General features: G+C 39.3%; 50 protein-coding genes, 1 tRNA gene and 1 pseudogene. 31 read left to right on the forward strand and 21 right to left on the reverse strand.

Annotated elements, in window-relative coordinates:
• From KK060_RS16620 to hemL, 3 genes are all read left to right on the forward strand, one after another.
• Positions 1 to 204, forward strand: a 204-nt coding sequence (locus KK060_RS16620) for a GMP synthase (glutamine-hydrolyzing) (protein WP_496196144.1), incomplete at its 5' end; no start/stop codon positions are given.
• Positions 205 to 253: 49 nt separating this feature from the next.
• Positions 254 to 1,966: an ABC transporter substrate-binding protein gene (locus tag KK060_RS16625; RefSeq protein WP_254154897.1), complete on the forward strand. Its 1,713-nt coding sequence runs from the start codon at positions 254 to 256 to the stop codon at positions 1,964 to 1,966.
• A 3-nt stretch (positions 1,967 to 1,969) separates the two neighbouring features.
• Entirely contained in the window at positions 1,970 to 3,265 is a 1,296-nt protein-coding gene (gene hemL, locus KK060_RS16630) for a glutamate-1-semialdehyde 2,1-aminomutase (protein ID WP_254154898.1), read from the forward strand.
• Between the two features lie 25 nt (positions 3,266 to 3,290).
• Here the strand turns inward: hemL and KK060_RS16635 are convergent, their stop codons facing one another.
• The 8 genes from KK060_RS16635 to KK060_RS16670 all read right to left on the reverse strand — a co-directional run bounded on the left by KK060_RS16635 (position 3,291) and on the right by KK060_RS16670 (position 9,869).
• Positions 3,291 to 4,952 (reverse strand): tetratricopeptide repeat protein, encoded by a 1,662-nt coding sequence (locus KK060_RS16635; RefSeq protein WP_254154899.1) that lies wholly within the window; start codon positions 4,950 to 4,952, stop codon positions 3,291 to 3,293.
• Positions 4,953 to 5,047: 95 nt separating this feature from the next.
• Entirely contained in the window at positions 5,048 to 5,986 is a 939-nt protein-coding gene (locus KK060_RS16640; RefSeq protein WP_254154900.1) for a PstS family phosphate ABC transporter substrate-binding protein, read from the reverse strand.
• A gap of 33 nt (positions 5,987 to 6,019) precedes the next feature.
• A complete protein-coding gene (locus KK060_RS16645) occupies positions 6,020 to 6,253 on the reverse strand; it encodes a hypothetical protein (protein ID WP_254154901.1) in 234 nt (77 codons plus the stop codon).
• A gap of 3 nt (positions 6,254 to 6,256) precedes the next feature.
• Positions 6,257 to 7,054, reverse strand: coding sequence for an energy transducer TonB (locus KK060_RS16650; RefSeq protein ID WP_254154902.1), 798 nt, complete (start codon positions 7,052 to 7,054; stop codon positions 6,257 to 6,259).
• A gap of 2 nt (positions 7,055 to 7,056) precedes the next feature.
• Positions 7,057 to 7,605, reverse strand: coding sequence for an ExbD/TolR family protein (locus KK060_RS16655; protein ID WP_254154903.1), 549 nt, complete (start codon positions 7,603 to 7,605; stop codon positions 7,057 to 7,059).
• 12 nt (positions 7,606 to 7,617) lie between these two features.
• The gene (locus KK060_RS16660) at positions 7,618 to 8,223 is read right to left on the reverse strand and encodes an ExbD/TolR family protein (RefSeq protein WP_254154904.1); all 606 of its coding nucleotides are present in this window, start codon (positions 8,221 to 8,223) and stop codon (positions 7,618 to 7,620) included.
• 26 nt (positions 8,224 to 8,249) lie between these two features.
• Positions 8,250 to 9,089, reverse strand: a complete 840-nt coding sequence (locus KK060_RS16665) for a MotA/TolQ/ExbB proton channel family protein (RefSeq protein ID WP_254154905.1) — start codon at positions 9,087 to 9,089, stop codon at positions 8,250 to 8,252.
• 150 nt (positions 9,090 to 9,239) lie between these two features.
• Positions 9,240 to 9,869: a DedA family protein gene (locus tag KK060_RS16670; protein WP_254154906.1), complete on the reverse strand. Its 630-nt coding sequence runs from the start codon at positions 9,867 to 9,869 to the stop codon at positions 9,240 to 9,242.
• 440 nt (positions 9,870 to 10,309) lie between these two features.
• On the opposite strand from KK060_RS16670, the gene KK060_RS16675 reads away from it, so the two are divergent.
• The 3 genes from KK060_RS16675 (at position 10,310) to hutI (ending at position 14,981) form a co-directional block, all read left to right on the forward strand.
• Positions 10,310 to 12,295, forward strand: a complete 1,986-nt coding sequence (locus tag KK060_RS16675) for a PAS domain-containing protein (protein WP_254154907.1) — start codon at positions 10,310 to 10,312, stop codon at positions 12,293 to 12,295.
• Between the two features lie 350 nt (positions 12,296 to 12,645).
• Positions 12,646 to 13,716 (forward strand): hypothetical protein, encoded by a 1,071-nt coding sequence (locus KK060_RS16680; protein ID WP_254154908.1) that lies wholly within the window; start codon positions 12,646 to 12,648, stop codon positions 13,714 to 13,716.
• Positions 13,717 to 13,826: 110 nt separating this feature from the next.
• Positions 13,827 to 14,981 (forward strand): imidazolonepropionase, encoded by a 1,155-nt coding sequence (gene hutI / locus KK060_RS16685; protein ID WP_254154909.1) that lies wholly within the window; start codon positions 13,827 to 13,829, stop codon positions 14,979 to 14,981.
• A 4-nt stretch (positions 14,982 to 14,985) separates the two neighbouring features.
• On the opposite strand, the gene KK060_RS16690 is transcribed toward hutI, so the two are convergent.
• Both KK060_RS16690 and KK060_RS16695 read right to left on the reverse strand, forming a co-directional pair.
• A complete protein-coding gene (locus KK060_RS16690) occupies positions 14,986 to 16,077 on the reverse strand; it encodes a hypothetical protein (protein WP_254154910.1) in 1,092 nt (363 codons plus the stop codon).
• A complete protein-coding gene (locus KK060_RS16695; protein WP_254154911.1) occupies positions 16,049 to 16,696 on the reverse strand; it encodes an ABC transporter ATP-binding protein in 648 nt (215 codons plus the stop codon). Before KK060_RS16695 ends, KK060_RS16690 begins: the two co-directional genes overlap by 29 nt.
• A gap of 271 nt (positions 16,697 to 16,967) precedes the next feature.
• On the opposite strand from KK060_RS16695, the gene KK060_RS16700 reads away from it, so the two are divergent.
• The 4 genes from KK060_RS16700 to KK060_RS16715 all read left to right on the forward strand — a co-directional run bounded on the left by KK060_RS16700 (position 16,968) and on the right by KK060_RS16715 (position 20,205).
• The gene (locus KK060_RS16700) at positions 16,968 to 17,543 is read left to right on the forward strand and encodes an LON peptidase substrate-binding domain-containing protein (protein ID WP_254154912.1); all 576 of its coding nucleotides are present in this window, start codon (positions 16,968 to 16,970) and stop codon (positions 17,541 to 17,543) included.
• A 200-nt stretch (positions 17,544 to 17,743) separates the two neighbouring features.
• Positions 17,744 to 18,319, forward strand: a complete 576-nt coding sequence (locus KK060_RS16705) for a T9SS type A sorting domain-containing protein (protein ID WP_254154913.1) — start codon at positions 17,744 to 17,746, stop codon at positions 18,317 to 18,319.
• A gap of 302 nt (positions 18,320 to 18,621) precedes the next feature.
• A complete protein-coding gene (locus KK060_RS16710; protein ID WP_254154914.1) occupies positions 18,622 to 19,206 on the forward strand; it encodes a T9SS type A sorting domain-containing protein in 585 nt (194 codons plus the stop codon).
• 114 nt (positions 19,207 to 19,320) lie between these two features.
• Positions 19,321 to 20,205, forward strand: coding sequence for an SMP-30/gluconolactonase/LRE family protein (locus KK060_RS16715; protein WP_254154915.1), 885 nt, complete (start codon positions 19,321 to 19,323; stop codon positions 20,203 to 20,205).
• Between the two features lie 182 nt (positions 20,206 to 20,387).
• On the opposite strand, the gene gloA2 is transcribed toward KK060_RS16715, so the two are convergent.
• Positions 20,388 to 20,774, reverse strand: a complete 387-nt coding sequence (gene gloA2, locus KK060_RS16720; RefSeq protein WP_254154916.1) for an SMU1112c/YaeR family gloxylase I-like metalloprotein — start codon at positions 20,772 to 20,774, stop codon at positions 20,388 to 20,390.
• A gap of 46 nt (positions 20,775 to 20,820) precedes the next feature.
• Between gloA2 and KK060_RS16725 the strand changes: the two genes are divergently transcribed.
• The 4 genes from KK060_RS16725 to KK060_RS16740 all read left to right on the forward strand — a co-directional run bounded on the left by KK060_RS16725 (position 20,821) and on the right by KK060_RS16740 (position 23,445).
• Positions 20,821 to 21,312, forward strand: a complete 492-nt coding sequence (locus KK060_RS16725) for a DUF456 domain-containing protein (RefSeq protein WP_254154917.1) — start codon at positions 20,821 to 20,823, stop codon at positions 21,310 to 21,312.
• 75 nt (positions 21,313 to 21,387) lie between these two features.
• On the forward strand, positions 21,388 to 22,245 hold the full coding sequence (locus tag KK060_RS16730) for a universal stress protein (RefSeq protein ID WP_254154918.1): 858 nt from the start codon (positions 21,388 to 21,390) through the stop codon (positions 22,243 to 22,245).
• Positions 22,246 to 22,294: 49 nt separating this feature from the next.
• Complete coding sequence (locus KK060_RS25340) at positions 22,295 to 23,098, forward strand: DnaJ domain-containing protein (protein WP_437124579.1); 804 nt, start codon at positions 22,295 to 22,297, stop codon at positions 23,096 to 23,098.
• On the forward strand, positions 23,095 to 23,445 hold the full coding sequence (locus KK060_RS16740; RefSeq protein ID WP_254154919.1) for a translation initiation factor: 351 nt from the start codon (positions 23,095 to 23,097) through the stop codon (positions 23,443 to 23,445). Before KK060_RS25340 ends, KK060_RS16740 begins: the two co-directional genes overlap by 4 nt.
• On the opposite strand, the gene KK060_RS16745 is transcribed toward KK060_RS16740, so the two are convergent.
• From KK060_RS16745 to KK060_RS16760, 4 genes are read right to left on the reverse strand one after another with little or no spacing between them, the layout of a single operon-like run.
• On the reverse strand, positions 23,442 to 24,221 hold the full coding sequence (locus KK060_RS16745; protein ID WP_254154920.1) for a LytR/AlgR family response regulator transcription factor: 780 nt from the start codon (positions 24,219 to 24,221) through the stop codon (positions 23,442 to 23,444). The genes KK060_RS16740 and KK060_RS16745 overlap by 4 nt on opposite strands.
• A gap of 9 nt (positions 24,222 to 24,230) precedes the next feature.
• Entirely contained in the window at positions 24,231 to 25,307 is a 1,077-nt protein-coding gene (locus tag KK060_RS16750) for a histidine kinase (protein ID WP_254154921.1), read from the reverse strand.
• Positions 25,304 to 26,383 (reverse strand): sensor histidine kinase, encoded by a 1,080-nt coding sequence (locus KK060_RS16755; RefSeq protein WP_254154922.1) that lies wholly within the window; start codon positions 26,381 to 26,383, stop codon positions 25,304 to 25,306. The genes KK060_RS16750 and KK060_RS16755 overlap by 4 nt, the downstream gene beginning before the upstream one ends.
• A gap of 43 nt (positions 26,384 to 26,426) precedes the next feature.
• Positions 26,427 to 27,866 carry a hypothetical protein gene (locus tag KK060_RS16760; protein WP_254154923.1) on the reverse strand — a complete coding sequence of 480 codons (1,440 nt, stop codon included), beginning with the start codon at positions 27,864 to 27,866 and terminating at the stop codon, positions 26,427 to 26,429.
• Positions 27,867 to 28,107: 241 nt separating this feature from the next.
• Here KK060_RS16760 and KK060_RS16765 point away from each other — a divergent pair, with 241 nt between their 5' ends.
• The 8 genes from KK060_RS16765 (at position 28,108) to KK060_RS16800 (ending at position 36,719) form a co-directional block, all read left to right on the forward strand.
• Complete coding sequence (locus tag KK060_RS16765) at positions 28,108 to 29,832, forward strand: amidohydrolase family protein (RefSeq protein ID WP_254154924.1); 1,725 nt, start codon at positions 28,108 to 28,110, stop codon at positions 29,830 to 29,832.
• Between the two features lie 11 nt (positions 29,833 to 29,843).
• Positions 29,844 to 31,220, forward strand: a complete 1,377-nt coding sequence (locus KK060_RS16770; protein ID WP_254154925.1) for an amidohydrolase — start codon at positions 29,844 to 29,846, stop codon at positions 31,218 to 31,220.
• A complete protein-coding gene (locus tag KK060_RS16775; protein WP_254154926.1) occupies positions 31,220 to 32,524 on the forward strand; it encodes an amidohydrolase family protein in 1,305 nt (434 codons plus the stop codon). Before KK060_RS16770 ends, KK060_RS16775 begins: the two co-directional genes overlap by 1 nt.
• A 63-nt stretch (positions 32,525 to 32,587) precedes the next feature.
• A complete protein-coding gene (locus tag KK060_RS16780; RefSeq protein ID WP_254154927.1) occupies positions 32,588 to 33,499 on the forward strand; it encodes a YitT family protein in 912 nt (303 codons plus the stop codon).
• 427 nt (positions 33,500 to 33,926) lie between these two features.
• Positions 33,927 to 34,436, forward strand: a complete 510-nt coding sequence (locus KK060_RS16785) for an NADH-quinone oxidoreductase subunit A (protein ID WP_254154928.1) — start codon at positions 33,927 to 33,929, stop codon at positions 34,434 to 34,436.
• A 1-nt stretch (position 34,437) separates the two neighbouring features.
• Positions 34,438 to 34,971, forward strand: a complete 534-nt coding sequence (locus KK060_RS16790) for an NADH-quinone oxidoreductase subunit B (protein ID WP_254154929.1) — start codon at positions 34,438 to 34,440, stop codon at positions 34,969 to 34,971.
• Positions 34,958 to 35,443 (forward strand): NADH-quinone oxidoreductase subunit C, encoded by a 486-nt coding sequence (locus KK060_RS16795; RefSeq protein WP_254154930.1) that lies wholly within the window; start codon positions 34,958 to 34,960, stop codon positions 35,441 to 35,443. Before KK060_RS16790 ends, KK060_RS16795 begins: the two co-directional genes overlap by 14 nt.
• Positions 35,444 to 35,498: 55 nt before the next feature.
• Positions 35,499 to 36,719, forward strand: coding sequence for an NADH-quinone oxidoreductase subunit D (locus KK060_RS16800; RefSeq protein WP_254154931.1), 1,221 nt, complete (start codon positions 35,499 to 35,501; stop codon positions 36,717 to 36,719).
• Here the strand turns inward: KK060_RS16800 and KK060_RS16805 are convergent, their stop codons facing one another.
• Positions 36,720 to 36,863 (reverse strand): hypothetical protein, encoded by a 144-nt coding sequence (locus tag KK060_RS16805; RefSeq protein ID WP_254154944.1) that lies wholly within the window; start codon positions 36,861 to 36,863, stop codon positions 36,720 to 36,722.
• Positions 36,808 to 37,302 (reverse strand): annotated as a pseudogene (locus KK060_RS16810) (Uma2 family endonuclease). Before KK060_RS16810 ends, KK060_RS16805 begins: the two are co-directional and overlap by 56 nt.
• Positions 37,303 to 37,359: 57 nt before the next feature.
• Between KK060_RS16810 and KK060_RS16815 the strand changes: the two are divergent.
• Both KK060_RS16815 and KK060_RS16820 read left to right on the forward strand, forming a co-directional pair.
• The gene (locus KK060_RS16815; RefSeq protein ID WP_254154932.1) at positions 37,360 to 38,862 is read left to right on the forward strand and encodes an NAD(P)H-hydrate dehydratase; all 1,503 of its coding nucleotides are present in this window, start codon (positions 37,360 to 37,362) and stop codon (positions 38,860 to 38,862) included.
• A 116-nt stretch (positions 38,863 to 38,978) separates the two neighbouring features.
• Complete coding sequence (locus KK060_RS16820; protein WP_254154933.1) at positions 38,979 to 39,335, forward strand: T9SS type A sorting domain-containing protein; 357 nt, start codon at positions 38,979 to 38,981, stop codon at positions 39,333 to 39,335.
• On the opposite strand, the gene KK060_RS16825 is transcribed toward KK060_RS16820, so the two are convergent.
• Entirely contained in the window at positions 39,332 to 40,363 is a 1,032-nt protein-coding gene (locus KK060_RS16825) for a threonine aldolase family protein (RefSeq protein WP_254154934.1), read from the reverse strand. The two genes, KK060_RS16820 and KK060_RS16825, sit on opposite strands and share 4 nt — an antisense overlap.
• 75 nt (positions 40,364 to 40,438) lie before the next feature.
• On the opposite strand from KK060_RS16825, the gene KK060_RS16830 reads away from it, so the two are divergent.
• Positions 40,439 to 41,257, forward strand: coding sequence for a universal stress protein (locus KK060_RS16830; protein WP_254154935.1), 819 nt, complete (start codon positions 40,439 to 40,441; stop codon positions 41,255 to 41,257).
• A gap of 15 nt (positions 41,258 to 41,272) precedes the next feature.
• Here the strand turns inward: KK060_RS16830 and asnS are convergent, their stop codons facing one another.
• A complete protein-coding gene (gene asnS / locus KK060_RS16835; RefSeq protein ID WP_254154936.1) occupies positions 41,273 to 42,706 on the reverse strand; it encodes an asparagine--tRNA ligase in 1,434 nt (477 codons plus the stop codon).
• A 289-nt stretch (positions 42,707 to 42,995) separates the two neighbouring features.
• Between asnS and rpoN the strand changes: the two genes are divergently transcribed.
• Together rpoN and KK060_RS16845 are read left to right on the forward strand one after the other, a co-directional pair.
• The gene (gene rpoN / locus KK060_RS16840) at positions 42,996 to 44,450 is read left to right on the forward strand and encodes an RNA polymerase factor sigma-54 (protein ID WP_254154937.1); all 1,455 of its coding nucleotides are present in this window, start codon (positions 42,996 to 42,998) and stop codon (positions 44,448 to 44,450) included.
• A gap of 10 nt (positions 44,451 to 44,460) precedes the next feature.
• Positions 44,461 to 45,081: a phosphatase PAP2 family protein gene (locus KK060_RS16845; protein ID WP_254154938.1), complete on the forward strand. Its 621-nt coding sequence runs from the start codon at positions 44,461 to 44,463 to the stop codon at positions 45,079 to 45,081.
• Between the two features lie 20 nt (positions 45,082 to 45,101).
• On the opposite strand, the gene KK060_RS16850 is transcribed toward KK060_RS16845, so the two are convergent.
• Positions 45,102 to 45,617: a superoxide dismutase family protein gene (locus KK060_RS16850; protein ID WP_254154939.1), complete on the reverse strand. Its 516-nt coding sequence runs from the start codon at positions 45,615 to 45,617 to the stop codon at positions 45,102 to 45,104.
• Between the two features lie 129 nt (positions 45,618 to 45,746).
• Between KK060_RS16850 and KK060_RS16855 the strand changes: the two genes are divergently transcribed.
• A complete protein-coding gene (locus KK060_RS16855) occupies positions 45,747 to 47,108 on the forward strand; it encodes an LPP20 family lipoprotein (RefSeq protein WP_254154940.1) in 1,362 nt (453 codons plus the stop codon).
• A gap of 72 nt (positions 47,109 to 47,180) precedes the next feature.
• On the forward strand, positions 47,181 to 47,744 hold the full coding sequence (locus KK060_RS16860; protein ID WP_254154941.1) for an LPP20 family lipoprotein: 564 nt from the start codon (positions 47,181 to 47,183) through the stop codon (positions 47,742 to 47,744).
• A gap of 261 nt (positions 47,745 to 48,005) precedes the next feature.
• Here KK060_RS16860 and KK060_RS16865 read toward each other — a convergent pair whose 3' ends face one another.
• The gene (locus KK060_RS16865; protein ID WP_254154942.1) at positions 48,006 to 48,776 is read right to left on the reverse strand and encodes an outer membrane beta-barrel protein; all 771 of its coding nucleotides are present in this window, start codon (positions 48,774 to 48,776) and stop codon (positions 48,006 to 48,008) included.
• A gap of 134 nt (positions 48,777 to 48,910) precedes the next feature.
• On the opposite strand from KK060_RS16865, the gene KK060_RS16870 reads away from it, so the two are divergent.
• Positions 48,911 to 48,984, forward strand: a tRNA-Arg gene (locus KK060_RS16870).
• 482 nt (positions 48,985 to 49,466) lie between these two features.
• Positions 49,467 to 51,227: hypothetical protein (locus tag KK060_RS16875; RefSeq protein ID WP_254154943.1), on the forward strand; the 1,761-nt coding region annotated here is incomplete at its 3' end.

Here is a 51,227-nt window from a genome sequence, read left to right on the forward strand (position 1 = left end):
GTAATGGGTGATGAGAGAACTTATGAACGCGTTGTAAGCTTACGGGCAGTAACAAGTACCGATGGTATGACTGCTGATTGGGCTCATCTTCCTTACGATTTTCTAGCAGAAATCTCCAGCGACATAATAAACAAGGTAAAAGGAGTTAATCGAGTTGTTTACGACATAAGTTCAAAGCCTCCCGCTACAATAGAATGGGAATAATTTTTTGATATCTGTAAGGCTGTTTAATTGATGTGCAAATAAGAAACCGATGCGTAATTTACTTTTTGTTGTTCTGTTTAGTTCTTCTTTTACAGTATTAGCACAAACTGATTATAATAGACTTTATAGCAATGCGAAAGATCTTTATAAGCAAGGCAAGTATAATCTTGCAATGGAGAGCTTTAAACCATTGGTTATTTATGATCAGAATAATCCTTATTCTGAGTATGCATCATTCTACTATGCCGTTTCAGCCTATAATCAGGGATACAAAGCAGTAGCGAAGGATGCGTTCAATCAAATTAAAAAACAAAATAGCAGGTGGGATAAAATTAATGAAGTAAACTTTTGGCTTGCTAAAATTCACTTCGATAATGGAGACTACTTTCAGGGATTGAAAACGCTACAGGCTATTGAGGATAAAAAATTTGAAAAGGATATAAGTGCATTAAAAGCCCAGGCTGTTTCAAAGATAACAGACGTTGAGACCTTGCGCATGATGCAGGAAGAGTACGGGAAGGATGAGATTATAGGAAAACAGTTTGCTGAGGTTTTGGCTAAGAATGTAACAAGCGCAGAGGATAAGAAGCTGTTAGAGTCATTGATCAATAAGTATAATTTGAAACGTAGTGAGTACCTCCCGGAGGCGCCGAAAACATTTCATAAAGACCGTTACGCAGTGGCTGTCTTATTTCCTTTCAATGTTTCCTCTTTAGATCCTACACCTTCTAAAAAAAGGAACCAGATACTTCTTGATTATTACGAGGGAGTAAAACTTGCAGTTGATACCTTGAATCGTCAAGGTGTAAATATTAGTCTTCGGGCATATGATACGGAAAGAAACACAGATAGAATTAAGCGTCTGTTGGCTACTGACGAATTAAAAAACACTGATCTCATCTTTGGGCCTTTCTACCCAGAAGAAAATAAAATAGTTCAGGAATTCTCCATCGCTAATAGAGTTAATACTGTTCATCCTTTCTCTAACAGTACCGACATGATTGAGAATAATCCACATGCATACTTATTTCAACCTTCATCCGAAAATCTTGGAAGAAAGTCTGCGGAGTTTTTAGCAGGACGTACAAGAAGGAAGAGTTGTATGATATTTTATGGTGTAGGAAAGAAGGACTCTGTACTGGCGGCAAACTTTGCAGCCAAAGCTACGGAGAAGGGTCTAAGGGTAGTTCTTAAAAAGAAAGTTCCAAGGGAAGATGTAGGTAAAATCCTCGATATTCTGGCTACACCAACAGAGTTTGATGAATTTAAATATCCAACACAATTCACGCTAAAGAAGGATAGCATTGGCGGAATATATGTAGCTTCTGATGATGCATTGATTTACGCGAAGGTTGTCAGCAGTATTGAAACAAGGGGAGATTCAATAAGAGTAATAGGTTCAGAAAATTGGATTGATGATAATACAATTGATCTTGAAAAGTATCAGACGTTACACATTACACTTACAGCTCCTAATTTTGCTGATCCTTCAAAGCCTAAATACATTGATTTCTTCAACAAGTTTACCCGAAGGTATGGTAGAACGCCATCTGCATTTGCAAGAATGGGCTTCGAGTCTATGATGCTTTTTGGAAAACAGTTAAAAGAAAACGGAGTCTTCTTTCAGGAGGGATTATCCAAGTCAGGCAACATACCAGGTTATCTTACAGAAGGCTTTAATTATGAATACAGCCGTGATAATTCTTTGATACCTTTTATTTCATTTGATCAAGGGCGTTTTAAAGTTGTTGAGAAAAAATAATTAATGAAGAATATTTCAAGGAGTACTGCGCTATTTGAAAGAGCCAAGCAGTTTATACCAGGAGGAGTAAATTCTCCTGTTCGTGCTTTTAAGGCAGTAGGAGGTAATCCTCTTTTTATTAAAAAAGCGAAAGGTGCTTATCTCTACGATGAAGATGGCAATGAATATGTAGACTTAATCAACTCATGGGGACCTATGATCTTAGGGCATGCGTACCCTGCGGTAGAAGAAGCAGTGAGAGAGGCGCTGTCATGCTCTCCATCTTTCGGGGCACCTACAGCTCGCGAGGTAGAAATGGCTGAATTGATCTGTTCAATGATCCCTTCTGTTGAGAAAGTAAGAATGGTGAATTCGGGAACAGAAGCCACGATGTCTGCAATAAGGGTAGCGCGCGGTTTTACAGGTAGAGATAAGATTATTAAAATGGAAGGGTGCTATCATGGCCATGGTGATTCGTTTTTGATCTCAGCTGGTAGTGGTGCATTAACATTTGGCTATCCGGATAGTCCTGGTGTAACCAAAGGCACGGCACTTGATACATTGACGGTTCCTTTCAATGACTTAAATGCAGTAGAACTACTTGTTGAAAAGAATGCCGGACAGATCGCTGCCTTAATATTAGAACCCGTGGTTGGTAATATGGGATGCGTACCTCCGGCTGAAGGGTACCTGGAAGGTCTGCGTAAGATATGTTCAAAATCAGGCATTGTACTGATTTTTGACGAAGTAATGACTGGCTTCAGATTATCACAAGGAGGTGCCCAGCAATTATATAATGTAAAACCTGACCTTACAACATTAGGAAAAATCATAGGAGGCGGATTACCTGTTGGCGCTTACGGCGGAAAGCGGGAAATTATGGATTCAGTATCGCCAGCAGGACCAATATACCAGGCTGGCACATTATCAGGAAATCCAATGGCAATGGCAGCAGGGCTTGCAATGCTAAAGCATTTGAAAGATAATCCTGGCATTTATGATGCATTGAATGGCACAGCTAACTTCATTATTCAGGGATTGCAAAAGCAGATTAGCAAATACAGACTATCATGCTCAATCAATCATGTCGGTTCGATGTTCACATTGTTTTTTACTGACAAAAAGGTAATTGACTTTGCTTCTGCGAAAACCTCAGATACGGTGTTATTCGGGAAATATTTTCAGGCGATGTTAAGCAGGGGAGTTTACCTGGCGCCGTCTCAGTACGAGGCTTTGTTCTTGTCTGCAGCTATAGATAAGACAATTGCAGATAGAATCATTCAGGCAAGTAATGAATCATTGGAAGAGATAACAAAATAAAAAAAGGGCCGAAGCCCTTTTTATTTTATCGTCCTTTCTGTGCAGGAGCTGGTTTATTCAACTCTCTCATAAATTCTTTAGCACCACTATGTGCAGGGTCCAGTTGCAGAATCTTGTCGTAGTAAGATTTGGCCTGAACTACGTTTCCTTCTTTATGAATGGAATAAGCACCTAAATATTCATAAGCTTCAATAATGGATTTCTTGTTCTTTTCAGGGTCTTGCAATGCCTTTGACAGGAACGTGTCATACATAGGCTTAGCTAAACCAGTTGTCATTGTTGAATCTACGTTTGCTTTTGCTCTTGCTGCAAAAAGATATACAGGTAGCGGTGTTTTTTCACCTTGCATTTCAACAACCTTTGAGAAGGCTGAATCTGCAGCACTGAATTGATCGCTGAAATAATATGCTTGTCCAAGGTTCCAGTAGTCTTGTGCAGCCGGCTGATTCCTGATAGACATTAATTGCTTGGTTGTTTCCGCAGCTTCTACATATTTCTTTCTCTTCATGAAAGTAGTGGCTTGTAACTGCAGAACATCGAATTGAGCGGAATCAAGATCCAAGCTTTTAGCAAATGCATCGTTAGCCAAAGAATCCTCTTTCAAATCAACAAGCAACTTACCATAATAAGCATAGTCAGAGGCTTGTATTTCCTCAGGTTTAACCTTTTGAAAATATTGCTCTAATACAGGTCTTGCTTCATTTCCTTTACCTTGCTCAATTAATGAGTACGCATAGAACTTAAGTGCAGTAGGAGAGGCATTAGGCGAATTGATTACCTCCTTAAATATTTCATTGGCCTTATCATATCGCTTAGCCATGAAAAGGAAGAACGCATATTGATATCTCGCTTGTCCTGCATTTTCAGTAATAGGAAGATATTTTTCATATGCTTCAACAGCCTTGTCTGCTTGCTTGTTTAGGTAGTATGCCTCACCAAGTTCCTTATACGCAGGTGCATATTGAGGATCTGCCTGAACCGCCTTGTTCAGGTATTCCATTACCATGTCTGTATTTTTTGAGCGTTGGTATACTTTGGCAACTTTGTAAAAAGCTTTACCATTTTTAGGGTCGGCGCTTCCTGCGCGCTCGTAGCTGCTCACAGATTCACCACCGTTATTTTGCTTTAAGTAAGCATCTCCTAAAAGAATATGAACTTCAGGATCTGATCCATTAATAGTTTTGGCCTTATTAAGAAGGTTAATGGCATCAAGTATAAACTTTGTGTCAGCCATATATCCTTCAGCAACTGCTTTTAGAACATTAGCATCTTTTGATTTGCTTACTGATAAGGCTTTGTCAAAATGTAATTTTGCTTCAGTAGCGTTTTTATCCAGCAGCTTCACATGACCCTTTCCAGCATGGTTAAGGCCATCTTTTTCATTCATGCTTATACCTTTTTCAAAAGCCTGTAGTGCTTTTTCTTTGTTTCCTGTGCGTAAATAACCAAGGCCCAGGTAGTATTGGTTTGAGGAACTTTTATCTGCAAGCTTTTCAAGTTCACTAATTCCTTTTGAGGGTTGTTCAATATCAATAAGGCGCAATGCGCTTCTTACTTCCGGACTTTGCGCGAATGTGAATGTCGAGATCGCAATAAATGCGAATGCTAACATAATTCTCGAAAAACCATTCGGCTTATCGAATAGTCCTGAAGTTTTAAATTTTTCAGGGCTCACTGAGTTTTTCATAAGCTTTACTTCTTGATTTTTACTTTACTTTTCTTTCCTGCGCGTTAAAATAACGTGCCTAAGCTACAATTTATATATTACTTATTCCAGCGGTCTTATTTCTCAATTTCAAATGGCTTCGGATTAACTTCAATAATTCTTACAGGCATCGTTTTCGGAACCAGTCCTGTTTTAAGAATTATCCTTTGCCCCCGTTCACTTGCGAGAAAAGAAGAGAATCCTGTCCCTAATCCTGTTCTTGTTTCCCGGTTTATAACAGTTATCGTTCTCATTAGCGGATAATGTTTTAGCGCCATATATGCCTGATAGGGCTGAAAATGTGTACTGTCTCCGGAAACCCCTACAACTTTTACCTTCTTCAAAAATGTATTTGTTGTAGGATCATCACTGATCCATTCAACGCCTATTAAACCGAGTGCATTCGGGTTTTTGCTTACATAGTCTACTACAGCTTCATTATTTTCTACTGCATAACAATTGGCAGGTAGTTTATCTACTTTAGCAATTGAGTCTTTTAAGTATCGAACCAAACCAGATTTCGGGTTGTCAAAAACAATCTCTATGCCAGCATTCGTGCGGCTACCCAATTGATTCCAGTTGCTAACAGTACCACTCAAAATCTGTTTTAATTGCGCCATGCTAATTAAAGTATCTTTTCTCTCGGGATTAACAATAATAGCGGCACCGCTCAACGCGATATCAACTTCATCGGGTGTAATTCTTTTTTCCTTAAAATAAGCTCTTTCCTCTGGCACTAAATGCCGGGTAACAATAGCGAGTCTAACACTGTCTTTCATCAACTCTTCCATAGCCTCAATTTCCGGCAAATAGAGAACTTCAACTTTTGCTTTAGTGTAGATGCTGTTGAAGGTTTCTACTTCTGTCTCTATTAAAGGTCGTAAAGACTCATCAGCAGATATCTTGATAGAACCGGTAGTGGGGGTATCGAGAAGCCGTCCATTCTTATCTGTATCCCGGCATGAGATAAAAAACAGAAATAGAATAACTGCATACAGATAACGTATGTTCTTCATAACAAACATTTAAATTTAAATTTCCGGCCTTACTTATTCCGGATTAGAGAAATATTTTCGATACAGTTTATAGCCTCTGTAGAGTCCGTAAAGGATAAGAAGAGTGCCTATGACTTTGGCGTACGTTTCGGGAACATTACGTATCTCCTGGGCTTTAAAAATAATGGTTGTACCGATAACAACGTACAGTACAACCATTATTGCTCCGAAGCTCTTGGCTATTAGGTCTGACGCTGATAGCTTCCGTTCTTCGTTATTTTCTTCCAAAATCTAGTTCAGTTTAAATCTGATTGGTAATACGAATCTTACAAATACAGGCTTACCATTTTGCTTACCTGCTTTCCAGGGAGGCATCATGTTTACAACGCGTTCTGCTTCTTTATCGCAATCTGCGCTAATACCACGGATGGTCTTTACTTCGCTGATTGCACCGTCTTTACCTACAACAAATTGTACATAAACAGTACCATCAACGCCCATACGTCTCGCACTAGCTGGGTAGCGCATATTTTTACGAATAAAGTTCATCATCGCTTCGTAACCACCTTGGAACTCTGGCTGCTGTTCTACCACTGTAAAGATCTGGTTGTCATCTTCCTGAACAACAACTTCCTGAACAGGCTCTTCGAACACCACTTCTGTAGGACCTTCTACTTCTACAGCTGCAACCTCGTTTTGTTTGATCTCTTCAATTGTTGGTACTTCCTCAACCACTTCCTCTTTTACCACTTTAGGTGGAACGAATTTGATCACCTTCTGCAGCTTAGGAAGCTGAACTTGTGGTGGAGGTGGTTTCGGCTTATCAATTGGAGGCGGTGCCGACAATTCAGTGTACACCAATTTCTTGGGAGGTGCTTTCTCTATAACCTCCTCAGGTTTCAGCATGGAATATATAGCGGGGCCATAAACCAGAAGTGTAAGAATAACTAGTGTAATCACTACTCCCTTAAACACATTCGTACCGTAAATCTTTCTTAATACATAAGCACCATAAGATTGATTACGGCCCTCAAATACTATGTCATCCCAACGCTGAGCTACTGCCACATTGCTTTCTGCCGTTTTCATAGTTATTTAGTTTGAGTTTCAGTAGTTACGTCTTCTAAATTTCCGGAGATAATAGCTTTATCATCCGGAGTAAAATCCACAATAGCGTAACGCTTAGTAGCGGTTATCTCCATCTCATCAAGAATGTCAACCATGTTGTTATACCTGGATTCATCTTGAGGCTTGATGAGCACCATTAACTTTGGATTTTCTCTGTTTCTATCTAGTAACAATTTTCTAATGCCATCCTTAGAGTAGTTTGTTACCTCTGCGGGAGGAGTTAGGCCTGTCCAGTAATAGATTTTATCCTTGTCACCAAGCACAATATTGAGAATGTCATTCTCATTGATTTTGGTTTGCTCGGTTTCATCTTTTACTTTATCGGGCATAGTAACCTCCATGGTCTTAGGCTTGTTGAAGGTTGACGTAAGAATAAAAAAGGTCAATAACAAGAAGGCCAAGTCCACCATGGGAGTCATATCTACTTTGGTAGACTGTTTCTTCGCACGAACCTTGCCGCCACCTTTTTTACCACGTCCTCCGCCACCACCGCCTTGATTTACTTCTGCCATAGTTTTATTTGTTTAAGCTCCAGCTTCGTTTTCTAAATTCGTGATAAGATTGAACCTTAGAATCTTGCGATCAATAAGTGTTTCAACTACCTGCTTAATAATTTTATAGTTAGAATCGCGGTCGCCTTTAATCGCAATTCTGATCTTACTAGGATTGGTCAATCGACCAAACACAACCCAGTCTGCCAGTTCATTATTAACAGAGTCAGCAGGAATTCCAGGTTGCTGAACGCGATCCCTTTCATCAGGAGCCATATCAAGGTATTGTGGTAACGCCCTTACAGGTATACCAAAACCAGACATTACTGCAAATGAATTTAATTGCTCTTCAGTGAAGCTAACACCATGTTTAGCTCCCATATCCTGTAACATCTTTTTGCGGTTGCCTTGGTTATCCATATCAAAGAATACTCTGCCGTCTTTTGCTACCGAAATAATGATACGGTCTCTGTCCGGAAGAATAATTTCTGATTCAGATTTTGGCATGTCAACAGCTACAGGTTCTACTGGAGCAAATGCAGCTGTTAGCATAAAGAATGTTACAAGTAAGAAGGCAAGATCCACCATCGGCGTCATGTCAATGGATGGAGAGCTTCTATGTACTTTAACTTTCGCCATTTTTAATGTTTATATACTAGTTAGTATTAGTGACTTACAACTTTAACGCCTTGTGACGCTGAGAAATTCTGGATAATGCTATAGCTTGCTTCGTCTATACCATAAGTCAATGAATCGATCTTGCTGGTAAAGAAGTTATAAAGAATGATCGCTAACGCAGAAGTTCCGATACCCAACGCAGTGTTGATAAGCGCTTCAGAAATACCGTTAGAAAGAGCAACCGCATCAGGAGCACCAGAAGTAGCAATCGCTCTAAACGCCGCGATCATACCTGTTACCGTTCCAAGAAGCCCCATCAACGTTGCAACCGAAGCAATGGTAGCTATAATTACAAGGTTTCTCTCAAGCATTGGCATTTCAAGCTGAGTCGTTTCTTCTATGTCTTTCTGAACTAATAACACTTTTTTCTCAGGTTCGAGTTCAGTGTTTTTAGATAATTCGCTGTACTTCAAAAGGCCAGCCTTTACAACATTAGCGACTGAACCTCTTTGTCTGTCACATTCTGCAATAGCTTGGCTGATGTTATTGGTAGCAAGTAATGATCTGATCTTGTTTACAAACTTACTAACACTTCCTTTACCAGTAGCGCTACTTAAAGTGATAAGACGCTCGATACCGAAAGTGATTGTCATAATCAAAAGAGCGATAAGCACAGCCACAACAACACGGCCTTTATAAATTACACCCAACCAGCTTCTCCATCCTTCTGAAATGGGGTGACCTGATGGATCTCCTCCTTCAAAGTTTTGAGGATCACCCAATACGTAAAAATAAATAAGGAATGCGATTACAATTTCTAAAGGAATAACAATTGCCGCGAACGTTGTCTTCAGACTATCCCCCAGTGAACTAGAATTTTTTGCCATGATTAATTAGATTTTAGGTTTATAGTTATGTTAAGTTTTAAATTGTTAAAAAAGCGAGCGGTAAAATCCTGTTTTTATGTAAAACGGCCAAATTAAATAGGTAATTTTTTGTACAATTCATATTATAAACAACCAACGCTTCAAATTCCCCTACTCCTTTGCCAATAATTTTCTGTTTTTTAAATACGTCATTATAACTGGTATAGCAGAGATTAAAACCATCCCTATTACTATGAACTCCAGATATTCTGTTATGCCAGGGAACAATCGTCCGAGAAAGTGACCCGCCAATACCATCGTTACTATCCAAATTGACGCTCCTAAGAAATTGAAAACTACAAACTTTGGAAAGTCAATTTTTACCATCCCCGCTAAAATTGTGACGAATGTCCTAACAACCGGTAGGAATCTGCCCAGTATAAACGCCATCATTCCATGTTTCAGATAAAAGGCTTGCGTTAAATCAAGATACTTTTTCTTAAAGAATATACTGTCTTTCTTATTAGCAAGGTATGCTCCTGCCCAGCGGCCTGTAAGATAACCAACTGTAGATCCTGACACAGCGGCTATGATTAACAGTACAATCATTAACCCAACATGCATGTCTAAATATTCTGTATCACTCAATAAGCCAGCCACAAACAGCAGTGAGTCGCCAGGTAAGAAAAAGCCAAAAAACACTCCGGTTTCCGCAAAAATGATCAACAACAGCAGGCCAAGTCCGCCATATTGTATAATGTTCTCGGGGTTTATGGATTCAAGTAATACTAATATGTTCAAGAATTGGGATTTAAAAATCAATGTATCTATCATACTTCGTTAAATATTGCTGGAATCTGTTCCCAACACCTTGATATCAAAATTTTTATAAGTAAGATGCAGGGAAATTATATTTTCCATAAAGAACCTAAAGAAAAATTCTACTTTCTCTATTTGCCTATTTCCAAGCATAAAAAGTCGGCAAGGTAGCCTAAAATTGGAATTTCAGATATTAAGAAATTAAAAATTTTCCCTTAAAATGTAATTATACAAGTACATCTAACATGAAAATGTAATTTATTAAGTGCTGCATAAAAACTTTATTCCCGCTTTTAAGCAAACGCTCTTTTACCCACTCAAAATTCTATTAAAACCAATTTGATCTTACGTCTATAACGCAATCGGAAGCAATTGTTGTAATTTCGATCGATTAATTATTCCAGATATTCGAGTTAAACCCCATGAAGCTCTCTAAATCTCTTCGCTACTCTCTGTTCTTCGCTGCAATAGGCATTGTAACTTCTTCTGTTATAATTTATGTACAGCAGAGAATTAAGAATACCTATGAGGCTAATCTTCCTTTCGTAGCGTTAGGGGATCACATCAAAAGCAGGGCAACCACAGCTTATTTAAAATTTGAAGAACTTATAGAAGGTGATAAATCCGTCGTTTATAAAGAGCATGTGCAGGATCAACTTATAGCAAGTAGAGATTTACTGCAACACGCTTATGATGGAAAAGAGACGGTCTTGGGTAAATTCACTAAAAGTGACGACGAAGAAACGCGCGCCTTATTAAAGGAGTCGGCAATTGATTTTGAAAATCTTCTCATAGCAACTAATACCCGGTGGGAGAAAAAGCAACAGTTAATCGGAAACGATTCACTCCTTAAAATTAAGGACGAGGCAGATGAGAAATATGAGATGCTTTACAGCAAAAGCCAAGCTGACATCGACAGGCTTGCACATCACATCAGCAATAATACTAACGCTGATAGGAGAAATCTCTCCATACTGTCGTGGACTTCCTTTTTGCTATTAATTACAGGTTTTGGGTTTCTGTGTTTCATTATTTACAGGCTTCAGTTTAAATCTGATGCCGTAATGGAGCAGAATGCAGCTCAACTTTCAGAAGAAAGTAACAGAGTATCTAAGCTCTCCGATTTTATTGAGGCCGTCTCTGCTGGTAATTATAATATAGAGCTCAAGGCTGATGATGAAAATGATAATCTTACTTCCATGCTCATTAAGATGCGTGATAAGTTAAGATCAAATGCAGAAGATGACAGAAAAAGAAATTGGACAACAACCGGGTTGGCACAGATAGGTGAGTTGCTCCGTGCAAACACTTCTTCATCATCAGAACTATATGATAATATCATTCGGTTCGTTGTTAAATATACAAAGAGCAATCAGGGTGGACTATTCATCCTTAATAATGAAAATGAAAACGACCAGTTTCTTGAACTGGTAGCTTGTTACGCATTTGAAAGAAAAAAATATTTAACAAGAAAGGTTACAATAGGAGATGGGCTGGTAGGCCAGTGCTATCTTGAAGGAGAACGTATTTATCTTCTCGAAGTACCTCAGGAGTATGTTTCAATTACTTCAGGGCTGGGCGGTTCTAATCCTAACGCATTACTCATTGTGCCTATGAAGGTGAACGATCGGATATATGGCGTTATTGAACTTGCTTCATTTAACAAGTATGCTGAGTATGAGATTGAATTGGTTGAGAAGTTGGCGGAAAGTATAGCTTCAACTATCTCTAATGTTCGTATAAATGAGACTACCCGTATACTGTTAGAAAAAACACAACAACAGTCAGAAGAGATGAAGTCTCAGGAGGAGGAAATCCGCCAGAACATGGAAGAGCTTGAAGCGACACAGGAGGAGATGCGGCGCAAGCAAACAGTTCTTGAAAGGGAGCTTGAGCAATCACGCGAGCAGGGTCAAATCCTTCGTGATCAGGAAAGGCAACTGATGGAATCGCAGGATACGCTACAGGCAATCGTAGATAATTTGCCTCGTGCCATCTACTGGAAAGATAAAGAATTGCGCTACGTAGGTTGCAATAAGGTGTTTGCAGCTCTTGCTGGAGTAAAATCCTATCGGGATGTAATTGGTAAAACAGATTACGAAATGGCTTGGGGTGCAACAGGAGATGCTTACCGAAAAGATGATTTGGAGGTAATGAATACCAGGAAACCTAAGCTTGATGAAGAACACATGCTTACAGATAGTAATGGAGCGGAATCATGGCTAAGAACAAGTAAAATACCTGTAATCAATGAGCAAGGCGAAGTAGTAGCCGTTCTTGGAATGGTAGAAGATGTTACCGAACAGAAACGCAAAGACGCCGATCTCTATAAAAGACTACATCAAAGCGAAGATGCCCAAAAAGAGCTTCAGGCATTAAAAGAGCTATTGCAAACCAGGAAAATATAGTCTCAATCTTCTATAGGCAAAGTCAAAAACAAAGTATCAGCAATCAAATTTACAAATAGCTTGGTTAGGGTAGACTTAGGTAGGATATACTGACAGTATAGGTAGGATACAGCTACGATGGAGCTAGAGTCAGGTTCGTTTACGCTGTCGGAAATTTTGTCAGTTTTATGCGATCTTTATACTACCTTCTTTTTAGCCTGTTTGATGCCTTAAGCTTAACAAGCCGTAACGAAGACCATAAGTTGACAAAGTTATGTCAGTAATTACATCTGTGGTAGGTTGGCGGCTAAACGCGATAATTTTACACATATATTTATTACTTTTACGAATTACTGCTACCTCCGCTAGCTATGAAAACTAACTTTTTAATCTTATTAGCTGCGTCTTTGACGGCTTCCGTTACTCTTTTTGCGCAGGAACGTAAAGATAAAGCTGCAGTTACCTATGAAGAGCTTTATGACGAACCTTATTCGGTAAATAAGCTTTTTGTTGCCTTTCAGCCTTTATACGGAGAGCTATTCGTAGCCAACGTCAATGCAGGCTTTGGATTTGAGGCAAGCTACTATCACAAAGATAAAGCTGATTTCAGAGCACATTTCCGCAAGACTTATAGCAGACAGTTTTTCGACCTTTCCCGCGATTTGGCAATGAACAATAGTTCTGTTGATAACAGGGCCGAGGTATTCAACTACTTTGAAATAGGTGGCACTTACCATATTAAAGACTTCGAAGAAAGCTCTAAAACAAAGATGTTCCTTTATAAGAAGAGTTATAGAGGAGACCGTTGGGCTTCGCGCGTTCCGCTTAGCGCTGAAGTTCCCTGTAAGGTAAGAAAGATCTACGGGGCGCGTCTTGGGGGCATCCTTTGGGATAGTTCTACAGACCTCAACCGTGCAATGGAAGAACAAAGCGTTGGATATGACAAGCTTAAATCAGGAGATGCATCTTTACCGGCACAGGAGTTTAATAAAAATGGTGAGCTAAAGGATGTAAATGTATTTACAAACATTTCTTCAAAGGGCCTTTATATCGGAGGGTCCCTATCATGGATCAAAAATGTCGCAGTAAACTTCGATAAGTTCGAAGAAGGTATTGATGATCTGATGTTTACTACCTACTTCGATATTTTATTTTCTCCCTCTATTCATGTTGATGATGTCGTTTACACTCCTAAGGATATAACAGGCAGCCCTATTATTACTTCTACAGCTATCTATTCTGTAGATGCCATAAAAACAAAAAGTATTGGTTTTAGAGCTGGTATTGAAGGAAAGTTTAACCGTACTTTGAGCTGGTCTTATGGCGGAGAGATCGGTTATCGTCCCGGCATTGAAGGCAGAACCTTCTTTGCACTGCTTAAAATCAGTTTCCCTGTTTATGGTACTAACCTTGATTACAAGGTTGAGTCATTCGGTAAATAAAACATCAGGCTTTTAGCGCATTGGAGTCGTGCTGTAATCTTTTAATCAAAAACATTAAAGGCTTAGTACAGGCCAGAGACAATGTTGTGAGTAAAGTTTGCGGTGTAGAAATGGCAGACTTGCCAGTACTGGAAAATGCCTATGTAAAAATCTCTGCCGATCGAATTGTAGATTATGGGTCTATGAGCAATCTGGCACACCATGTAGCTGATGAGATCATAGATGCCACAGATCGCTTTGTCTTCCCTTCATTTGTTGATTCTCATACTCATCTTGTTTTCGCAGCAAGTCGGGAAGAGGAGTTTGTCATGAAAATAAAGGGGGCTACCTATCAGGATATAGCCTCCAAAGGAGGTGGAATTCTTAATTCTGCTAAAAAACTGCAAGGCTTATCAGAAGATGAATTGTTTGAAAGGTCTTTACCCAGGGCAAAAGAAATCATCAGCACGGGCACAGGAGTCGTTGAAATTAAAAGTGGCTATGGACTTACAGTAGACAGCGAACTGAAAATGCTCCGTGTAGCAAAAAGAATAGGACAGGAAACGGGCCTGGAAGTAAGAACAACACTGCTTGGAGCTCATGCTGTACCTCCGGGAATGAAAAAAGACGATTATGTTGCATTGATCATCAATGAGATGATACCCGCAGCAGCCTCCGGAAATCTGGCTGATTACATCGATGTATTCTGTGAACAAGGATTTTTTACTCCTGAAGAAACAGAACAAATTGTAATACGCGGAAAGCAATACCGCATGAAACCTAGGATCCATGCCAATCAACTCCATCGTTCAGGAGGAGTTCAGGTTGGCGTGAAAACAGGTGCGTTAAGTGTAGATCACCTTGAAAATATTGGTGAAGACGAAATTGCGCTTTTAAAAAACAGTAATACAATGCCAACTGCCTTGCCTGCAGCTGCATTCTTTCTAGGGTTGCCATTTCCTCCCGCAAGAGCAATGATGGATCAGGGCTTGCCTGTTGCCATTGCTTCTGATTTTAATCCAGGTAGTTCACCAACTGGTAACATGCCATTAATAGCGTCCCTAGCATGCATCAAGATGAAAATGACTCCGCAGGAAGCATTTAATGCCTGCACGATCAATACCGCCTATACCCTCGAGTTGCAATCGTCTTTCGGCTCTATTACAAAAGGAAAGATTGCAAGTCTGTTTATAACTAAGCCCATTCCTTCCATCGAATACATTCCATACGCTTTTGGTAGCAACGTAATCGATAAAGTCATTCTTAAAGGAAAAGTTCTTTCCTGATACCTCAGGTATATCGATATAGGCAATTCCTGTATATAAGTGCCGCTATTGCGGAATTAATCCCGATCATGAAATAGAGTTGTGTACCGGATAATATCATTATAATCCAACTAACAGTAAGGGCAAATACAAGTCTGATTTGATTCTCACCCGAAGCAATGGGAAGAAACATGAGTACGTATACACAAATCACCATGCTCAATCCAAGAAGTATTATCCCGAGAATATAAATCTTCTCTAGTACATCTGGAGAATTTTTAAAAAGGATGATGATCTCTGGTACAAGAAACAATAAGAGAATCAATGATGTATTGAGTAGTCTCTTACTGTAGGAAAACGGCAGATTTTTAGTCCACATCAGCATATTGTTTTCAAATTTAAAAAGCGCAAGTACCAGTCCATTATTACAGCTAAACGCTAGCGCGGCTGCAAAGGCCATTAACCGCCAATCGTAGATGTCTGTTTTATATAAATACGATCCGGTTATTAAGAAGAAGTAACCAGCAAGCTTGGTTGTAAACAGGCTTAGCGTCTCGCTTCTGAGCAAGGCTTCCACGCATATAATTGTATAGGGTCTCGCCAACCTCTTATCCATAAGCTTTTTGAAAAAAGAACTTTGTAATTCTCTTTTCTTTGCAATGAAGGAATGCTGTAAAAGAGCAACGCCGGCCACTACCAGTAGTGCCAGTAAAAGCAAGACAAATGCAACAAAGGTTACCTTACCTGTCTGAATAGCGATAACACATAAGAATAAGCCGTAGAAAATGGCAGGCATTAGTTGGAGGATGATACATAAAGCAAAAACGAAAACTCTCTTAACCCCAGGGAAGAGAATTGTACATTCCAGAAATTGATTTTCTATACGGAGTATAGTCACCTGATTGAAGTATATAATCTTGAGTAAGTATAATGCCCACACTGAAAACGGAATGAGTAACGTAAGCAATGTTGAAACGAAGAAGCCTGCCAGCGCCTGATGTTCAGCACCACCCATAAAGCCAAAAGCAAACAGAATAACAAGCAGGAAAAAGCCCGCATTCTGCATGTAGAATTCTTTGATAAATACTTTATTGAATATGTTTACCAGCGCGTTCAAAACGAAGGGTTTGGTTTTCTATTCTATAAACTGCAGTTAAATCTAAATTGTTTTGACTAAGGTCCTGGTGTGATGATATAATAAACATGATCCCTCTAGACGTAGCCTCTTGAATTGTTTCTGCTAATACTTTAGCAGCGTCAACATCTAGGGTAATAAGTGGTTCATCGAGTAGAATAACCTTGGGTGTTCCAAGAAAAGCCATCACAAGTGAGAGCTTTTTGAGCATACCACTTGAAAAGGTGTCAACAGGGGTTTCAAAATAAGAAGTAACACCAAACTTTTCGACATAATAGTTTTGCTGGGCTCGTGTACTGCCTTTTGCGTCACCAACAAAACGTATTAAATCTTTTGCAGTAAGAAAGCCGGGATATAAAGGCTCTGCTTCAGCATAGTTTACTACCCTTCGGTAAGCAACACCATGCTTCTTCAGATTAAGGTTGTCACAAAATATGTCGCCGTCAAACGGAATTATGCCGGCTACGGCTTTAAATAGGGTCGACTTTCCTGATCCATTTTCACCTTTTACCCAATAAATTCCTTTTTCGAAGCTAACGTGTTCAATAGCGAGCACTTGTCTCCCTCCATAGCTCTTTGAGAATTGCTGAAGTCTTAACATGCTGGTACCTGTAATTACTGCTTTCTACCTTTTTTATTTGACGCCGAGCAATTCCAATAATTACAGAAGACTACATCTGTATGGTGTGTAATAATGCGAGAAGGCAGCCGTGAGGATAATTATATCTAAAAAGGTTCAAAATGCTTTTTTTGAACAGGGATTATACCACTATTATAAAAGGTAACAAAAAATGAAAGCGGGTTCTCACCTAATAATGCTTCAGCGTATTAACTTTTGCGTTTCTTTATTGTTATACCCCAAAACTACGCTTATGCTTATTCCCATGTTTCCGCTTTCCCTGCTTCCGCTGCCAGGTGAGCTAATACCGTTACACATCTTTGAACCGAGGTATAAACAATTACTCCAGGATGCAGAATCAACAGATATTAACTTTGGTATTTATTGTACGCACGAGTTAAATAAAGAGAAAGTTGGGGGATTAATGAAGCTGGAAAGTGTGATAAAGAGGTATAATTCAGGCGAAAGCGATATTGTTGTGCGCTGTATCGACATCTTTAGTATGGATAAGTTGTTGAGAAACTACAAATCCAAACAATACCCGGGAGGTGAAGTTGAGCTTTGGAACGTAAACAAAGATGAATTACCTGATATAGCACTTTACGACCTTTTCATAGAGTATCAGCATAAGCGAAACATTAAGAATCATAACAGCCTATTTTCATTATATCAGATAGCTGCGGAGCTAAACCTCGATCTTTTTGATAGATATAGTTTTCTGAACTTACCTGTTGAGAAGAAATTAGGTTTCCTGATTAAGCAATTGAAATTTCAGCTCTTTGTTATCAATCAATACGATAAGAGTAAAGATTTTTTCCATTTGAATTAAAAAATTTTTATTTGCTGAAACCTCAACTTTAAAAAACGCTTCTGCGAAAAGGTCCGGCTTCTCCTGAGAAAAATTCTATAAAGAGCTGTTTTTACAACTTGTTTAAGGATCGTTAACATTGAGGTTAAAATAAATTAATAACGTTTTTGAAACATTCAAACGATTTCGACGTGTAAGAGCTATATAAAACAATAGCTCCAATGAACAAATTTCTCGCAACGCTTTTAGTGATTACTATCGCAACAGTTTCAGTAAATGCAAAGATCGATGAGCCAAAGTCTGGAACAGGTGTGGCAGTAATGAAATCAGGGTCAACCTTTAAATTATTTTACAAGGCTGAAAGAACAAACAATGTAAGAGTGACGATTTACGATGCTAACAGAAAAGCTGTATTTGCAGAAACACTTCGCCAGGTAAGCAATTTCATGCGCCCTTACAATTTCTCAAGCCTCACCGAAGGAGATTACACCATAGAAGTTGTAGATGACAATGGAAAAAGCATAGAAAACGTAGAATATTACAACGGTAAAATAAATCGTTACGCAAATGTTGTTCGCCTCGCAGGAAGTATGGATAAGTATATTCTTTCGATTGCAAACAAAGGGAACAACGAAATCACTGTGAAGATCTTCGCTGAAGGTAATAACCTTATCTACAAAGGGGTTGAAAATATCAACGGTGACTTTGCTAAGATTTACAAACTTGGTAACGCCAATGGTAATATAGTATTTGAAGTCTCAGATCAGAACGGAATTTTAAAATCATTTACTTACTAAGAATTTCATTCGCTAATTCGTATTCATTACAACTAAAGATTTCAAAAGCCATATCGTAGGATATGGCTTTTTTGTTTTTGTAAAGGTGTTATAAAGCCACTAGTGCAAACGTTAGAAGCAAAAGTTTTGTCTCCGAAACCGTTTCAAGCTTCTCTTTCTTTCTTTTTTCAAGCAAAAACTGCAGCTACAATTCTGCAAACGTTATTTCTAATAAAAGATATTGTTTCATTACAAGTTTTAATCTTCTATTGATGGGTCGCGTACATTTGTATTGTAAACAGAAACAAAAAACAAATACAATTATGAAATTCAAATCTCTGATCATCGCAGCGCTTGTAATGGTAGTGAGCTCAGCTGTAGCATTTGCAGGTGAGGATGAGCCTAAGAAAACCGGTCTTGCCGTATTCCCAGTTAAAGGAACTGAAGTATTTAAGTTAGTTTATAAGGGAGAAACTACTGGCAAGGTGAAACTGAACATTTACAATGCTTCAGGTGCTTTGATTTTAACAGAGGTGATTAATGGAGTAGATGGTTTTATCTGCCCTCTTAATTTCACAGGTCTTGCAAATGGTGAATATACTGTTGAAGTAATAGATGCTCTTGGTAAAAAAGCTGAAAAAGTTGTTTACCAACCTAAAAGAAGCATCAAACATATTCACGTAAGCAAGATGAACAATGAAGCAGGTAAGTTCCTTGTTGCTATCGCTAACACTGGTAGTGATGTTATCAACTTGAAAATCTATGATAACAACAACAACCTGGTTTACTCTGAAAGCAAAGAAATCTCTGGTGACTTTGCACAACTTTACAAACTGGCTAACGTTTCACCTTCATATACGTTTGAAGTAACAGATAAGACTGGTTATACAAAGTCGATTAAATTCTAAGATACTAAAGATAGTTTGGGTAAGTAGTTTAAAAAGCCTTCCTGCTAGCAGGGGGCTTTTTTCGTTTTATTTGATTTAAATGTTTGCTATCATTGATAATATTTAACTATCACAATGAAGCCAGGCATCTTAATACTTTTAAACATCATTGTGTGTGTTTCATGCACACAACGTAATGATGAGTCTCTCTTCAAATCTGAAGATCTAACAGCTGAAAACATTTTTACCAACAATATAGAAGGCCCTGCTTTTGATAAAGCTGGTAACCTTTATGTTGTCAACTATCAGAAAGATGGCACAATCGGGTTGGTTAAGCCTGATGGAGAAGTTCAATTATTCGTTACTTTGCCTGAAGGTAGCACAGCTAATAGCATTCAATTTAATAGTGATGGCGATATGTTTCTCGCCGACTTCTCAGGACATAACGTATTGAAGATTGATATGAAGAGTAGAGAGATTACAACCTTTGTTCATAACGATGCCTTCAATCAACCAAATGATCTTACAATAAATAAGAAAGACCAGCTTTTTGCTTCTGATCCTAATTGGAAGGAGAGTACGGGTAAGATATGGCGAGTAGATCCTGATGGATCTTCAGTATTACTTGCCGACAGCATGGGAACGACCAATGGTATTACATTAAGTCCTGATGAGAAAACGCTGTATGTAAATGAGAGTGTTCAAAGAAAGATCTGGGCTTTTGATGTTGATGACGATGGCAATATTTCTAATAAGAGATTGTTTGCAGAATTCAACGATTTTGGATTTGATGGAATGAAGTGCGATAAGCAAGGCAACCTCTATGCTACTCGTTATGGAAAGGGGACAATTGCAGTTTTGTCACCTAAAGGTGAAGTAATTCGTGAAGTAGAACTCAAGGGTAAAAGTTGTAGCAATCTTGTCTTCGGGGGAAAAGATGGAAAGACTGTATTTGTTACTCTTCAGGATAGGAAGGGCATGGAGAAGTTTACTAATGATATTCCAGGTAAAGGATATTAGTAGTTTATCAGCCCTTGTACAATCAGTCTTAAGAAAAGTACCGTAACAGCGAGAAATAAAAATAGTCGTAGGTAGTACTATACTTTTCTTTAGACCTTGTCATACATTTTTAATGTAAAGGTTTTTCAGGGATAGGCCTGTACTTTTTTGTGCGTTAATATTTATCAAAATTCTTACATCTCTTAGTCCTCGTAAAGTTCAAGGGGCAGGTTATCCGGATCACTGAAAAAAGTAAACCGCTTTCCTGTGTACTCATCTACCCGTACGGGTTCGGTCTCTATTTTATTTTGCTTAAGTAAGCTTATGGCAGAATCTATATCAGTCACGCGAAACGCCAGGTGGCGTAACCCTCTTGCTTCTGGTCTTGATACGCGGGCAGGTGGGCTAGGAAAAGAAAAAAGTTCTATAACATACTGATTTCCTACTGCCAGATCTAACTTCCATGAGTTTCTTTCTTCACGATAATGTTCTGCAAGAATGGTTAGGCCCAGAATCTCCGTATAGAAGTGTTTACTGCGTGTATAGTCTGAGCAGATAATTGCAACGTGGTGTATACCTTTTAAAAGCATCTTAAATCAGATAAAAGTTTATATTTAACTTATTGAAACAATACTTATGGATGTACTGTGGATTGCCCTGGGTGTCATTCTAATGTTAGCTGGTATTGCCGGCTGTATTCTTCCGCTTCTTCCAGGCCCTCCGCTCTGCTATTTAGCATTGTTACTGCAGCAATTAAAAGAAGACTCCCCTTATAATTCAAAATTCCTATGGATTTGGGCAGGTATTACCGTAGTAGTCACAGTGCTTGATTACGTAGTACCGGTTTACGGAACAAAACGTTACGGAGGCTCAAAATATGGAATCTGGGGATGCACCATAGGATTGGTCGTAGGCTTATTTCTCGGGCCGATTGGAATTATTCTCGGGCCATTTATTGGAGCAATGGTAGGTGAACTTATTGCCAATTCCGATTCCGAAAAAGCTTTAAAGGCTGCATTGGGTTCTTTTGTTGGCTTTCTTGTAGGAATTTTATTAAAGCTGATTGTGTGTTTTGTAATGATATATTACTTCATCATATCGTTCTGGAACAGCGATATCGGCTATTGAGCTGACTTTTATCATTTTAATTTAGCGGCTAAATAGTTACTTTTACCATACGTATATAAACCACATTTAGCATACATGAAAAAAATACTAGTACCTACTGACTTTTCTAAGTCAGCCCAGAATGCCATAGATGTTGCATCAGATATAGCAAAAAAAGGAAGTGCAGAAGTTATTTTGCTTCACGTAGTGGAGGAGGCAGCTGGTAGTTCTTTTAATATCGAGGGTGAAGTGGATATATCAGGTAACTGGGAAGACAAGCTCTTCACAATGAAGCTTATAGAGCGCGGAAAGAAACAACTTGCCAAAGTTGCTGAAGAGCTAAAGCAAGCTGGGGCAAAGGTTCGTACAGAATTACGCTTAGGTACTCCGTTTCATGGTATGAGAACTATAATAACGGATTATAAAGTAGATCTCGTAGTTATGGGAACAGCAGGCCACTCGAAGTTGGAGGAAATGATCATAGGTACCAATACCGAGAAAGTGGTGCGCCATGCGCAATGCCCCGTTCTTACAGTTCACAAAAAGCCCGCAAAAACAGAATTTAAGAATATCGTCTATGCTACTTCTATGAGCAAAGATGAAGAGGTCTTCAGTAAAATAATAAGACGTACACAGACGTTGTATAATTCAACTGTTCACCTGGTAAGAGTAAACACACCGGGTAACTTCCAGCGCGATGCCGTTGTAAAAAAGTACATGCAGGATTTTGCTAAGAAGCTTAGACTTGAAAACTATACGATTAACGTTTTTAACGATCTTAGTGAAGAAGAAGGTATCATTTACTTTGCAGATAGCATAGATGCTGATCTGATAGGTATGGCTACGCATGGCCGGACAGGGTTTGCACACGTGCTCGCAGGAAGTATCGCGGAAGATGTAGTTTCCCATGCTAAAAGACCTGTGCTTACTTATGTAACGAAGAGCAGAAGTTAACTAAGGAAATTCTATAAATTGAGAGCCCCTTATTGGGGCTTTTTTTATCATGAAGGATTACTATGCAATTTTAGGAGTTCACAAGCAGGCAAGTGAAGTCGAAATAAAAAGAGCTTTTCGAAGATTGGCTGTACAATTCCATCCTGATAAAAATCCTGATCCTTCAGCTGAGCAGCAGTTCAAAGAAATAAATGAAGCTTATGAAGTACTAAGCGATTCCACCGCAAAAGCTCTGTATGATGCAAGGATGTCTGATCCATTTGCCGGAAGCATACCTATGCAACCGCGGCCTCCCGCTCATCGCGATCCTGCCTATCGGAAAAGAAGGCCGAATTATAAGGTTAAGACTGAACGCGAAAGAATGTTTGAGTTAATGGCAGCGTACTTACCTCTCGCCAATAAAGTGGTTTATATTACGTTTGCCTTGTGTTTGGTTCTTGTTGTTGATTTTATACTTCCTCCGCGCGAGCTCATTGCCACGATTATAGAAGCAGATTCAGAAAAGGCATTTAATGGAAGAAATACGGAGGCGTGGTGGCTTATTAAAACAAATAGGGGGGAAGAAGTGAGAATACCGTATCAGTATGCTAATCATTTCGAAGCGGGTAGTGCGGTTTATATTGTTAACTCGTTGATCCTTCACGTTCCTTTCCGGGTGGCAAGTGCAACCAAACAAATAGGAATAACCAAATCAATTTACGGTACTTTCAGCTTTGCACCGCTTTCACTGCTGGCTACTTCATGTTTTGGTATACTCCATAGAAAACGGATTGACTATGGATTTAATGCAGGAGTGATTAGCTTTATGCTCTTAATATTAACTGGTGTTATTTACACAATGATACATTTATGAGTAAGAAAAACGATTGGAAAAAAAGAGAAGGCGTTGTTTACTCTACAGATTCAAGTTTTCAGTTTGAGTATCAGTCGTCTGGGGAAAATATGACACTTCCGCCGAAGCAACAAAAGCTTAAGGTTTCGCTTGATAAAAGCGGGAGGGCAGGCAAGCAAGTAACACTCATTAGTGGTTTTATTGGAACAACACAGGACCTTGAAGCCTTGACAAAAATGCTTAAATCAAAGTGTGGCGTCGGCGGTTCATCCAAAGATGGTGAAATTCTTATTCAAGGTGATGTGCGTGACAAAGCAGTTGATATTCTGACAAAAGAGGGATATCAGGCTAAGCGTGTAGGCGGCTAAGTTTTACGCACGCCATCAAACCATTCTTTAAAATCGTTTACTTTTTCCCTGCTTACAATAATTTCTTTGTCGAATTCCTGCTGTAAGATTATTTTTAATCTGCTGTTAGAATAAACAATTACGTCCTTTACTGCATTAATATTAACGATAAAGGTTCTGTTGAGCCGAAAGAAAACAGCAGGGTCAAGAATATCCTCAAGTGCTTCGAGCGTATAGTCAATAATAAATTTTTTGTTTTGAGTTGTTAATAGAAACGCATCTCTACCTTCGGCATAAAGTAAACTGATATTTTCCGCAGTAATAGAACGGATATGTTCTCCTAATTTTACCATGAACCTGGTCTTATAGTCTTTGGTTTTTAAGCTGGAAAATGCGTGTTGAATTTTCTGGCTTTGGTCCTGGCCAGGTTGAAGTTGTTCCCGAAGCGTCTCCAACTTTTGTAAACTGGCAGAAAGATCAGTAAATGTGATGGGCTTTAATAAATAATCGATGCTGTTTACTTTAAAAGCATCGAGGGCAAACTCATTAAACGCTGTAGTGAATATTACTGGTTTCTTCACCTTTACCTGCTGAAAAACCTGAAAGCTTAAACCATCAATAAGTTGAATGTCCATGAAGATCAAATCAATCAGTTCCTGATTTATCTGCAGCCACTCAACAGTGCTTCTCACGGAATCTAATCTTGCAAGCACCTTTGTATTAGCATCATATTTAAGCAGATAGCGTTCTAATTTCTCTGCAGCTGGTGCCTCGTCTTCAACTATAATTACCTTCATCTGGGTTTCTCAAACTTCTTCTGCGATACGTATTAACGGTAATTTAATATAATTTTCGTCGTATGCTTTTACCCTGATAACCGGCAAGTCAGTGTAAAGCGTGTAAGACTTCTGTAGTCTTGTTATTGCATTTGTACTTGTTTCATGAAGAATTAGCCGTTCGTTAAGCTTGGCTTGCACTGTAAGATAATCATCCTCAATATAACAGTTAATGACAAATGGTTCAAAGCGTGTGACGATGGTGTTTCTAACCATACTTTCGATAATGATAGGTAGAGAACCTGGTACTAACACCGCATCCAGTTCATTCTCATCAAAAGTGGGGTTAAATTTTATCTGTCCATAATACTTTTCGTTAAGCAGTCTTACAATATTCCTTGCTGCATTAACCTCTTCTGACACAGTAACAACTTCCTGGTAGCGATTGGTAAGAACATAACGATATGTACTGGCCAGGCAATCAATATATTCCTCTGCCTGATCAATGTCCCGATACATGAGCGCAATAGTACTTTCCAGGCTCTCATAAAGCAGATCCGGATTTATTTCGTTTTTAAATTCCATCATTTCCATCTCAAGCACCTGTTGTTGTTGCTTTTCAGAGTTTATTTTTATCGTGTTTTCTTTCTGTAGGTAGTAATTGCTGAAGTACAGAACGTTATATAGCAACGCTGTTACAATGAAGATTATCGTAAATATCAGTAGTTGAGTGGTGCTGATGCTGAATCCGTAAACAGTGTTGAAATAAATTTTAAGACACGTAACAACAAGCAGTAGGGTTAACCCTGTTGTAACGAGAAGTTGAATAATTATTCTTGAAAGTGAAAAATCAGATTTAAGATATTTATGAGTCAGTATAATAATAAAGCGGATACTTTCGAATGCAATGTAAGATAAGCCAATGCATACATATACTTCCTCGCTGCTGAAGAGATCGTTGATTTGCGTTACATTATTGTTGATCAGAAGTATCAAAAGGTAGATCAATACACCATAAATAACAGGTGCAATTATTCTAAAGAGCGGATTATTGATAAAGTACCGCTTAATTTCTTTATGAAATGCTGCCGATGGTAACTTACTCATGCTGAGAATTTATGTTCTGCAAACTCAGTGGCTGAATGAATAACAGGTAAAGAGACCATAAACTTTTCATCATCCTTTATTTGTATAGCAGTATTGGTAAAAAACTGGTAACGTCTTTTAATGTTTTCCAGCCCCACATGAAATGAGTTAATTGATTTACTGCTCTCGGTCTTGGTATTTATTACTTTTAAAAATGTATTGTCTTGCGCTGTAATGTAAATGAAGAGTTTTTTGTCGCCTGAAAGATTATTGTGCTTTACTGCGTTCTCTACCAGCATCTGCAATGTCAACGGAGGAATTTTAGTATTCATAATACCCGAAGGCACATTGATATCCAAATCAAGTTGTTGTTGAAATCGTATTCTTAGCAAGTAATAATACGACTTTACAAATTCTAACTCATCTTTTAGTAACACATACTTCTTATCCTGAGTAGAAAGTATATATTGATAGGTTTGTGCTAACCTTCTTATAAACTGCTCCGCTGATGGCAGGTCTTTGAATAGAAGCGATGAAATTGTATTAAGACTATTAAACAGATAATGAGGACTTACCTGTGCTTTCAGTGCTTCAAACTGTAGTTCCAATTGCCTTCTTTCGTTCTGTAAGTTTTCAATTTGTGCTACTGCGTAATGTTGGTAAGAGTAGAGCAAGGCATAGATTATCTTATAAATGAATACAGATGCAAGCATGAGTATTCCAATCTTCCAAATAACATCATCATCGTTTACTGAAAGGCCTCTTCCAAACACGTTTACAGGAAAAATATTGGTGAAAAGAACTGCTGAAGCTAAACAAATAGCAAGGGAAATAATTACGTTAACAAAATAACCTGTAATAAATCTGGCTGCAAAATTATTCTTCCATGCTATCCATCTATCCAGTAAAGTATTTGCCAGATATATCGAAGAGCTCACTATTGCTCCTGTTAATATGCTTAACAGGATGCCATTGAGGTTTTCTGAAACAGAAAGAAATTTGCCACTCTCGCTAAAGTAAAGGTATCCATAGAAGAGCACCATGAGAATAGCCCCTACAGTAATGATAAAGGTCCACTTCCGGAAAATCACTTGCATCTTCTTAAACTTGTAATCTAAGATACTACTTATATTGAATTAGTTACTCAATTGCTTTCAAGGCTCTGCCGTAATATGTTTCAGAATCTATACTTTTTGCTGCATGACGGTATGCGTCTTTTACAGACGCATCTGCTGTTTTTACCTGTGGTGCAAGGCGCTGTAGCACAGAAGAAAGATAATGATCTGAATCTATCGTTTCTGTCGCCTTTAGTATTTGAATAAGTTGAGCACTACTTAAATCTTTTTTAGCAAATTCTTCAAATACATTCGAAGCATAGGTGGATGAGTTTAAGCTGCCTGCAGCTTGTAGCAATTGTTGTAATGATTCGTTGTTGAGCTTTTGATTTTGCAGAATCTTTGTTATCGTAATTGATGCATAGTAATCAGAGCTTACTGAGTTTCGCAACACGTTCGCAATATCTATTTGCAAGCTTGGATCTAGCTGTGTTTTTTCTGCTAATGAATTAAATACGGAAGTCTTGTAGTAATCGGACCCAACATCAGAAAGAGCGTCTATAACAACTTTAGTGGAGGTATTGGAAATACTTCCATTCTTAAGTGCTTTTTCAAGAACCTGTGTTCTGTAGTAATCAGAAGAAATGTTTTTTGAAGTAACAATAACTTCATTTAATGTTTCATTATCTAGTGTTTTGCTTTCCAGTAAAGAGGTAAGTACTACTGACAAATAATAATCAGAGTTTATGGTAGACGCAGATCGCAGGATTGTTTTTATCTGAGGAAGTGATGCAGTAGAACTTTTTAATGCGTCTTTTAACACCATTGACTTATAGTAATCCGAGCTGATATCTTCAGTAGCTTTATAGAAGGCATTTGCTGCTTCTGGTGTTACCAGCAGCTTTTTTATATTATCCTTTAATAAGGCCGAGAGATAGTAATCTGAGTTTATTTCATTTGAAAGTGTCGAAATCACATTCGGAATTTCCGTCGCAGGAAGATTTTTATCGAGTAGCAATTTTCCATAATGTGCTTTTATGTAGTCCCCTTCTAATCGTTCGATCTCCTCCAAAACAGCGGTTGTACCTCCCTTAATATAAAACCTGTTAACTCTGTCTTCGGCGCCGATGGTCGACGAACGTACAAGCTCAGGGAGAATTTCTCCTAACCAGGCTTTGCCATTTTCCCAGCCCATCTTGGTTCTGCCCTCATAGTACTCTTTTTTAACCTTTCCGCCCCCTTGGGATTCAATGATCACAGTGCGCTTACTTCCAAAAACGGTTTTGTTAATTTCAAGGTAGCCATCATCAGATATGCTCTTGATGTCTTTATCATCGTCGGTAAGTTCAATTTTGCCACGTAGTTCAATATTAAAATCAGATGTCGGTGTCGAGGTCTTCCAGCGTTGCACCCCATTTTTTTCGTTAACAACAATCGTTTTTCCTATTGATGCTGAAGCTTCCTGGCAGTAGGCCGATTTCCCAATAAGGGCGATTGTTATTAATCCTAAAAACAACTTTTTCATATTCATAACCATGTTTATCTCTTACCTCCATTATACGCTACAATTATGGCAGTAAGATTCACGGTATAAAAGAGATGTGTATTGAAGTGTTAAAGTAGTGTACTGAACTGTATAATGCGTTATTGTTGCCTTTTAAACTGCCTCTGGTGCCAGAACTTAATCATTATCGCCATTGGTGTATATGGTTATGCAAACATGGTATTTCTAAGCTATTTTTCGATTTAAACCTAAACTTAATAGAATGAGAAAACCCTGTTGTAAACGCTTTGGGGTGATGGTTTTGTTTACTATGCTTTTTGCGGGATTTGCAGAAGCGCAGTTTCAACAGTCACAACCAGAGCCTAAAGAGTTGTCCCCTGTTTCGCGAACTTATGCGATCACAAATGCTACCATTTTTCAGGCTCCCGGTAGAAAAATTGACCGCGGAACGATAGTCCTCAAAGATGGCCTTATTACTTCTGTAGGAAAAAATGTTTCTATTCCTCCTGATGCAATTGTAATTAAAGGAGACAGCCTTCATATATATGCCGGGTTCATTGATGGGTTGTCTCATGCAGGTGTCACAAAGCCGAAAGATGAATCAAATCGTGAAAGGCCAAAAGATCCAGGCAATCCTTCGCCGGAAATTGCAGGCATTACACCTTACCAGGATGTAAGAACCTCGTTAAACCCAACAGACAAAAGCGTAGAAGACTTACGTGCCGCAGGTTTTACTGTCACACAGGTAATTCCTTATGGAGGTATGCTTCCAGGTACAGGTGCTATCATTTCTTTAACAGGCAAAACGGCAGATGAAATGATTCTTGCTGGCAAGTCAGTTTTCTATTCTGAGCTTGCCCCTGCACAAAGGGTATATCCAAGTACAGTAATTGGAGTGATGGCCAAATGGCGTGAAATGTATCGTCAGGCAACACTTGCTAAGAACTACGAAACTTTATATGCTTCAAACAAAGCGGGCTTAAATCGCCCTGCGTCCGATAGGAGCCTCGAAGCTTTTTATCCTGTTATTGACAAAAAACTACCTGTGCTTTTTGAGGCTGACAAGTATCTTGATATACAACGCGTTCTTGCCTTACAAGCTGACTTTGGCTTTTCTGTGATTGTTGGCGATGTAAAAGAAGGCTGGGATGCCATTGATAAACTCAAGGCTGCAGGTGCTAAGGTGTTTTTAAGCCTTGAATTACCTGAGGAGAAAAAGGATAAAAAAGATGATAAAAACCCGCCGAAAAAGGAAGAGCCAAAGAAGGATGATAGCGCTAAAGCTGATCCTGAAAAAGAAGCGCTTGAGAAACGCAAGGCCGAGTCTATCAAGCAATATATAGGTCAGGCTGCAACATTTAAAAAGGCAGGAATACCGTTCGGGTTCTCAACACTCACGGTTAAAACATCCGATATACAATCTAACTTGCGTAAAATGATTGCATCAGGCTTAACAGAAGATGATGCACTTGCAGCGTTAACAACATCTCCTGCACAACTTCTCGGTCTTTCAGATCGCCTCGGAAGTGTTGATCAGGGAAAGATTGCAAACCTTGTTATCAGTGACAAGCCATATTTTAATGAAAAAGCAAAGGTGCGCTATGTTTTCGTGGATGGACTTATGTATAAATATGATCCTAAAGAACAACCCAAAACAGATGTGCCTGCGGGCATTAATATTACAGGAACATGGACTGTAACAACACAAACAGCAGCGCAGAAGCAGGAAGAGAAGGTAACATTTACCAAAGAAGGTAACACGTATTCAGGGTCAATAACCGGAGCAGGTATGTCACAGGCAGTTGCTCTTGAAGGTATAGAACTTACTGGTAATAAACTTAAATACAGCTACACCACACAGGCAGAAGGACAGTCACTGAAAGTAAATGTAGAGGCAACCATTGCGGGAAACACTTTTAAAGGTACATCAAGCGCTGGCAGTTCAACCTCATTTTCTATAGAAGGTAAAAAAGATCCAAAAAGGTAAGAAGCTGAATTATGAAGAAGATAATTTTAATGATATGCCTTTCCATTTTTATAAATGAGATAAAGGCACAAAGTCAGCAAGGCAACATGCTGATAAAAAACGGAACAGTACTTACAGTAACCAAAGGTACACTTGAGGCTACAGATGTGCTTGTACGAAATGGGAAGATTGCGCAGATAGGTAAAAACATAAGCGCACCATCAGGTTTTTCGGTGGTAGATGCCACAGGTATGTTTGTGATGCCTGGAATAATTGATGCTCATTCTCACGCAGGTATTGATGCCATTAATGAAGCTACAAGCCCTGTAACTTCCGAAGTATTTACAGGAGATGCCATCAATCCATTTCAAATGTCTTTATACAGAGCTCTTGCAGGAGGTGTAACAACAATTCACGCCATGCATGGCTCAGCCAATGCCATCGGTGGACAGTGTGAAACACTTAAGCTTCGCTATGGAGTTAAGGATCCTGAGCAGTTGAGAATGGAAGGGGCGCCACGCACAATTAAATTTGCATTGGGAGAAAATCCGACAAGGGTACATGGCGGAAGCGGTATTGTTCCCAGAACGAGAATGGGTGTTGAGTTTGTTATTCGTCAGGCTTTTTCACAGGCAAAGGAATATATGACGCAGTGGGATAACTACAACAAACAAAAACAGCAGAAGGGCTTTCGTGGTATGCCTCCTGCATACAATGCAAGATTGGAGACCCTTGCGGAAATTTTAAAAGGCAATATCTGGATCCATTGCCATAGCTATAGAGCTGATGAGCTTCAGATGTTGCTTAAAGTCTGCAAAGATTTTGGTATTAAGAAAATTGTATTTCAACATGTTAACGAAGGCTTTAAAGTTGCACCTGAGCTGGCAGCTTATGGAGCTATGGCATCTGTTTTCTCAGATTGGTGGGCATACAAGCTTGAGGTGTATTACTCTACTGCATATAATGCAGCTATTCTTACGAAGAACGGTGTAGTTACATCCATTAATTCTGATGATGCAGAACTAATGCGCCATCTTTATCATGAAGCTGCTAAGACACAGAAGTACGGTGCACTTACCGATGAAGAAGCACTTTCATTGATCACCATTAACCCTGCAAAACAGTTAGGTATCGACAACAGGGTTGGTTCTATTGAAGTAGGCAAGGAGGCAGATATAGCCATCTTCAACAATCATCCGCTCTCTATTTACACCGTTCCAATGATGACTATTGTTGATGGGGTTGTGAGATTTGACCGTGAAAAGGATCCTGCAGACATGAGGATTTACGTTGATCCTAAGCAAGATCTTGACGCTGTTTCTCTTCAAGAAGATTACCAGGTAGATCGTTGTATGGAAGGAGCAGAGTTTATGTTTGAAAATATTTTTGGTGCTAACTTAGAAGAATAATGAAGATCTTACAATATAGATTTCTTACAGTTTTACTTTTGCTTTGTGCAGGCACAACTTATCCGCAGAACCCAAAAGCAAAGTTTGGTACTTATGCATTAACCAATGCATCTATCGAAACGATTACAAAAGGTGTAATTAACAACGGCACAGTGGTTATCAGTAACGGCAAGATTGCCGCGGTAGGAACCAACGTGCAGATTCCGCAAGGTGCTGAAGTAATTGATTGTAAAGGAAAGTGGATCTACCCCGGAATGATTGATGGCGGAACAAAGGCTGGGTTATTTGAATTTGGCCAGGTGGCACAAGCAAATGATGTTACTGAGCTTGGAGATGTAATTCCACAGATGAAGGCACTTACCGCTATAAATCCTAACTCTGCAGGTATTCCGATAACAAGAATAAGTGGCGTTACCACAACACTTACCGTTCCAGGAGGCGAATTATTTGCTGGTACTGCTGCGTTGGTAAATCTTCATGGATACACACCAGATCAAATGGCAGTAGGCTTTCAGGCCGTTGTACTTAATTATCCCCGTACGGGAAGAAGAGGTTTCTTCGACAGAAGAACCGATGAGGAAATAAAGAAGGCAACAGATAAAGCAATACAACGGGTCAACGAAGTTTGGGACAAAGCCGTTGAATATCACAAGCTTGACTCCGCAACAAAGGGAAAAATGCAGTACTACCCCGAGATGCAAGCACTTTTACCAGTGGTGCGTGGCGAAATGACTTTGATTATTGATGTAGATGCAGCGAAAGATATTCAGGCTGCCATTAAATGGGTTGGTGAAAAGAAAATAAAGAAAGTCATTCTTTCTGGTGTAGCTGAGGGGTGGCGTGTAGCGGACGAGATAGCTAAGGCCAATATTCCTGTTATTGCAGGTCCTGTATTAAGTCTTCCTACCAGAGATTATGATAAGTATGACAGACCTTATTCAAATCCTGGTTCATTAAGAAAGGCAGGTGTAAAAGTGGCTATTAAGACAGAAGATGACAATGTTAATTATAGAAACCTGCCTTACCATGCAGGATTTGCTGCTGCTTATGGCATGGGACGCGAAGAAGCACTAAGAGCTGTAACTATTGTTCCTGCTGAAATATTTGGTGTAGCTGATAGACTCGGATCTATTGAACAGGGTAAGAGCGCAACATTATTCGTGTGTGATGGAGATCCTTTTGAAACAAAAACACAAGTATCAAATGTGTTTATCGATGGATGGAACATTCCAATGGTTAGCAGGCAAACGTTATTATATGACGAATTCCTGAATCGCGAGCCCGGACTGACAAAAGAGAAATGATAAAATTAAAGTGAATAAAAAAGCCACAGCGAAGTCTGTGGCTTTTTTATTATTTTACATACAATGTCTACTGTACAACGGTTTCAAAAGTTAAATGCGCTTCGTGTAAAAAGAATAAACATAGCACGGAGAATCAAGGACTTCTTCTTTATTTCAACAGGTATCATGTCTGCAGCTTTTGGATTAAAAAGCTTCTTGTTGCCCAACGAATTTTTAGATGGAGGCGCTGTAGGTATTTCGTTGTTGTTAAGTGTGCTAACCGATGTCAACCTTTCCTACCTTATTGTTATTGTCAACATTCCTTTTATTATAATCGGATACACACAGGTTTCGAAAATGTTTGCAGTGAAAACACTCACTGCGATTATTGTGCTGGCACTTGTCATCGCCTTGATTCAATTTCCGTTAGTAACAAAAGACACCCTTCTTATTTCCGTATTTGGTGGCTTCTTTTTAGGATTAGGAATTGGCCTCTCCATAAGAGGAGGCAGTGTACTCGATGGAACGGAAGTACTGGCGATCTACACCAGCAGGAAAACCACTCTTACTGTAGGCGATTTTATTTTAATACTGAATATCGGCATCTTCTCCATTGCTGCTTATTTTGTAAGTATCGAAACTGCTCTGTATGCCATTCTCACCTACCTGGTGGCATCTAAGACAGTGGATTTTGTAGTGCACGGAATAGAGGAGTACACGAGTGTAATTATAGTATCAGAAAAAAGCGATGAGATTAAGAAAGCCATTATCAATAGAATGGGTAGGGGAGTAACGGTTTTAAAAGGTAAAAGCGGTTATGGCAAACATGGCCTTCGCGAAACGGACACTGATGTGCTGTATACTGTAATTACCCGCCTCGAGCTTCAGAAACTGAAGACCGAAATAGCCAAAATAGATGAGGAAGCTTTTATGGTCGAAAACAGCGTAAATGACACGCGCGGAGGTATGATCAAAAAGAGACCGCTTCATGACTAGCTTCCTGTCACCTGTCTTTACGAAATGCCGCCGGCACACCTACCCAAACTTAAGGCTGACCATTCTTATGAAGTAAACACTTAATCTAGTAGTGGTGGCGGTGTAGTGGCGGTTTAGAGTAGATTCTATGGATAATTAGTGTAAAATCGGGGAAAATAGGCTGTAGATACGGTTTTTCTAGGCAAAAAGGGCCTTTTTCCCTACCTGCACCGAACCACCACCCTAGCTAGACCCTATCTCAATGAGAGCGACAAGGATGCCATATGGAAACCATCCTGGTTGCCGTTCTATCTATTTCATGGCCCGTTCTTGCCGGCAGCCTATTCTTTCTGGTGAAGGGGCATATCCCGTAAGGTTATGTTGTAGCTCTTGAACTCATGTTTTTTGCGTCTTTTTATAACTGGTTCTTTGCTTATATTTGGTCGTTGTGAAAGCTGATCAGATTTATATCTCAGAGTTTGGTGAAATACTCCTGTTTATTATTGGGGGCATTCTTTTTCTTGTGATCACATTGTTTGTCTCCCGGTTAATTCGTCCTAACCGCCCTAATGCCGAAAAGCTTTCTACTTACGAAAGTGGTGAGGAACCGATCAGCTCTGCGTGGACACAGTTTAACCTTCAGTTCTACATTGTAGCGCTTATCTTTCTTTTGTTCGAGGTGGAGATCATCTTTCTTTTTCCGTGGGCAACGATCTTTGCTAAAAAAGAATTTATGGAACAAACAGGGGGCCAGTGGGGTTGGTTTACTGTAGCAGAAGCAGTGATCTTTGTTCTTATACTCGCGCTTGGCCTTGCTTATGCGTGGGTAAATGGCCACTTGGATTGGATAAAACCAGTTCCGAAGCCTACGCCATTTAAATCACCTGTTCCTCCTCAGTTTTATAAAGATATTAATGAACGATATGCCAACGGCAAACAGTCGGAGGCAAAGGACTAATATGAAGGGATTACTCGACCAGCGTTTTGAAAACGGTGGATTTATTCTTACCAAATTGGAAGACCTGATTAATTGGGCCAGGTTATCATCAATGTTTCCCATGACTTTTGGTATCGCTTGTTGTGCTATTGAATTTATGAGTACCGGTACCACGGCTTATGATATGGAAAGATTTGGTATGGCGCCGCGTGCTTCACCTCGCCAAACGGATGTGATGATTGTTGCAGGAACTGTAACTTTTAAAATGGCTGAACGAATTAAGCGGCTCTACGAGCAAATGGCGGAGCCTCGCTATGTTGTGTCTATGGGTTCCTGCTCTAACTGCGGAGGGCCGTACTGGCAACATGGTTACCATGTTGTAAAGGGTGTTGATCGGATCATTCCTGTAGATGTTTATGTCCCTGGTTGTCCTCCAAGACCTGAAGCATTAATAGGAGGCTTCCTTAAGTTGCAGGAAAAGATCAGAAATGAAAGTTTAGTTGCTCCCAAGGCCGTAGAAAAACTATTAGCCAAAGAAGAAAATGTTGTCGTTTGATCAGGTATTTACGCTCGTTAAGGATACGTGCACGCATGGCGATGTAGTTGTTGATGAAAACGCTACACCAAAAAACATCAGGGTGCCTGCTGAAGATCTTAAAATTGTTTGTCAGGAGTTGTTTCAAAATTCTTCAACTTATTTTGATATGCTTTCGTGCATAACACCAATTGATAATGGGCCGCAAGTTGGCACATTAGAGATTGTCTATAATCTTTATTCGATACCGTTTAATTTTCAAGTAGGGCTTAAAGTTGTTTTACCTAGAGACAATGCCGAAGTTGATACATTAACCGATATCTGGAAGACAGCCAACTGGCATGAACGTGAAGCGTATGATATGTTTGGTATTAAAGTAAAGGGCCATCCTGATTTAAGAAGAATACTTCTTCCTGCCGACTGGGAAGGACATCCTCTCCGAAAGGATTATAAACAACAGGAATACTACCGCAGCATTAAGGTAGATTACTAAACTTCTTACTCCCAATGACTATTGACCAATGTCCAACTCCTAATCCCTAGCGAATATGTCATTTTCCGATATACAATTTAAGCCTAAGCCCAATGGACTAAAACTCTCTGAACCTAATAAGTTCAAAGCAGAAGATTTGCATTCGGAGGAGATGGTCATCAATCTGGGCCCTCAGCATCCGTCTACCCATGGTGTGCTAAGGCTTGAAGTGTTAATGGATGGTGAGATTATTAAAGAAGTAGTACCGCATATCGGATATCTGCACCGTTGCTTTGAAAAACATGCTGAGAACCTTCCGTATAACCAGGTAATTCCTTTTGTTGATCGCCTGGATTATGTAGCAGCCATGAATTGCGAACACATCTATGCAATGGGAGTAGAGCGCATGCTTGGTATAGCAGATCAGATTCCTAAACGTGTAGAGTATATCCGGGTGTTAATGGCAGAACTTAACAGGATAGTTTCTCACTTTATTGCTATTGGTACATATGGGATGGACATTGGAGCCTTCACGCCTTTCTTTTGGATCATGCGCGATCGGGAACACATCCTTCGTATGTTGGAATGGGCAAGTGGCTCAAGATTGCTTTACAACTACATGTGGATAGGTGGATTGTTTTATGATTTGCCTGTTGGTTTTGAAGAACGTTGTAGTGAGTTTGTAAACTATATAAAGCCGAAGCTCCAGGAACTTGAAGATATACTAATCAATAATAAAATCTTTGTAAACCGTACTGCCAACGTTGGTATCCTTCCTCTTGATCTTGCTATTAATTGCGGGGTTACGGGGCCTATACTTCGCGGATCAGGCTTGCGATTAGACCTGCGTAAAGTAGATGGCTACTCGGTATATCCGGAGCTCGATTTTAATATCCCGATAGGAGAAGGCAAGATGGGGGCATTAGGCGATTGCTGGGATAGAACCTGGGTGCGCATGCAGGAGATTTACGAATCTGTAAAGATTATAGAACAATGTCTTGATAAGCTCACCAAAGAACATAAACGGACCCGCGATTTCGATCCGCATGCACTGGTACCAAAGAAGATAAGACCTAAAGCACAGGACTTCTACATCAGGGGAGAGGGATCAAAAGGAGAATTGGGTTTTTATTTTCGTGCAGATGGTAAAAGCGATGTGCCCTTCCGTTGTAAGTGCCGCTCGTGCAGCTTTGTTAATCTTTCTGTTCTTCAGGAAATGGCCAAGGGCATTTTAATAGCCGATCTTATTGCTATTATTGGAACCATTGACGTGGTGATGGGAGAGGTAGATCGGTAGTTAGTCTTCCGAAAATAATTCATTAAGGTTAATGGCAAGTCCTGGTAAGATATCTTCACCCGTTAAGACTTCAGTAAACGGCTTTACTTCAACTTCGCCATTTTTTCTGTAGATAAAAGTTTCTTTCTTCTTCGGGTTGATCATCCATGCTTAATTGGCAACCGTTGTCTATCCATTCCTTCATTTTATCCTGAAGGGATTTAGCATCGTCACTTCCGGATAATATCTCAGCAATAAAATCAGGGCAGATATGTGCAAATCGCTTTGTGTCTTCTTTAGGAACACGAGCTCATTTTTCGTTGGTAATAACGGCAGCATCGGGAGATCGAACGGCATTGTTGGGCAAGGTAAAACCGGCATTAGAGTCAAAAACAATTCCCAGCTTTTTTTCTCTGTTCCAAGTTCCTATTTCCAGATTAAGATTGCTATTAAAAGAGGAGGTGTCTGATCCTGTTGGGGCCGTAATTAATATTTCACCATTTGCATTTCTTTCGAATTTGATAGAATCGTTTTCCTGGCAGAATTGAAAAAACTGCTCCTCAGTCATGTCGCCAATCGATTTTGTCTTGATTAAATATTCCATAAACCAGAAAGCATTTAAACAAATATACAATAATTTAAGGCCCAGTTGTTCTCGCCTATGCTTAAGATACTCGACACAAAACAGATTAAAACACTGGATCAGTTTACCATAGAAAAGGAGCCTATCGCTTCTATTGATCTGATGGAGCGGGCTTGTCGTGCTTTTGTAAATTGGTTTACTCCGCGTATAGATGCAACAAAGAAAATAGGTATCGTATGCGGCACCGGCAATAACGGTGGTGATGGACTGGGCATTGCAAGGCTGTTGAAAGATTGGGGTTACCCTGTGACGGTTTACATCGTAAAAGGTACAGGCAGTGAAACAGAAGATTTTAAAGTTAATCATGAGCGCATACAGGGAGAACTCAAGATCATAGAAATAAGCAATGAAGTTGAGTTAGCGTTGTTTGAGGAGTTCGATATTTTAATTGATGCTCTTTTCGGTTCGGGCCTATCAAGACCAGTGGAAGGTGTATATGCCAAAGTTATTGCTGCTGTTAATAATGCAGAGGCATTAACAATATCTGTCGATGTTCCTTCTGGCTTGATGGCCGATAAACCATCGACTGGTGAAATAGTAAAGGCCGACTTTACAATTACTTTTCAGTTTCCAAAGCTTGCTTTCCTTCTACCCGAAAATTATAAATACACAGGTGAATGGTCGGTTGTTGATATAGGTTTAAGTAAACAGGGATTGCGTGAATCTGCTACCAATAACTTTTACATCACCCAAAAAGCTGTTCGTAGAATTTTAAAACCGCGTTCAAAATTTAGTCACAAAGGTACCTTTGGTCACGCGTTGTTAATAGCAGGAAGTTATGGGAAGATGGGTGCATGTGTTTTGTCATCACGGGCCACACTACGAGCTGGTGTTGGACTGCTAACTGTTCATATTCCAAAATGTGGTTATCAGATTATACAGACAGCGGTGCCGGAGGCAATGGCTCTGGTAGATGATTCAGAAGAGATCTTTACCCGGCCCGGCGACTTATCAAAATACAATGTTATTGGCATTGGACCCGGGCTTGGAAAAGAAGAGCCTACCATCAAGGCCTTTGCCAAAGTGTTGGAGCAATTTAGGAAGCCGTTGGTTATTGATGCCGATGCATTAAATATCCTGTCCTCGCAACGCGAGCTTCTTCACCTTATACCTGAAAACAGTATTCTAACACCACACCCAAAGGAGTTCGAACGGCTGGTGGGTGAATGGAAAAATGATTTTGAGCGCCTTGAAAAGCAAAAACAGCTCGCTGCATCATTAAAATCAATAATTATTGTTAAAGGAGCGAATTCGTCCGTTGCTACTCCTGAGGGGCAGATTTACTTTAATTCATCAGGAAACCCGGGAATGGCTACAGGAGGAACAGGTGACGTACTTACGGGCGTATTAACTTCTTTGGTAGCACAATCCTACAACAGCGTTGAAGCAGCAATTATTGGGGTATATCTTCACGGACTTTCCGCTGATTTGGTGGCCCAGGAACGTGGAATGAGCGGTCTTATTGCTTCAGACGTCGTTGATTTCCTACCATTGGCCTACAAAAAGCTCTTAAGGGCATAAAATTACTTTAGCTATTTAAACTTTTTGCCGAGTTTAGGCATCTAAACAATATAAAACGGCTGATGAGGCTAACTTTGGTCTGAATTTTGTCGTATATTGTAATAATAAAGGTAAATATGCGTTTAGTAAAGTTCTTCGGTATTATAATAATAGGCTGTATGGCCCACTTGGGTCTGGCACAGTCACAGCCGGAGAATTCATATTCTCCTGAAGTAAGTGCAGCACAAAGCGTAGAGCTTTTTCCAAATCCAGCTGTCGAATACCTGGATGTAACCATTCAGCATCTACCAGTTGGTAAAGTAAGGGTTGCCGTACATAATATCTTAGGTAATCCTATGCCTATTGAGACTGAAATCATAGATGAGCATAGAATTCGTGTAAGAGTTAAAGACCTTGCAGCAGGCTATTATCTTTTAGCAGTAAAAGATGATGACTCCAAATTCAAAGGTGCCTTTAAATTCCTTAAACGTTAAACACGAGTTAATTGCCTCAGTTTTTCAATAAAACGATCAATATCATCCTTGGTAGTGTCAAAAGCACACATTAGCCTTACTTCAGAAGTTCTTTCATTCCAGATATAAAAGTGAGCTTCTTTTTGAAGCTCTTCAATTGTTCCTTCAGGCATTATAGCAAAAATGCCATTAGCATCTACTTTCTGTGTAAGCTTAACTCCTGGAATACCTTTTAATGCTGTTTCCAGATATTTAGCCATATTGTTAGCGTGAGAAGCACTTTTTCTCCAAAGATCATTGTCAAGTAGGGCATTAAACTGAGCGCTGATAAAACGCATCTTCGAATGGAGCTGCATGCCTTGTTTTCTTATAAAGCGAAAGTTCTCCGCAAGTTTGCTATTTAAGAATACTATTGCTTCGCCGAACATCATTCCGTTTTTTGTTCCTCCAAAAGAAAGAACATCAACACCTACGTCTCTTGTAAACGCAGCAAAGTTTGCATTGAGACTCACAGCGGCATTTGATATTCGCGAGCCATCCATATGAAAGTATAGATTATACTTCTTTGCTACAGAAGAAATTGCTTTTAGTTCTTCAATAGTGTAAACAGTTGCATACTCAGTTGATTGTGATATTGAAATAACCTTCGCCTGTGGGTGATGCTGATCATCAATACGTTGAATTCTAGCTTCAATCTGATCAGCATAGATTTTTCCGTCTTTGGTAGGAATGGTAACAAGTTTACATCCCAAAAATTTCTCCGGAGCTGTAGACTCATCAACGTTGATGTGAGCAAGATCTGAACAGATAATAGAATTAAAAGATTGCGTTGCGCTTTGAAGGCTCAGTACGTTTGCTCCTGTTCCATTGTAAACAAAGAAGACTTCAATGTTACTACCAAAGAAGCTTTTAAATTTGTTAATGGCCTCTTGTGTATATACATCAGCTCCGTAAGAGCCGGCGTGATTTTGATTCGCACGTATTAAAGCTTCCATCACTTCAGGATGAACGCCTGCATAATTATCACTGGCGAAAGTTTTCGTTGTCATTCTTGATTTAAAAACTGAAAATTAAAGGAAGATTATGAAAAAAAACTATTTTGAGGTTTGAACTTATAAACCTAAATGGTAAATATTCTTGTTCCTACTGATTTCTCTGAACTTTCTAGAATAGCAGCCCAATATGCTATTCGTATTGCAAATAAACTTGACGGTAACGTAACACTTTTGCATGCCATCGAAATGCAGGATACAGTTCGTTCTACCATTGCCAGAAAAAACAATTCTCGTCACATACTCCGTACGGCAAAAGAGAATTTTGAAACGTTTTTACAGGAAGTTGATAAACATGTTAAAGCTAAAACAGCTGTTAGATGTCGGATCTCGCGGGCCGGATCTTTTAACGAAATCGTCAAAAAGAATTCAAAACGGCTACGCACCGGTCTCATTGTAATGGGCACAAAAGGAGCGGGAGGTTTAAAAAAGGCGATTCTTGGAAGCAATACCACCACCGTTATTGATAACAGTCATGTACCTGTACTTGCTGTACCGGAAAAAGCACACTTCAAAGCCTTTAGAAATGTAATCTATGCAACTGACTTAAAACATATTGAAAGAGAGCTTGAAATACTTATTCCTTACGTTGAAAGGTTTGGTTCAATAGTTCATGTACTGCATGTAATGAAAAACGGAAGAGATATAACTTCGGTGGAAGAAAGAATTGAGAAGGCAGTTACAAATACCGGTTATAAAAACATCGTTACCATTGTAACGGTAGATACTGATATTGACGGAGCAATCCAACAATACATTGATGTTTCAAAGGCTGACCTTCTTGCTATGTTTACCCATCAAACTACTTTTTATGAAAAACTTTTTGACAGGAGCATAACAAGAAAGATGGCCTTTCATAGCACCATTCCTTTACTTGCGTTTAAGCAGTAAAAGAATGGTTGTTTTCTAAAATTCAGCATTACCTGGGAAACGTGGGTAAGGTATTACATCTCTGATGTTGGTCATTCCGGTAACAAATAAGATCAGACGCTCAAAACCAAGTCCAAATCCACTATGCGGGGCAGAGCCAAACCTGCGCAGGTCCATGTACCACCACAATTCTTTTTCAGGTAAGTTTAACTCCTGTACTCTTTTTAAAAGGCGCTCATAACGTTCTTCACGTTGTGAGCCACCAATAATTTCACCGATACCGGGGAACAATACATCCATTGCCGCAACTGTTTTGCCGTCTTCATTTTGTCTCATGTAGAAGGCTTTGATTTCTGCAGGGTAGTTGTATAGAATAACCGGTTTTTTAAAGTGCTTCTCAACAAGGAAACGCTCATGCTCAGACTGAAGATCTACACCCCATTGATCAATCAGGTATTGGAACTTCTTCTTTTTATTAGGGGTAGAGTTCTTTAATATTTCAATCGCTTCTGTATAGCTTAAGCGTTGGAAATCATTCTCCGATACAAATTTTAATCTGTCAAGCAGGCTAAGTTCACTCCGCTGGTCTTGTGGCTTGCTCTGCTCTTCTTCCTGGGCTCTCTTATTCAGGAACTCAAGATCTTCAGCACAGTGCTTTAGCGCATAACGTACCAAGTACTGCAAGAACTCCTGAGCCAGTTGCATGTTATCATTTATGTCATAAAAGGCCATCTCTGGTTCTATCATCCAGAACTCCGCGAGATGTCTGGTTGTGTTGGAGTTTTCCGCACGGAAGGTTGGCCCAAACGTGTAAATCTCACCTAGAGCCAACGCGTAAGTTTCTCCTTCAAGTTGTCCGGATACTGTAAGGTTTGTTTCTCTTCCAAAAAAGTCTTCCTTAAAGTCAACTTTTCCATCTTCCCCTTTAGGAGGGTTATTCGCATCAAGTGTTGTAACCCTAAACATGGCACCCGCGCCTTCAGCATCAGACCCTGTAATAATGGGGGTATGGATATAATAAAAACCGCGGTCGTTAAAGAACTTATGAATAGCATAAGCCATTGCATGACGAATGCGCATCACTGCACTGAACGTATTTGTCCTCGATCTTAAGTGCGCGATCTCACGTAATAACTCAAGAGAGTGCATCTTAGGCTGCAGCGGGAATTTTTCAGGATCACTATCCCCGAGAATCTCAACTTGTGCTGCCTTAATTTCAACAGTCTGCCCTTTGGCAGGAGAAGGTATTAATTCTCCTGTTACAGAAATACAAGCTCCCGTAGTAATCCTTTTCAGTAACGATTCTTCAGTATTATTAAAATCAACAACTGCCTGGATGTTTTGAATAGTAGAGCCATCATTTATGGCTATAAACTGATTGTTTCTGAATGTACGTACCCATCCCTGAACGGTAACTTGTTGTCCTTTTGGTTCTGTTACCAGCAATTGTTTGATTTTTATTCTTTTCATAACAGTTGTTCTGTTTACCTCTTTAAATAGTTAAGGAATACTGCTTAATTATTTAGGGATGGCAAAAAACGAAAAAACTTAATGATTTTCATAGTTTAATCCGTGATTGCTGGTAAAGAATCATTTCTAGCCCGGTATTTGTTTTAGGTAAGGAAAGCGTTTGAAAACCATTAGGATCCCCTCAAAATTGAACTTTGAGGCTGTTTATAGTGGTTTTATTAATGGAGTGATTTGATAACTTTGCGTTATCCTTTTATATTTTACCATAATAGAGAGATAAAATTTCGAGATGCAAAAACTGGGTTTAAGCCAATCATTACAACAAAAACTGTCGCCGCAACAGATACAGTTCATTAAGCTGTTGCAGGTTCCTACGGCAGAGCTGGAAACCCGGATCCAGGAGGAACTCGAAGTAAACCCAGCTCTTGAGCAGGGAGATGACCAGGAAGGACCTGAAGATGTTCAACCGCAGGAAGATTTTCAGGAACAGGAATCCTCAAAGGCAGATGAGGAAGTAGATATTAAAGATTATTTAGCCGACGACGATTACAGCGGCTATAAGATGCAAGGCGATGGAGACGATGACGAGGATAAGGAAATGCCCATCCCTATGTCTACCTCATTGCATGAGCAGCTAATGAGCCAACTTGATTTTCTCGGTCTTGAGGATAAACAGTACGTTATAGGAAAGCAATTGATAGGAAGCATAGAAAGCGATGGGTACATCAGGAGAGATCTTGATTCAATTGTAAATGATCTTGCCTTTTCTCAAGGCATTGATACTACACCTGAAGAAGTTGAAGCTGTTCTCAAAAAGATTCAGACTTTTGATCCACCAGGAATTGCAGCGCGGTCTTTGCAGGAGTGTCTTCTGCTTCAGCTCGACCGGATGGATAACGGTCACAATATCGATGTTGTAGTTGCCAAGAAGATCATTGAAGAATGTTTTGATGAATTCACTAAGAAACATTATCAGAAGATACAGAAGAAGCTAGATATAGAAGATGAGGAGTTTGTGAAAGATGCTCTTGAGCTGATAGTGAAGTTGAATCCGAAGCCAGGAGGAGGTAGCACAGTCACCATGGTTAAGAATCAATACCTTATTCCTGATTTTATTCTTTCCAATAATAATGGCAAACTTGAGTTAGCACTTAATAGTCGTAATGCACCTGAACTTCGCATTAGCCGTTCGTATTCAGAAATGTTTAAAGCTTACGATAAAAGTGATAAGCGCGATAAGAAACTAAAGGATGCTGTCTCTTTCGTTAAGCAAAAGCTTGATGCTGCAAAGTGGTTTATTGATGCAATAAAACAAAGACAACAAACCCTGCTTCGTACAATGAAAGCCATTGTTGACTTTCAGTACGACTTTTTCCTTGAGGGGGATGAGACAAAATTAAAACCAATGATCCTGAAAGATATAGCCAACATGATTAATATGGATATATCAACAGTTTCTCGGGTAGCAAGCAGTAAGAGTGTTCAGACTGATTTTGGTATCTATCCTTTGAAGTATTTCTTCTCCGAGGGCATTAGTACCGACTCAGGGGAAGAAGTAAGTAGCCGGGAAGTGAAGCAGATTATTAAAGATATTATCGATAAGGAAGATAAAGCAAAACCGCTGTCAGACGATAAGCTTGAGAAAATACTCAACGAAAAAGGTTACAACATAGCTCGCAGAACCGTTGCCAAATATCGTGAGCAGTTAAATATTCCCGTTGCACGTTTAAGAAAGGAGATCTAAGTTGAATACTTTGTCGCGCATTCTAGCATACGTTTTTCATCCTCTGCTCATAGCAACTTATTTGTTCTTTCTGCTTTCCAATTTACTTCCCACAGCGCTGGAGCCCATTCCTCCTGCATCGCATGATCTGTTTATAGGTCTTATTTTTATAGTTACTTTCCTGCTTCCGGTACTTAACATCGGCATACTTAAAGCATTTGGAACATTGAAGTCATTCGAAATGCAGGATAGAAAGGAGCGCATTATACCTTTCTTTTTAATTTCAATCATCTATGTCTGTATTACCTATCTTTTTTATACGAAAACCCGCATAAGTATTAACGACAATTTTTTGCGCCTCATGATCGTGATTGACCTGCTTGTTGTAGTATCAACCCTTGTCACATGTTTTGCAAAAATCAGTATTCATAGCGTTGCAGCCTGGGGGATTGTCGGTATTCTTATACTCTTAAATAAAATGACAGAAGTTAATACGTTGTTTTATCCTTCTATCATAGCAATTATTCTTACGGGATTTATTATGTCATCCCGTATACAGGTTGGTGCTCACTCTTTAAAAGAAGTATTATGGGGTAGTATCTTAGGGCTTGCAACCAGCATTACTTCAATGCTCGTGTTATTTCATTCTTAATCAGAAAAGACGTAAATGTATTATTCGCTCTTGCAGACCGCCATTGTACTTCTTCCCGAAGAAGCGTCAAGGGCTGCCTTTCCGATATTTCCTCCTGCAAGAATAATATCTTTATCAGGACCAGCTTCAGCAAGATGCACTTTAATGCAAGCATTCAGCTTTATTAATTGTTCATAGGTAATAGAAGTTTCGTCAGCAAGTTGTGTCAATAGTGTTTCACTTTTACCGGTTTTACCGGTTTTACCGGTTATCGGATTTAGTAATGCAGTGATATCAGCATCGGGAGCAGAAATGTTACCCAGGTGCAAGTGTACAGGATGCTTGGCATTTCCTTCTGTGCCTTGAAGATTCAGCACTATAAGAGTTGTACCGTCTTTCCTTTCTTTAAAGGTAACAGTTCCAGGGGTAGTGTATACGGAACCAGGACTTAATGCGTATACCACTTCATTTCCGGTTAAATCATTTGTTTCTGATTCGTTTTCCTGGCACGCAAGCATCGCAATTCCCAAAAAAATAGTACTTATTATTGTTCTCATCTTACATCCGTTTGTTTAAAGTTAAATAATATAGCCGAAAAGCAATAGTCAAAATCTTAAACCTGTTTTGTTTTCGTATTTTTGGCACAGATGTGGATTGTGAAACGCTAACCCCCAAACGTTTATTTTGTGAAGCGCATCTTTACCATTTTAATTTTCGTTGCAGCCTGCAGCCCTAAGGTACAACAACCAGATCCTGAGGCTTTGAAACCATCATGGCTTAAAACACAACCATTCCAAAGTGGCTATTATACTGGTATTGGTCATAGTGCTAAAGATGGCTCTAATAACTACATACAGTCTGCTAAGAAAAGTGCACTGGATGATCTTATTTCTCAAATAAAGGTAAATGTTTCAAGTACTTCCGTACTCAGCTTTATGGAGGCTGATAAGAAAGTTCAGGAGCAATACGAGCAGATTATCCAAACCACAGCTGCCGATGATATTGAAGAGTTCGAACTTGTTGATGCGTGGGAGGACGCGAGTAACTATTGGGTTTATTACCGACTTTCTATATCTAGGTACAAACAGATTAAGGAAGAGCAAAAGAGAAATGCAGTGACCTTGGCAACTGATTATTTCAGGAAAGCGCGACAATCAGAAGCACAAAACGAACATCTTCAAGCAGTAAGCTATTACTTTCAGGCATTCAGAAGTGTAGAAAAATATTTGGGAGAACCCATTCGTGTTAATATCGACGGGCAGGACATACTTCTTGTTAACGAAACCTATGCTTCAATACAACGTACATTAGACAAGATTAATGTAAAGGTAACACCCAGTGAGATAGTACTGAATCGTAGGGTTAAGCAGTCAGAACATGCAGTTATAGCAACTGCAATGTATAAAGATGGCCGGCCAGTAGCTAGCCTTCCATTAAAAGCAGAGTTTGAAAAGGGTGAAGGTGATATATTCCCTCAATTTAAAGCTGATGAAAAAGGATCTGCTAAGATTCTTATTAATAAAATAGGCTCAAAAGAAATAGAACAAATCATAGGGGTAAAAGTAGATGTTGATGCATTAAGCGGAACAAGCTCTTCACCTGTGTATGCCCTTATTGCCAAAACGTTAAATGTACCAAGGGCGCAGGTAATGCTGAAGGTACAAAGACCAGTAGTGTTTCTTTCTGCAGATGAAAAGATCTTTGGAAGTAATAAATCCAACTCTCAGATAACAAATAAGCTTAAGAATATACTTTCCAATAATGGATTTGAATTTACAGAGGATAAAAAGACAGCAGACCTATGGTTTGATGTAAAGGCTGATGCGGAAAAAGGCTCTGTGTCTGGAAGTATTCATATAACTTACCTTACCAGTGTTATTAAAGTAATGGCTCTTAAGGAAGAGAAAGAAATCTATAACACTACGTTGGATCGTGTGAAAGGCTACGGATTGGATTATGATAAGTCAAGTGTTGATGCATATAATAAAGCACTTGAAACACTCGAAAAGGAGAAGGTGAAAGAATTAATTGCTACCGTGCTCCAATAACGAATCACAATCAAAAAAAAAATTGGTACTTAAATTGTAACTAACTAATAAAACTTAATTGCTCACTAGATTATGAAAAATTTATCCTACTCATCTTTAATGTTAGCTGCACTAGCTGGTCTTTTTATGATTGGCTGTAAAAGCAAAGAGAAAGCTCCTAAAGGAGAAGTTGAAGTTGTAGTACCTTGCTCAGGACCAGATTATTTTACTACTTCTAAGTTTTTCCGTGCTAATTCAATTGGTGAAAGCCAGGACCAGGTAACATCAAAGAAAAAAGCTTTAACAAATGCACGTAACGAACTTGCACAAGCTATTCAAACAACTGTAAAAACAGTTACAGACAACTATGTTAACTCTCGTGAAATGAATAATAAAGAAGAAGTTGAGGAGCGCTTCGAGAGCCTTAATCGCGAAGTTGTAGATCAGACATTGTCTGGTATTGTAACTAAATGCGAGAAGTTAATGAGAACAGAACAAGGTACCTATAAGACATACGTAGCCATAGAACTTTCAGCTGATGACCTCGTGTCAAAATACAACGAGCGTTTATCAAAAGATGAGCGTTTGAAAATTGATTATGATTACGAAAAGTTCAAAGAGACTTTCGAGAAGGAAATGGAGAAGATGGGTAAGTAATTTATATTTCACCCCCGGCAAATAAAAGAGGAGGCTTGTTCTCCTCTTTTTATTTATAACTCCCTCCATAAAGGGAGTAATTCATATCGGATAGTTAGAATTTGAAGCCTCTTATGTAAAGCTAAATTTATCGCAGGCACTCATAATTTTAATTACCCAATAAAAAGATTTAGCGTCTTTGAAAGCTGCATATAAAATAAAAAGTCCTCGTATAGAGGACTTTCATCTGAAGTAAAATGTCAAATAATAAGTTGCTCGTGCTTAGAAGCTGATCAATGAAATGCCAATAGTATACGTTCCTGCTTCTGTAGCAAAAGGTCCTTTGTCTTTTTCGAACAATGGATTGAGATTATAATATCCAAAGAGATTAAAGTTACCAAAGTAAATTCTTAAGGAAGCACTATAGCGGATAGGTGAAAGGTTAAAATCTTGGTTATTCTTAAGTTTCTTCAACTCACCGTTTTCTTTGTATTTGATTTTCGTACCTGAACTTAAAAGATACCCTACACGACCTCCGATTCCTATTTTAAAGCTTCGGCTTGGATCTTCTGGCTTTAAACTAAATCTTAGTTCTAAAGGAATATCGAGGTAATTTAGGATCATCATCGATTTTTTGGTGGAGTAGCTGCTTGACCAATTAATCTGTCCCAGACTGTCAGCATCATAGATGACCGCAGCAGCGCTGGCAAACCTTGTATTTCCCTCAGCATCAAAAGCTAATGTCGGATTTTGAAGGCTTCCGGCTGAATTTAGTTTGAATCGCTCCATTCCAAGACCGATTCCTGGATGGAAGCTGAATTTAGACTTACCTATCCGCATGTCATATAGGTAATAAACGTTTATAGTACGTGATCCCCAGAAACCGTATTTCAGGTTCCCGATGCTCTCCGTTGTCCTGTTTATGCCGAGGTCAACGAGAAAAGTACCAGGGATGTCAGGACGGCCAGTCTTTTTAGGAGTTTCTGTAGTTTGGGCTTGAACCGTCAGTGACAAAACTGAAAGGAGCAATATGAACGGAAATTTTTGAATCATACCGTAATTTTTTCTTATAAACAGGCCCAAAAATAAGTTTTTTGTTGGCAGGGCCAAACCGTTTTATTTGGTTGAGTGAATTTATTCTTTACATTTGCAGTCCTAAAATTAATCGTACTCAACAACGATTAAACGCGCTCGTAGCTCAACTGAATAGAGCATCTGACTACGGATCAGAAGGTTTGGGGTTTGAATCCCTACGAGCGCACTAACAGGGTCCTGTTATTCTTGGATAACAGGACCTTTTGTTTTAGAGCAGTCCGGCTCATAGGGATCACGAGGGCCGTAGCGCATGGCTTAGCGTATGAGTAATCCCTACGAGCGCACTATCAAAATCCTGACAATAACGGCTGTCAGGATTTTTTATTTTATAGCATGGAAGATCATAAGGATCACGAGGGGTTGTGCGGCAAGGTTTGAGGGTATGAGCAATCCCTACGAGCGCACTATCAAAATCCTGACAATAACGGCTGTTAGGATTTTTTTTATTTCATAACATTGGAAGACCATAGGGATCACGAGTATTTTCTGCCGGTTTACCGTGAGTTACTTTACAATTACAGGATCATAAGCGAATAGTGACGGTTTAGCGAGAATACCTTTACCTTACTAACAATAAGAATTTTACTTAGGCCGCTTAAAAGAACTTAATCTTAAATTGCGCAGTTAACTCACTAATTTTGCCTTCTTATGAGTAATAACTTGCCTTCCAGTTCACCTATCGATCCAAAACAAATTCAAAAAGTCGAGGAAGCACATAGAGGCTTTCTTTATCAACATGTTTATGGTGTAGCTTGTCTTATCACGCTGAAGAGAAACGGAGCTAAAACGCTTGTTGTTAATAATGATGAGGATATAGATCTTATTTGGCCTGACAAAAGGCTCTACTTACATATAAAGACGTCCAGCAATCTGTTGCAATGGGATGATATAAAAGGATCAGTTGATAAATTTGAGAGTTTCCGAAAAGAACACGTTGAAGGAATCAGATCCGGGAATCCTCAATTTGTTATCATTACGAATGTCGAGTTAGACAACGGATTGACAACGAATGTGCAACATCCGTTTTGGCCGAAAGATATTGCAATACAAACTCCTAAGTCTAAAAAAGCTGATGACCACCTACCACCTGCCTGGCCAGATCTTATGCAAGGTCTCAAATGGTGTGCTGATAATGTCTCGGAAATGCCATTGGGTGCTACAGCTTCCGAAAAACTTGTATGGAAACTAACGTCAAGAATTCAGCATGCAGCCACTACTTCTAATAGACAGAATATTGAAGTCGAAGAAGTGTCTTCTCTTCTTGACCGGTTCGTCGTGCAATTGAAAAATCTTCCACAAGTACCGCAAAACTATAAGCTGCATCAAAATGAACCTTTGGTTCAATCAAATAATAAAATAAGGTTAATAAAAGGCGTTTCAGGTTCAGGAAAAACGGCATGGGCAGCACAAGCTTTTCTGCATATACCTGATGTGGGTGCATATTTTGATGTTAGCAACGTCCCAAAATCTGCCTTGGCAGGTTCTTTGGCGAGGGAACTTGCAGCTCAATTTTTAGGAAATAATGCCACAGGAACTGTTGCCTCAATCTTGAGTAATAAGTCTGGCATTGACATGTTAAGCGCTATAGACAATCATTTTGGTCAGGAAGAAATAAATGTAAATGTCTTTTTGGACAACGTTCATCTGCTAAAGGTAGATACCTTAAAAGCTTTAGTAGAAGTTACTCATAATATTAAGTTTACGCTTCTGGCACAGCCTTGGTCAGAGTTGAGCTTGCTTGAAACAACACTTGGTATTACATCTGAGGAACTGAAAGGTTGGACAACAGATATAATAGCTCAGGAATTTAAAAATGCCAAATGCTCTGTTAATACTGATGCGACTAAAGAAATTAAAGACCTTACACTTGGCTTACCGCTTTTTGTGAAAAATGCAGTACAGGTAATGGTAGGATCTTATAAGGGAAGCGCAAAATCATTCATCAACGAGATTACATCACGAAGCCAGATTCTGTCAAAAACTTTTAGGCAGCTTTCCCAGCAGGCTCAGCAGGTGATAGGTATCCTTAGTTTGGTGGACGTACCTCTTTCAGTTGCAGAAATTGATGAGATAAGCGAAGTGATAATAAAGGACAAAGGCCTCGTTTCTTCTTCGTTAAAAGAGTTGGATCGATATGGAATACTCGAACATTCCATAAGTGGCGAAATTAAACTACATGATATTTTCAGAGGGCTCGAACATGAGATCTTTCAAAAAACTCCTGGTTATGTTCGGATCCGTATAAAGCAAACTCTTGCAGAAGTGTTGCAGCGCTCCATGCCATCGAATTTGGGACGATTTGTCTTATGGATAAGATTGCTAGCTGAAACGGATCAGATTGATACCCTTGTTGACCTTGCTACCTTTGATTGGTTCCATGAAATGGGTGATCCTGGTACCCTGAAAAAT

It is taken from the genome of Chryseosolibacter indicum (genome assembly GCF_018598585.1).
Classification (GTDB): Bacteria; Bacteroidota; Bacteroidia; order Cytophagales; family Cyclobacteriaceae; genus Chryseosolibacter; species Chryseosolibacter indicus.

What these genes read in the sequence shown, in the direction of transcription:
- KK060_RS16740 (WP_254154919.1), top strand. Translation starts at nt 23,095, where the DNA reads ATGAGTAAGAAAAACGATTGGAAAAAAAGAGAAGGCGTTGTTTACTCT.
- KK060_RS16730 (WP_254154918.1), top strand. Translation starts at nt 21,388, where the DNA reads ATGAAAAAAATACTAGTACCTACTGACTTTTCTAAGTCAGCCCAGAAT.
- KK060_RS16775 (WP_254154926.1), top strand. Translation starts at nt 31,220, where the DNA reads ATGAAGATCTTACAATATAGATTTCTTACAGTTTTACTTTTGCTTTGT.
- KK060_RS16825 (WP_254154934.1), bottom strand. Translation starts at nt 40,363, where the DNA reads ATGACAACGAAAACTTTCGCCAGTGATAATTATGCAGGCGTTCATCCT.
- KK060_RS16865 (WP_254154942.1), bottom strand. Translation starts at nt 48,776, where the DNA reads ATGATTCAAAAATTTCCGTTCATATTGCTCCTTTCAGTTTTGTCACTG.
- KK060_RS16770 (WP_254154925.1), top strand. Translation starts at nt 29,844, where the DNA reads ATGAAGAAGATAATTTTAATGATATGCCTTTCCATTTTTATAAATGAG.
- hemL (WP_254154898.1), top strand. Translation starts at nt 1,970, where the DNA reads ATGAAGAATATTTCAAGGAGTACTGCGCTATTTGAAAGAGCCAAGCAG.
- KK060_RS16830 (WP_254154935.1), top strand. Translation starts at nt 40,439, where the DNA reads ATGGTAAATATTCTTGTTCCTACTGATTTCTCTGAACTTTCTAGAATA.
- KK060_RS16765 (WP_254154924.1), top strand. Translation starts at nt 28,108, where the DNA reads ATGAGAAAACCCTGTTGTAAACGCTTTGGGGTGATGGTTTTGTTTACT.
- KK060_RS16625 (WP_254154897.1), top strand. Translation starts at nt 254, where the DNA reads ATGCGTAATTTACTTTTTGTTGTTCTGTTTAGTTCTTCTTTTACAGTA.
- KK060_RS16805 (WP_254154944.1), bottom strand. Translation starts at nt 36,863, where the DNA reads ATGATCAACCCGAAGAAGAAAGAAACTTTTATCTACAGAAAAAATGGC.
- KK060_RS16640 (WP_254154900.1), bottom strand. Translation starts at nt 5,986, where the DNA reads ATGAAGAACATACGTTATCTGTATGCAGTTATTCTATTTCTGTTTTTT.
- KK060_RS16780 (WP_254154927.1), top strand. Translation starts at nt 32,588, where the DNA reads ATGTCTACTGTACAACGGTTTCAAAAGTTAAATGCGCTTCGTGTAAAA.
- KK060_RS16815 (WP_254154932.1), top strand. Translation starts at nt 37,360, where the DNA reads ATGCTTAAGATACTCGACACAAAACAGATTAAAACACTGGATCAGTTT.
- KK060_RS16790 (WP_254154929.1), top strand. Translation starts at nt 34,438, where the DNA reads ATGAAGGGATTACTCGACCAGCGTTTTGAAAACGGTGGATTTATTCTT.
- asnS (WP_254154936.1), bottom strand. Translation starts at nt 42,706, where the DNA reads ATGAAAAGAATAAAAATCAAACAATTGCTGGTAACAGAACCAAAAGGA.
- KK060_RS16710 (WP_254154914.1), top strand. Translation starts at nt 18,622, where the DNA reads ATGAAATTCAAATCTCTGATCATCGCAGCGCTTGTAATGGTAGTGAGC.
- KK060_RS16800 (WP_254154931.1), top strand. Translation starts at nt 35,499, where the DNA reads ATGTCATTTTCCGATATACAATTTAAGCCTAAGCCCAATGGACTAAAA.
- KK060_RS16705 (WP_254154913.1), top strand. Translation starts at nt 17,744, where the DNA reads ATGAACAAATTTCTCGCAACGCTTTTAGTGATTACTATCGCAACAGTT.
- KK060_RS16680 (WP_254154908.1), top strand. Translation starts at nt 12,646, where the DNA reads ATGAAAACTAACTTTTTAATCTTATTAGCTGCGTCTTTGACGGCTTCC.
- KK060_RS16820 (WP_254154933.1), top strand. Translation starts at nt 38,979, where the DNA reads ATGCGTTTAGTAAAGTTCTTCGGTATTATAATAATAGGCTGTATGGCC.
- KK060_RS16655 (WP_254154903.1), bottom strand. Translation starts at nt 7,605, where the DNA reads ATGGCAGAAGTAAATCAAGGCGGTGGTGGCGGAGGACGTGGTAAAAAA.
- KK060_RS16660 (WP_254154904.1), bottom strand. Translation starts at nt 8,223, where the DNA reads ATGGCGAAAGTTAAAGTACATAGAAGCTCTCCATCCATTGACATGACG.
- KK060_RS16695 (WP_254154911.1), bottom strand. Translation starts at nt 16,696, where the DNA reads ATGTTAAGACTTCAGCAATTCTCAAAGAGCTATGGAGGGAGACAAGTG.
- KK060_RS16860 (WP_254154941.1), top strand. Translation starts at nt 47,181, where the DNA reads ATGAAAAATTTATCCTACTCATCTTTAATGTTAGCTGCACTAGCTGGT.
- gloA2 (WP_254154916.1), bottom strand. Translation starts at nt 20,774, where the DNA reads ATGCTTTTAAAAGGTATACACCACGTTGCAATTATCTGCTCAGACTAT.
- KK060_RS16725 (WP_254154917.1), top strand. Translation starts at nt 20,821, where the DNA reads ATGGATGTACTGTGGATTGCCCTGGGTGTCATTCTAATGTTAGCTGGT.
- KK060_RS16745 (WP_254154920.1), bottom strand. Translation starts at nt 24,221, where the DNA reads ATGAAGGTAATTATAGTTGAAGACGAGGCACCAGCTGCAGAGAAATTA.
- KK060_RS16850 (WP_254154939.1), bottom strand. Translation starts at nt 45,617, where the DNA reads ATGAGAACAATAATAAGTACTATTTTTTTGGGAATTGCGATGCTTGCG.
- KK060_RS25340 (WP_437124579.1), top strand. Translation starts at nt 22,295, where the DNA reads ATGAAGGATTACTATGCAATTTTAGGAGTTCACAAGCAGGCAAGTGAA.
- KK060_RS16700 (WP_254154912.1), top strand. Translation starts at nt 16,968, where the DNA reads ATGCTTATTCCCATGTTTCCGCTTTCCCTGCTTCCGCTGCCAGGTGAG.
- KK060_RS16635 (WP_254154899.1), bottom strand. Translation starts at nt 4,952, where the DNA reads ATGAAAAACTCAGTGAGCCCTGAAAAATTTAAAACTTCAGGACTATTC.
- KK060_RS16665 (WP_254154905.1), bottom strand. Translation starts at nt 9,089, where the DNA reads ATGGCAAAAAATTCTAGTTCACTGGGGGATAGTCTGAAGACAACGTTC.
- KK060_RS16675 (WP_254154907.1), top strand. Translation starts at nt 10,310, where the DNA reads ATGAAGCTCTCTAAATCTCTTCGCTACTCTCTGTTCTTCGCTGCAATA.
- KK060_RS16760 (WP_254154923.1), bottom strand. Translation starts at nt 27,866, where the DNA reads ATGAAAAAGTTGTTTTTAGGATTAATAACAATCGCCCTTATTGGGAAA.
- KK060_RS16715 (WP_254154915.1), top strand. Translation starts at nt 19,321, where the DNA reads ATGAAGCCAGGCATCTTAATACTTTTAAACATCATTGTGTGTGTTTCA.
- KK060_RS16795 (WP_254154930.1), top strand. Translation starts at nt 34,958, where the DNA reads ATGTTGTCGTTTGATCAGGTATTTACGCTCGTTAAGGATACGTGCACG.
- KK060_RS16755 (WP_254154922.1), bottom strand. Translation starts at nt 26,383, where the DNA reads ATGCAAGTGATTTTCCGGAAGTGGACCTTTATCATTACTGTAGGGGCT.
- KK060_RS16750 (WP_254154921.1), bottom strand. Translation starts at nt 25,307, where the DNA reads ATGAGTAAGTTACCATCGGCAGCATTTCATAAAGAAATTAAGCGGTAC.
- KK060_RS16650 (WP_254154902.1), bottom strand. Translation starts at nt 7,054, where the DNA reads ATGAAAACGGCAGAAAGCAATGTGGCAGTAGCTCAGCGTTGGGATGAC.
- rpoN (WP_254154937.1), top strand. Translation starts at nt 42,996, where the DNA reads ATGCAAAAACTGGGTTTAAGCCAATCATTACAACAAAAACTGTCGCCG.
- hutI (WP_254154909.1), top strand. Translation starts at nt 13,827, where the DNA reads ATGGCAGACTTGCCAGTACTGGAAAATGCCTATGTAAAAATCTCTGCC.